Raw genomic sequence first — 55,808 nt, 5'->3', positions numbered from 1 at the left:
AGTTCGCGCGTGCCGTTCGAAGTCAGCACCACCTGCGGGATGGTGATCGCGGGAATGGTGCCGAGCTCGGGGATCGAGACCTGGAAGTCGGACAGCAGCTCCAGCAAAAACGCCTCGAACTCGTCGTCGGCGCGGTCGATCTCGTCGATCAGCAGCACCGGAGCCTGCGCGCGGCGGATCGCAGCGAGCAACGGGCGCTCCAGCAGGTATTTTTCCGAGAAGATCTGGTCCTCGATGCTGTCAGTGCCACGATGCGCCTGGATTGCCAGCAGTTGGCGCTGGTAGTTCCATTCATAGAGTGCGGAGGACTGGTCGAGACCCTCATAGCATTGCAGGCGGATCAGCTCGGTCGCATGCACTTTGGCAAGCGCCTTCGCCACCTCCGTCTTGCCGACGCCCGCCTCGCCTTCCAGCAGCAGCGGACGCCGCAATAATTGCATCAGCGAGATCGCGGTCGCGAGCTCCGCGTCGGCGATGTAGCCCGACGCAGCCAGCGCTTGCGCGATCTCGTCACGGCCTTTCATGTTACCTCCGTCATTCCGGGGCGGCTCGAAGAGCCGAACCCGGAATCTCGAGATTCCGGGCTCGCCCTTCGGGCGCCCCGGAATGACGAGATCAACTCCACTATGCCACCGCTCCCAGCTGCTTCGCCGCTGTCCAGTTGCGCCAGAAGTCGTGCGGCATCTGGATGTGCGTGCTCCCCAAGAACGAGAACGCGTCATTGACGGCATTGGAGAACGCCGGCACGCCGCCCACATTCGGGCTCTCGCCGACGCCCTTGGCGCCTATGGGGTGATGCGGCGACGGGGTCACGGTGAAGTCGGTCTCCCAATGCGGCGTCTCGACTGCCGTCGGCATGAAGAAGTCCATGAACGAGCCGGTGACGACGTTGCCGGTGTCGTCGTAGCGGATCTCCTGCCCCATCGCGATCGCGAAGGCCTCCGTGAGGCCGCCATGCACCTGGCCCTCGATGATCATCGGGTTGATGCGGGTGCCGCAATCGTCGAGCGCATAGAAACGCCGGACCTTGTACACGCCGGTATCGACGTCGATGTCCATCACGCAGAGATAGGCACCGAAGGGATAAGTCATGTTGGGCGGATCGTAATAGGAGACCGCCTCCAGTCCCGGCTCCATGCCCGGCGGCACCGAGTTGTACGCCGCCCAGCAGATATCCTTCATCGACATGAATTTTTCCGGCAGGCCCTTCACCCGGAAGCCGTCGATGTCCCATTCGAGGTCGTCCTCGTGGACCTCGAGCTTGTAGGCCGCGATCATCTGCGCCTTGGCCTTGATCTTGCGCGCCGCCATGGCGATCGCGGCACCCGCCACCGGCGTCGAGCGCGATCCGTAGGTGCCGAGCCCATAAGGCGCGGTGTCGGTGTTGCCCTCCTCGACCTGGATGTTGTCGGCGGGAATGCCGATCTCGGTCGCGATGATCTGGGCCCAGGTGGTCTCGTGGCCCTGGCCCTGGCTCTTCGTTCCCATGCGCGCGATGCCGGCACCGGTCGGATGCATGCGGATCTCGCAGGAGTCGAACATCGCGATGCCGAGGATGTCGCAGTTCTTCGACGGGCCGGCGCCGACGATCTCGGTGAAGAAGGAGACGCCTAAGCCCATGATCTCGCGGGTCTCGCCGCGCGTGAAGGCCGCGCGCTTGTCCGCCTGCTCCTTCCGGAGCGCGGCGTAGCCGGTCGTCTCCATCATCTTGCGCATGGCGGTATGGTAGTCACCGGAGTCGTATTCCCAGCCCAGGGCCGAGTGATACGGAAACTGCTCCGGCTTGATAAAGTTCTTCAGCCGTAGCTCGGCCGGGTCCATGCCAAGCTTCTGCGCCAGGATGTCCATTGCGCGCTCGATGCAGTAGGCGGCTTCCGTGACGCGGAACGAGCAGCGATAGGCGACGCCGCCCGGCGCCTTGTTGGTGTAGACGCCGTCGACCGCGAGATGCGCGGTCGGGAAATCGTAGGATCCTGTGACGATGTTGAAAAAGCCGGCCGGCCATTTCGACGGATCGGCGCAGGCGTCGAACGCACCGTGATCGGCGAGCACGTGGACGCGAAGGCCGGTGACCTTGCCGTCCTTGTTTGCGGCAATCTCGGTCGTCATGTGATAGTCGCGCGCAAACGAGGTCGCGGTCAGGTTCTCGATGCGGTCCTCGACCCATTTCACCGGCTTGCCGGTGACGATGGAGGCCACCGCCGCGCATATATAACCGGGGTAGGCGCCGACCTTGTTGCCGAAGCCGCCGCCGATATCGGGCGAGATCACGTGGATCTTCTGCTCCGGGAGCTTCGCGATCAGCGACACCACGGTGCGGATCACGTGTGGCGCCTGGAAGGTGCCCCAGATCGTCAATTCGCCCTTGATCTTGTCAAAGGAGCAGACGCACTGGCAGGTCTCCAGCGGCGACGGATGGGTGCGGTGATAGGAGATCATCTCCTTGATCGTGACCTCCGCCTTCTTGAAGGCGGCGTCGGTCAATTCCTTGTCACCGACCGTCCACTCGAAAATGTGGTTGTGGTGCTTGCGCGGGCCGTGCGCGCCAGATGTCTTGCCTGCGAGATCCTCGCGCAGGACGGGCGCATCAGGCGCCATCGACTTGAAGGGATCGACCAGCGGCGGCAGCGGCTCATACTCGACAACCACCTTGTTGACACCGTCGTCGGCGGCATAGCGGTCGGTCGCAACCACGAAGGCGACCTCCTGGTTCTGGAACAGCACCTTGCCGTCGGCCAAAACCATCTGCACGTCGCCGGCGAGCGTCGGCATCCAGGCGAGGTTGACCGTCTTCAGCGTCTCGGCGGTGATGACCGCGAGCACGCCGGGGACCTTCAGCGCCTCCTCGCTGTTGATCGACTTGACGCGCGCATGCGCGTGTGGCGAGCGGACGAAGTCGCCGTGCAGCATGCCCGGCAGCTTGACGTCGTCGACATAGTTGCCCTTGCCTTGGGTGAAGCGGATGTCCTCGACGCGCTTGCGCTTGCAGCCCATGCCTTCGAGTGCGGCCGTGCGTTGTTCCCGCGTGGGAGTTAAGTCGTTCATTCCGCGGCCTCCTTGAATTCGATTCCGTTGAGCTTGGCAGCGGCGTATTGAATCGCCCTAACGATGTTCTGGTAGCCGGTGCAGCGGCAGATGTTGCCGGAGATGCCGATGCGGATTTCCTCTTCGGATGGCGCAGGATTCTCCTTCAGCAAGCGATGCGCCCGCACGATCATGCCGGGCGTGCAGAAACCGCATTGCAGGCCGTGCATCATGCGAAAGCCTTCCTGCAAGGCCGACAGCGAGCCGTCGGCATTGGCCATGCCTTCGACCGTCGTGATGTCGCTTCCCTGCGCTTGCACCGCGAACATGGTGCAGGACTTCACCGACATGCCGTCGATATCGATGGTGCAGGCACCGCAATGGGTGGTCTCGCAGCCGATATGGGTGCCGGTCATCCCGAGGTTCTCGCGGATGAAATGCACGAGCAGCGTCCGCGGCTCGACGAGGCCTTCGACCTCGGCACCGTTCACCTTCATTGCCACATGTGTTTTTGCCATTCGTCCCTCCCCTAGCGCGCGCGGCTCGCGGCGCGTTGCAGCGCCCGCGCCACCATGATGCCGCCGACATGCTTGCGATACTCGACCGGCCCCCGAGCGTCCGCCGCCGGCGACATGATCGCTTGCGCCGCAGCCGCGGCGTTCTTCAGCGCAGCCGCATCGAGGCTCGTGCCGATCACCGCTTTCGCGGCGTCAGCCGCGAGCAGCGGCGTCTCGTGGACATTGGTGAGCCCGATCGCGCAGCTTGCGACCTTGCCGCCCGCCAGGGTGAGCACGACGGCTGCAGCGGCGGTCGCGTAATCGCCGACCTTGCGCTTGAGTTTTTCGTAGGCGTAGCCGTGGCCCGCGGCGGGCAATGGAACCGAGACAGCGGTGAGGATCTCGCCGGGCTCGAGCGCGGTGAAATAGGCGCCCTGGTAGAAATCGGCCGCCTGGACCTCGCGGGCGCCATTCGCGCCTTCCAGGCGATAGGTCGCGCCCAGCGTCAGCATCAGCGCCGGCATGTCGTTGCCGGGATCGCCATTGGCGACATTGCCGCCGATCGTGCCGCGGTAGCGCACCTGCGGATCGGCGATCAAAAGCGCGGCCTCATGGAGGATCGGCACTGATCTTGCGACATCCTCTGAGGCGAGCAGATCATGCTGGGTGGTCATCGCGCCGATGACGAGGTTATCGCCGTCGCGGCGGATGCCCTTGAGGCCGGCGATGCCGTGGAGGTCGACCAGATGCGCGGGGCTCGCCAGCCGAAGCTTCATCATCGGCACAAGGCTGTGCCCGCCGGCCAGCGGCCGCGCGTCCTCGCCGAGGTCGGATAGCAGTTTGACGGCGTCGGCAACGCTTGCCGGCCGGTGATAGCTGAATGCGCCGGGGATCATCGTCTCCTCCCAATCGTCCTTGCGCACGGTGGCGCGGACGTTGGGCGGGACCGTCTTCCTGAGCGGAGCGGGCTGCAATGGTTGGGGCACAAAGAGGGGAATTTCGCACGAAATGCGGACTGGAACCCACGAATTGCGTCAGAGAGGGCGACCTATGGACCTGACCTCCGCTGCACCTCTCCCGCTTGCGGGGGAGGTCGGCGCGCGTAGCGCGGCGGGTGGGAACTCGCTCCACATTGGGAATCTCGATTGCGGAAGCACCCGCACCCCAGCCCTCCCCCGCAAGCGGCAGAGGGAGCGCACCATCCTCTCGGCTAACGTCTACGCATGCCGCCGCGACGCCAGCCCCAGCCTTGCCTTGACCTCCGCGATCTTGCTGCGGCTCACGGGCACACGGTGCGGGGACGGGCCATCGAGCTCGAGCACGGCGCCGTCGCCCTCCCTGCGAACGAGGGCGACGTGGGGGATGCAGACGATGTGGCTGCGGTGCACCCGGAGAAAGAGACTGGGGTCTAGCTGCGCCTCGGCCTCCGAGATCGACCACGGACACATGCGCTCGCGGGTGCCGTCATGCACCCGCGTGTAGTGGGCATCCGCACGCACGCTGCGGACATCGGCGGTATCGATGAAATGTGTGCCGTCGGCGCCTTCCACCGGCAGGCGCGGGACGGGCGCCGCGCGCGGCGGCTGACCAACGCCGCCGAGCGGTGCCGACACCGGCCGCGGTGAGGCCGCAGCCAGAGCCGGCGCAACTGCCTCCACGGCCGGCGCGGTCTGGTCGTCAGCCATCGCCGGCACCAGCGTCTGCCGGCGCGGATCCGGCACCAGCGACAGCAGGAAACCGGCGGCGATCACGAAGCACAGCACGGCCACCACGATGGAGAGTATTTGCTGCGACGCCGCAAGGCTGCCGCCGAGATGCTGATGCGCTTCACCGGTCAGCGGCATGAAATGCATGCCGTGCATCGCGGTGTAGTGCATCCCTGACACCGCGACGCCGAAGGCGATCGCGCTCACGATCAGACGAAAGCCCTCCTGCTGCGCGAGGAAGGCGCGCAAGCCGCCATAGGCGGTGCCGATCGCCACCACGACCGAAAGCAGCACGATAGGTTCGTCATGCGCAATGGTGAACGGCCCGGAAAGGCCGTGGATGCCGACGTAATGCATGCTGCTGATACCGACGCCGAGCAGCACGGCCGAGGACACCACCCGCTTCAGCGATGGCTCGCCGATCGATACGAAGAACAGGGAGATGCCGACGACCAGCGCGCAGATCAGGAATGAGATGATGGTGGGCAGCACGAGATAGACGGTGTCCGGCGGGAGCGGCGCCGCCAGCATGCCGACGAAATGCATGGTCCAGATGCCGACGGCCAGAAATGCCGCAGCGCCCGCCAGCAGCACGCGGTTGCTGACGCCCGGCGTGTTGCGGATGCGCGCCGCAAGCGCAAAGCCGGTATAGCCGCCCAGGCTCGCGATCGCCACCGAGAGCGCGACCAGATAGGGATCGTGTCCTTCGAACATGATCTTGCCGGCCAGTCCGTCTCCACGGACCGGTCCCCTCCCGCCGCCGAGTTTATCAACGCAGCGGCGGGAAAGACAATCGGCGGCCTGTGAGACGAAGGTTATACGATCCCCGCCGCGACCTGGCCGCGCAGCCGCTCCAGTCCGTGCAGCGTGTTGGCGCAGGCCTCGGCAACCTCGACGCCCTTGATCGCAAAGTGCTTGCGGAAGAAATCGTAGTGCACCTCGGTCTCGTGGAATTGCTGCGGCGTCAGCACGGCGGAGAACACCGGCACCTCGGTGCGCAGCTGCACGTCCATCAGCGCCTTGATCACGGTGTCGGCGACGAACTCATGGCGGTAGATGCCACCGTCGACGACGAGGCCGGCCGCGACAATCGCGGTGTAGCGCCGCGTCTTGGCGAGGATCTGTGCGTGCAGCGGGATCTCGAACGAGCCCGGCACCTGGAACACGTCGACGTGGGTGAGATGCCGCGCCTCGGCCTCCTTCAGGAAGGCAAAGCGCGCCTCCTGCACGACGTCGTGATGCCAGCAGGCCTCGACGAAGGCGACCCGCTGCGGCTTTGCGAAGCGGGGATGCTCGTGCGCCGGCGGCTCGGGTGGAACCGGCGGAGGTTTGATTTCTTGGGAGGGGTGAAGCTGGGATGCTTCGACTTGCGGGTCTTGCAACATCTGATTCATGGCTTTCCTTCTTAAGGACCAGAATCAGGGCATACGGAACGACAAACGGCCGCATCCTCGCGATGCGGACCGCCACCGACCGTTCTCTTTCATCCGGACTTTAACCGTCGGCTTCGGAGTTGCACCGAATCTGCTGACCCTTCCCCTTTGCGGAGGAAGGCGCTCGCGGGCTTGGACCTTACGGCCCTTTACCGCCGGTGGGGACTTTCACCCCGCCCTGAGAACATCGGCTGCTCGGAATGAACAACCTGGATGAAATATGACGCCGGCGGGCGGCCGCAGCAAGCGCCTTCGGCATCGCCAAACCGCATGGTCCCATGCTGCCGGGGCGGTCCGGCGCCCCATGGAACGGAATTTTGGGACGGCATTAACGATTGCCGCACCAGTTGCTCAATCCGATTCCGATTTGTTCTCAAATTAATAATTGTGACCGAGATGAGCTGTGGACGAGCCTGTCGGACCTTGTGGACGGACTCGCGACGGAGTTGCGCAGATTCCGCAAATCACATCAGTTGATCCCCGAAAGGCCCGCGCGATCCGAGGGGATCGCCGTCAGCGACGTTAAGGGAGCGCGCGCCGGGCCAACCGCGTGCGTATCAAGATAACAAAAAGGCAAGAGGTCGAGACGGCATGTCCCTGCTCGAAAGCAATATCGATTCCCGCAGCCACCCGCTCTCGGTGGTGGAGGACATCGCCGCCAGCAACAATTGGGCGTTCGAACGTTCCGGCGACGACGAGATCACCATCGTCTCGAAGGGACAGTGGACCGACTATCAGCTCTCCTTCACCTGGATGGGCGAGATCGAGGCGCTGCATCTGGCCTGCGCGTTCGACATGAAGGTTCCGGTCGCACGCCGCTCCGAGGTGCAGCGGCTGGTCGCCGCCATCAACGAGCAGTTGTGGGTCGGCCACTTCGATCTGTGGACCCACACTGGCATGATCATGCACCGCCAGGCCCTGGTGCTGCCGGGTGGACTGACCGCCTCGACCGCGCAATGCGAGGCCATGCTCGCCGGTGCCATCCACGGCTGCGAGCGCTATTTCCCTGCGTTCCAGTTCGTGGTGTGGGCGGGCAAGTCGACCACCGAGGCGATGGACGCGGCGATGTTCGACACGGCCGGTGAGGCGTAAGGCCTCTCCCCTCGTCGTCCTGGACATGCGAGCGGAGCGAGCGCGATCCAGGACCCATACCGCGAGGTCTGACCGCATCGCGCGGTGCTTGTTGCCGACATCCCCATCCACTAGAACCACTCGGGGTAATGGGTCCTGGCTTTCGCCAGGACGACACCGAGTGAGCGGCACCAGCGATGGCGAACGACAGCACCTTGAAGAACATCACCGGCACAGTCCTCCTCGCCGGCGCGGGCAAGATGGGCGGGGCGATGCTGACCGGCTGGCTGGCGCAAGGTCTCGATCCACGCCGCGTCGCGGTGATCGAGCCGCACCTGTCGCCGGAGATCAGCGCGCTTGCTGCGAAAGGCGTTGCGCTCAATCCGGATGTGACCAGCGCCGGCAGCGTCGAGACGCTTGTCGTCGCGGTCAAGCCGCAATCCTTCCGCGAGGCCGGCGCGAAGCTGAAGCCCTATGTGTCTGCAGGCACCTCGGTGGTCTCGATCATGGCGGGAACCACGATCGCCTCGCTGCAAGAAGTCTGCGGCGGCGCCGTCGTGCGCGCGATGCCGAACACGCCGGCCGCGATCGGCCGCGGCATCACGGTTGCCGTGGCCGCGAACAATGTCAGCGACAAGCAGCGCGCAGTCGCCGACGCGCTGCTCCGCACCACCGGCTCGGTCGAATGGGTCGAGGATGAAGGCCTGATGGATGCTGTCACCGCCGTGTCCGGCTCCGGCCCCGCTTATGTCTTCCTGCTCGCCGAAGAGCTCGCGCGCGCCGGCGTGGAGGCAGGTCTGCCGGAAGCGCTCGCAACCAAACTCGCGCGCGAGACCGTATCAGGGGCCGGCGAATTGTTGCACCGCTCGGAGCTCGCATCGAGCACGCTGCGCCAGAACGTCACCTCGCCCGGCGGCACCACCGCCGCGGCGCTCGAGGTGCTGATGGGCGAAGTGGGCCTGCGTGACCTGATGATCCGCGCGATCGCGGCGGCGACGAAGCGATCGAAAGAGCTCGCCAAGTAATTCGATGCCGTAGGGTGGGCAAAGCGGAAGCGTGCCCACCACTTCTGTCGCACACGTGGAGAGATGGCACGGCGCAAGAGCGCCTTTGCTCACCCTACGGCATCCCCGCTTTACGGCTTCTTCTACGTTGCGCCCAACCGCTTGTTGAACGTCTCGACATTGACGAGGCCGCGGGCGTGGCGGCCTTCGCCGAGCTTGCGCGCACCCTCGAACGCCTCGACCTCGAAGCGGATCACGCGGCGCTCGACCGCGATCACCTTCGCGGTGGTCCGCACCGTCGCGCCGACGAGGCTTGCTGCGAGATGGCGGATGTCGACCTCGGTGCCGACCGTGACCCAGCCCGGCTGAAGTGCACCGCGGATAGCATCCCCCGCAGTCATCTCCATCTCCAGGATCATCATCGGCGTCGCATAGACCATCGGCATGCCGGGCACGAAATGCCCAACCGTGCGCTCCGCCGGCACCACCAGCGTGCGCTAAGCGCTCATGCCGATCGTGATGAACTCGCGTGCGTCCATGATGCCTTGTTCGTCATTCCGGGACGCGCGAAGCGCGGACCCGGAATCCAGAGGTTGGGGATCGAGATTCCCCAATGCGCAATTGCGCATTGGGGTTCAGCCCTGCGGGCTGCCCCGGAATGACGCTCACGCGTCACTTCTTCGCCGCGGCCGCGCGTTCCACGAAGGTCTTGCCGCCCTTCATCTTGTGACGAAGCGGAGCTTCGTTGATCTGGATGACGACGGCTTCCGCGTCGACGCCGAGATTCTTCACCAGCGCCTGCGTGATGTCGCGCATCATGCCGGCCTTCTGTTCGTCGGTGCGGCCTTCGGCCATGCTGATGGTGATCTCAGGCATCGTCTTCTCCCTGCGGCTTTCGCGATGACCGGGCACATCCCGGCCATTCATGGTCGTTCGCATCAAACAGGACGCAGATGCCCGGGACAAGCCCGGGCATGACGGCTATCGCGAATAGCTAACCCCAGCTCACGTCATGGCGCGCGAGCACCTCGCGCACCTTCGCGACCAGATCGGCCTCGCCGCACGAGAATTGTGCCGGGCGCGTCTCGCGCCATTCCTGGTTGGAGGCGATCGCGGCCGCGGCCTTGGCGCCTTCGATCAGATCCTTGATCTGGACCTCGCCGCGCGCCTTCTCATCCGAGCCCTGGATGATCACGCAAGGCGAATTACGGCGATCGGCATATTTGAGCTGGTTGCCCATGTTCTTGGGGTTACCAAGATAGAGCTCGGCGCGGATGCCCGCGCTGCGCAAGGCGCTGACCATTTTCTGGTAGTCGGCGACGCGGTCGCGATCGAACACGGTGACGACGACGGGCCCGAATTCGGGCCGCGTGTCGAGCTTGCCGAGCAGCGTCAGCGCGGCCTGCAAGCGCGACACGCCGATCGAAAAACCTGTCGCCGGCACCGGCTCACCGCGGAAGCGCGAGACGAGGCCGTCATAACGCCCGCCGCCGCCGACCGAGCCGAAGCGAACCGGGCGGCCCTTCTCGTCCTTGGTGTCGAGCAGGAGTTCAACCTCGTAGACGGGGCCGGTGTAGTATTCGAGGCCGCGGACGACGGAAGGATCGATCTTGATGCGATCTTCGCCGTAGCCGGCAGCCGACACGAGCTTGCCGATCTGGTCGAGTTCATCGCGTCCCTGCTGTCCGATGGCACTGGCCGCCAGTCGCGAGTCAAGCGGTCCGTTATTCTGTTCGATAGCGGAGATGACAAGCGCGATGTCGTCCTCCTTCAGGCCTGCGCCCTTGGTGAAGTCGCCGGACTCGTCCTTGCGACCCTCGCCGAGGAGTTGTCGCACACCGGCAAGACCAAGCCTGTCGAGCTTGTCGATCGCGCGCATGACGGTGAGCCATTGGGCGTCGTCGGCGATGCCGAGCGCATCGCGCACGCCATCGAGAACTTTCCGGTTGTTCACTTTCACCACGTAGGAGCCACGCGCGATGCCGAGCGCCTCCATCGTGTCCGCGGCCATCATGCAAATCTCGGCGTCCGCCGCCGGCGTCGCCGAGCCGACCGTGTCGGCATCGAACTGCATGAACTGGCGGAAGCGGCCGGGGCCGGGCTTCTCGTTGCGGAAGACGTAGCCGGCGCGGTAGCTGCGATAGGGTTTTGGCAGCGTATCGAAATTCTCGGCGACGTAACGCGCGAGCGGCGCGGTCAGGTCGTAGCGCAAGGAGATCCACTGCTCGTCATCGTCCTGGAACGAGAACACGCCCTCGTTCGGGCGGTCCTGGTCGGGCAGGAATTTTCCGAGCGCGTCCGTATACTCCATGGCCGGCGTTTCCACCGGCTCGAATCCGTAGAGCTCGTAGACGGCCCGGATCTTCTCGACCATCTGGCGCGTGGCCTTGATCGCGGCGGGATCGCGATCCTCCAGCCCGCGCGGCAGGCGCGCCTTCAGTTTCTGGGGTTTTTTGGGTTTTTCGGCCATGCGCGGCGTTTACCAGCCGACGCGCGATGCGGCAACTGGCGTGTTCTTCACCTCGCCCCGCTTGCGAGGAGAGGTCGAAATTCACGCTGCAAGCGGGAATTTCGGGTGAGGGGGACTCTCCGCGAATCTCACTGCCACCGCCCCCGTGGAGACTCCCCCTCACCCCACCCTCTCCCCGCAGGCGGGGCGAGGGGAAGAGAGAGCGTGCTCCGCGTCGCGCCCTACGGCTGCTCCATCCGCGCCCGCAGCGCGTCGGCGTCGGCCTTCGGCATGGATTTCAGGAGCGGCTTGATGGTCTCGCCGCCGACGATCTTGTCGTTGCGCATGAACATCCAGTCCGAAATGTCGGCATCCCCAAACTCGACGAGGTCGCCTTCCCGCTTGCCCGGCAGGTCGCGCGGGCGGTTGGCGAAGCGCCCGGAATAGGTGCCGTTGGGAAGCTTCTTCACGTCGGCCATCCAGATGTGCTCGGCGCTGTCGCCGCCTGTCGGGAAGCGCACCTTCAGGGAGTGCCCGGTCTCCGTCGCTTTCGGCGCATCGTAGGAGGCCCAGAACGTCGGCAGCGTGCCACGCGCGCGGGCGATCGCGGCGTTCATCTCGGGATTGCCGGTGCGGACGTCGATGACCGGCGAGCGGTCCTGGGCCCCGACCTGCGGCGTGGGGCCGATCGTCAGAATGCCGAAGACCGTGATGCCGGTGATGGCAGCGAGCACTGCCCATTTCAGGGATTGGGGGAGCGTGGGAGCCATGATCGCGCGTCCAAATGCCTTGATGTCTCCGGCTTTGTCGCGCGATCGCGCGGGTGCGTTCATGACGCCGGCGTTCCCCAGATGCAGCGCAGCGCGCCGCGCTTGCGGCGTGGTGCGCTGCTGATCCGGGGCCCATCCGGCTCCGATGGGTCCCGGCTCAGCGTCGCGTCACTCCGTGCCGCGCCGCGTCCGGGACACCAGAGCCCCTTACGCCGCCGCAAGCTTGCCCTTGGGTTGCACTTCCGCCGCGTAGTCCCGTATCAACTGCTCCGAGATCGCGCCGGGCGCAAACCTCCGCTCCGCGATCTCGGAGACCGCCGTCACCTCGGCGGCGGTGCCGGTGATGAAGCACTCGGCAAAGCCGTCGAGCTCCTCCGGCATGATCCGCCGCTCGATCACCTCGATACCGCGGCGCCCCGCGAGGTCGATCACGGTGGCGCGCGTGATGCCGGCGAGGAAGCAGTCGGCGATGGGGGTGTGAAGCTTGCCGTCGCGGACGAAGAAGATATTGGCGCCGGTGCATTCGGCAACGCGGCCCTCCCAATCCAGCATCATCGCATCCGCATAGCCTTTGCGCTCGGCCTTGTGCTTTGAGATGGTGCAGATCATGTAGAGGCCACTGGCCTTGGCGAGCGCCGGAATCGTGCGCGGATCTGGCCTTCGATACTCGGCGAGATCGACGCGGATCCCCTTCAGCCTCGCGGCGCGATCGAAATAGCTCGGCCATTGCCAGGCGGCGATTGCGAGGTGAATGGTGTTGTTCGGGGCGGAGACGCCCATCATCTCCGAGCCGCGCCAGGCGATCGGGCGCAGATAGGCATCCGGCAGATTGTTCGTGTCGATGACAAGCTGTTTGGCTGCATCGATCTCCGCGACCGAGAACGGGATCTCGAAATCGAGGATGTTGGCTGACGCCTTCAGCCGCTCGGAATGCGCCGTGCTCCTGAACACCCTGCCGCCATAGGCGCGCTCGCCCTCGAACACGCAGCTCGCATAATGCAGGCCATGGGTCAGCAGATGGACGTTGGCATCCTTCCACGGCACCAACCTGCCGTCATACCAGATGACGCCGTCGATCTCATCGAATGAAACTCCCATGATTTTCTCCCGCTGGCGTTGAGTTCATCGCACACGCGCCCGTGCACGCGTCCCGGCGGAACGCGTGCTGACGGTGCTCGATCAGGGAGACGATGAGAAAGCGATGGCCCGAGGCCGCCGCAGGTCAAAACACCTTTCTGATCCAGTCGTGCGGGTCGTTGGTCCGGCCGTACTGGATGTCGACAAGCTGCTTGCGCAGCCCCATGGCGACCGGGCCTGCTGCGCCGCCGCTGATGAGGAAGTCGCCGCTCGCCGAGCACACCTTGCCGATCGGCGAGATGACAGCGGCAGTGCCGCAGGCGAAAGCTTCCTTAAGCTTGCCGCTGGCCGCATCCTTGCGCCACTGGTCGATCGAGTAGGGCTCCTCGCGCACCACCGAGCCAGCATCCTTGGCCAGCGCGATGATGGAATCGCGGGTGATGCCCGGCAAGATGGTGCCGAGCGGCGGGGTGACCAGCGAGCCGTCGTCGAACACGAAGAAGATGTTCATGCCGCCGAGCTCCTCGACATAGCGTCGCTCGACCGCATCGAGGAACACGACCTGGTCGCAGCCGTGCTCGATGGCCTCGGCCTGCGCGCGCAGGCTCGCAGCGTAATTGCCGCCGCACTTGACGGCGCCGGTGCCGCCGACCGCCGCGCGCGTGTAGTTCTCCGACACCCAGATCGAGACAGGTGCAGGGCCGCCCTTGAAATATGAGCCGACCGGCGACGCGATGACGGCAAAGATGTATTCCGCCGACGGCTTCACGCCGAGGAAGACCTCGTTGGCGATCATGAAGGGCCGCAGGTAAAGACTGCCCTCGCCGCCCGGCATCCAGGCGCGGTCGATCCGCACGAGCTGTTCGACCGCCTCGATGAAGACGTCCTCGGACAGTGGCGCCATCGCCATGCGCTCGGCGGAACTCTTGAAGCGCCGCGCATTGGCGTCGGGGCGGAACAGGTTCACGCCGCCGTCGTCGCGCTTGTAGGCCTTCAGGCCCTCGAAGATCTCCTGGGCGTAATGCAGCACGGCGCCGGCCGGATCGAGCTGGAAATTGGCGCGGGCTTCAACATGCGCGTCATGCCAACCGCCCTTGGCCTGGCTGTAGCGGACCACGGCCATGTGATCGGTGAAGACCCGGCCGAAGCCAGGGTTTTCAAGCTTTGCCGTGCGCTCCGTCTCGGAGGTCGGATTGGTGGCAGGCTGGATTTCGAATTTCAGACTCATTTTTCCCTTGCCTCCCGCTGTCGCAATCGGCGCGCGGAAACGCGCCGGCCTGCCTCTTTCGGGCTTGATAACTTAACCAGGTCTGGCCCCCGACCGTGACCAGCCTTGTTACGGCCGGTTTCCCGTGGCCAGCATGTCGCGACAGGACATGCTTTTGCGGAGGGCGGAAGTCCAGTATGTTTTGCCGATATGCCGCTCGACAATCGCACGGTAGATCTGGTCCGGCCGGCGCTGCCTGTCCGGCACTTCCCCGGCCGCTTTGGACAACATCATTCCCGAACGAAGCGATCTAAAATTTCGTCCGGGTTGATCGTTTTGTAACATTGAACCCAAGATACGTCAATATGCCTGACATAAATTTCGCAAACCCCTCCCCCGACGCCGCCGAGACCAAGCCGGCAGCCAGCGACGTGGGCAATTTGCGCTGGGATATCATCGAGCTCCTGTTCTTCGCCTATCGCGATTTCGTAGGCGATCCCGACCAGGAACTGGAGGCGTTCGGCTTCGGCCGGGCCCATCACCGCGTCATGCATTTCGTCTACCGCTATCCCGGCCTCAAGGTCGCCGACCTCCTGGACGTCCTGCGCATCACCAAGCAGTCGCTCGGGCGCGTGCTCAAGCAGTTGCTCGATGAGGGCTATATCGTGCAGAAGACCGGCGATAACGACCGCCGCCAGCGCCTGCTCTATGCGACACCGAAGGGCGAGGCGCTGGTGCAGAAGCTCGCCGGGCTCCAGACCACGCGAATCAACCGGGCGCTCGCCGAGATCGGCCCGCAGGACGCCGAGACCGTGAAACGCTTCCTGCGCGCCATGATCGACCGCCAGGATCCCGACAAGGTGCTGGAGACGATCTTCGCCAACGTCAACCAAGCCACAAAGGAGTGACCGTGCCACTCGCTGCCACGCTCGCCCGTCCGCCGGTGGAGCCCGCCGACGACGCCCCACACATCCTCCTCGTCGACGACGACCGCCGCATCCGCGATCTCCTGTCGCGCTTTCTCGCCGCCGAAGGCTATCGCGTTTCGACCGCCGCCAGCGCGAGCGATGCCCGCGCCAAGCTCATGGGCCTGCATTTCGATCTGTTGATCCTCGACGTCATGATGCCCGGCGAGACCGGCTTCGACCTCGCCCGCTTCATCCGGACATCCTCCTCGGTGCCGATCGTGATGCTGACGGCGCGCCACGAGGCGGAAGCCCGCATCGAGGGTCTGCAGATCGGCGCCGACGACTATGTGGCAAAGCCGTTCGAGCCGCGCGAGCTTGCGCTGCGTATCAACAACATTCTCAAGCGTACCGCCCCGCCTCAAGTCACCACGATCGAGAAGATCGCGTTCGGTCCTTACGTCTTCCATCTCGATCGCGGCGAGTTGCGCCAGGGCGAGGAGGTCATCCACCTGACCGACCGCGAGCGCGAGATGCTGCGCATCCTCGCAGACAGCCAGGGCGAGACCGTGCCGCGCGCCGCGCTGACCGGCAACGGCAGCGTCAACGAGCGCGCAGTCGACGTGCAGATCAACCGCCTGCGGCGCAAGATCGAGAACGACCCCGCCAATCCCCTGTTCCTCCAGGCGGTACGCGGCATCGGCTACCGGCTGGTGGCCTCGCCATAGACCGGATGAAGCGGGCGCGATGAGTACGATCGACACCGGCCTGACGCTGCTGAGGAGCGCCGCCGACCGCGTCTCCGCCGTCAATGGCTGGATGGGCAATGCGTTCAAAGGCTGGATGCCGACCGGCCTCTATGCCCGCGCGCTGTTGATCATGATCGTGCCGATGGTGGTGCTGCAATCGGTCGTCGCCTTCGTGTTCATGGAGCGGCACTGGAACACGGTGACGCGGCGTCTTTCGGCTGCGGTGGTGCAGGACATCGCCGCGCTGATCGACGTCTACAAGGGTTATCCGCAAGACAAGGACCGCGACCAGATCAGGCGCATCGCGCAGCAGCGCCTTGGCCTGGTGGTCGACTTCCTGCCCGCCGGCGACATGCCGCAGCCAGGGCCGAAGCCGTTCTTCTCGCTGCTCGACCAGACGCTCTCGGTGCAGCTCGGCCGCCAGATCGGACGCCCGTTCTGGATCGACACGGTCGGCCGCTCCAACGTGGTCGAGATCCGCATCCAGCTCGACGACGCCATCATGCGCGTGTTTGCGCAGCGCAGCGCGGCCTATGCCTCGAACTCGGAGATCTTCCTGTTCTGGATGGTCGGCACCTCCTCGATCCTGCTGATTGTCGCAGTGCTGTTCCTGCGCAACCAGATCAAGCCGATCCTGAAGCTCGCGGACGCCGCCGAAAGTTTTGGCAAAGGCCGCGATGCGCCCAACTTCCGCCCGCGCGGTGCACGCGAGGTCCGGCGCGCCGCAATGGCGTTCCTGGAGATGAAGTCGCGCGTCGAGCGCTCGATCGAGCAGCGCACCGCGATGCTGGCCGGCGTCAGCCACGATCTGCGCACCATCCTGACCCGCTTCAAGCTCGAGCTGGCGCTGATCGGCGACAATCCCGAGCTCGAGGGCATGCGCAAGGACGTCGACGAGATGTCGATGATGCTCGAGGACTACCTCGCCTTCGCGCGCGGCGATTCCGGCGAGCAGTCGCAGCCGACCGACATGGCGCAGGCGCTCGAGGAGCTACGCAGCGACGCCGAACGTCACGGCCACACCGCGACTGTCGCGTTCAACGGCCTGCCCGTAGTGACGGTGAAGCCGGCCTCGTTCAAACGCTGTCTCGCCAACCTCGTCACCAACGCGGCACGCTACGGCAAGACGATCGCCATCACCGGCCAGCGCGATCACCGCTACCTCACGGTCACCATCGACGACGACGGGCCCGGCATCCCCACGCATCTGCGCGAGGAAGTGTTCAAGCCATTCCTGCGGCTGGACGACGCCCGCAACCAGGACGAAGGCGGCACCGGCCTCGGCCTTGCGATCGCCCGCGATATCGCGCGCTCGCATGGCGGCGACATCACGCTCGGCGACAGCCCGATGGGCGGCCTGCGGGCATCGGTGCGGATTCCGGTGTAGCATTTCCTACCTCGCCCCGCTTGCGGGGAGAGAGAGTGCACCACCCGTGCGGCTACCACCCTACTTCGGCAGCAGATCCTTCAGCTTCGCCGCGTCCTTGACGTTCATCTTGAAGCCGCCGGGCATCACGATGTCGCCGGGCTTCTGGTCCGCCTTGCACGGACCGAGCCACTTGGCCTCGATCGTCGTGGTCGCGTCGTGCCCCGCAGCTCCGGCAACGCCGCCCTGGATGTGCGCGGTGCTCTTCACCGTATAGGCTGTGTTGAAGTCGCCGGTGATCTCGGCATGCGAGGTCGTGGTGGTGCCGGCAACGTTGCAGACGGAATCGCTGACGTAACCGGTCGCGGTCTTCTGGATGTCCTGCTTGGTGCAGATCTGCTTCGCCATCGGGGAGACGTTGTTGTTCATCTCCTTGTCGACGTTCTCGTCGGTGCAGTGCTGCATGGTCATCTCCGGCATCGGCCCGCCGGAGCGAAGCATCTTCATCTCCCAGAGGCCGGCCTTGCGCACCGGCAGATCCACCGCATGCGCAGCCGTCGTCGCCGACATCGCGAGCACAAGCAGGCTAGCGCAGAAAACAACAGGCCGTCGCGTCATGCGCCCAACTCCCGGTCACAGCTTGCGGTCTGAAGGGGATCAGTACAGCGTGCGCAGCGGCTGCTCGGCCGCGCCATACGGCACCCAGCGGCAGGAGAACGAGATGTAGCCGCCGTCATAGGGCTGCACGGCGAGGAATTTCACCACCTTGCCGTAACGGGCGCAGTGGTCGACTGCGATCTGCCGCGCATCGACCTGCGTCGCCATTGAATAGGCGATGATGCCGCCGGTGTCGTTGCCCTTGACGGGCGGCACCGGAAGGATGTCGGCGCGCGCCGGCGCACCCGCCAGCAGTCCCGAGACAACCAGGCTGGCAAGAAGGCTCGCGGCCGCAATGATTCGCATTCCCGTCACTCCCTTTGGCTGGCGCCAGTCTACGGCGCCGCGGACGTGCTGAAAAGAACGGAAGGCCTGCCAAGCGCGACGTTGCGTGCAACTCGTCAGCGAGTGTTGCCCGGCTGCACTTGACCTCTCCCCACCTTCGCGGCACGGTCCGTTGCTTGCAACCATGCCTCCTGGATTGCCCATGCGCGACCTCGTCACCTCCCTGAAATCGCTCCGCTTTGCCGCGGTATTCGGCCTCGTCCTGGGGGCGCTGTCGCTGACCGAGGCCAAGGCCGCCAATCCGCTGGAGCTGAACTTCTGGCTCGATGGCCCCCGCTATGACGGCCGCGTCGCGGATTGCGACAAGGCACTGCCGACGATCGCCACCCAGTTCTGGGAGAAAGAAAGCTCGTTCTGGAATTCGTCGTTGAAGATCACGGGCTTCGCGGGGGTCCACGAGACCGCCTTCCGGCCCTGGCAGTCCGACAACATTCCGCGCCGCTACTGCACGGGCGAGGCCATGCTCAGCGACGGCAAGGTGCGCAGGGTGCATTTCTCGATCCTCGAGGACGGCGGCTTTGCCGGCTTCGGCCAGGGCGTCGAATGGTGCGTGGTCGGTCTCGACCGCAACTGGGCGTACAATCCCGCCTGCCGGGCGGCAAAACCCTGATTCGGGCGAATCGTCGCGCCAAGGCGGGCGTCGTCCATTTTGTTCTTGAAATGTTCTCGTCGCCTGCTAGGCTCTCTTGCACAGTCTAGTTGAAGGGCGTCGTCATGTTTCATTCCAGATTGCATTCCCTGTCCCGTTTTCTGATCTCCCTCGCGCTCACCGCCGGCCTTGTCGCGCTGGCCGGCAGTGCAATGGCGCAGGACAGGCGGCAGAATGCGCCCGGCGAATTCGATTTCTATGTGCTGTCGCTGTCCTGGTCGCCGTCGTTCTGCGAGGAGGCAGCCGAGCGCGGCGGCCGCTCCCAGATCCAGTGCGGCGGACGGCCCTACGCCTTCGTGGTGCACGGGCTGTGGCCGCAATATGAGAACGGCTTTCCGGAATACTGCCAGCGGCCGGCGCCGCGGCTGAACCGCAACATCGTCTCTTCCATGCTCGACCTGATGCCGGCGCCGGGGCTGATCTTCAACGAATGGGACAAGCACGGCACCTGCTCGGGCCTGTCGGACCGCAATTATTTCGAGACCATCCGGAAAGCGCGCGCCGTCATCAAGATTCCGGCCGAATATCTCGATCTGTCGCAGGCCAAGACCGTGGCGCCCGCCGATGTCGAGGAGGCCTTCATCAAGGCCAATCCGGGGCTGAGCAGCTCGGCCGTTTCAGTGACGTGCAACCGGACGCGGCTGTCGGAGGTGCGCATCTGCCTGAACAAGGACCTGCAATTCCGCTCCTGCGAGGAGCTCGACCGCCGCGCCTGCCGCCGCGACCAGGTGACGATGCCGCCGATCCGCGGCGGTTAGCCTCAGCCGCACACTCTCTCCGTCATTCCGGGATGGAGCGTCAGCACCAGACCCGGAATCTCGGGATTCTCAGGTGCGCAATTGCGCACCATAGTTCGATGCTCCGGGCCGCGCTTGCGGTCCCGTCGCATCGTCCCGGAATGACAACCGTTACTTTCATCGCGCGATGTCGTAACTGTCCGACATGAACTACCGCCACGCCTTTCACGCCGGCAACTTCGCCGATGTCATCAAGCACATCGTGCTGGCGCGCATCCTGACCTATCTCCAGGACAAGCCAGCCGCATTCCGCGTCATCGACACTCATGCCGGCGCCGGCCTCTACGATCTCGAAGGCGACGAGGCGCGGCGCGGCGGCGAGTGGCTGACCGGCATCGCCCGCGTCATGCAGGCACGTCTGTCCAACGAGGTCGCCGCACTCACAAAGCCCTATCTCGACATCGTCCGCGCCTTCAATCCGCGCGGCGAATTGAAGGCCTATCCCGGATCGCCGCTGATCGCGCGTGGCCTGTTGCGGCCGCAGGACCGCCTCGTCGCCTGCGAGCTCGAGCCGAAGGCGCGCAAGGCGCTGATCGATGTGCTGCGTCGCGACACGCAGGCGCGCGTGGTCGATCTTGACGGCTGGGTTGCGCTGCCGGCTTTCGTGCCGCCGAAGGAGCGGCGCGGTCTGGTGCTGATCGACCCGCCCTTCGAGGCCAAGGACGAGTTCGAGCGTCTCGGTGAGGCCTTCTCCGAAGCGTACGCCAAGTGGCCGACCGGCATCTATGTGATCTGGTATCCCGTCAAATCCAGGCGCGCCACCGACGCGCTCGCGCAAGCTGTGGCGCGGGCTGCAGCCGCAGCCAAGCCTCAGGGGAAATGCCTACGGCTCGAATTCAGCGTCGCACCGCAAAGTACCGACGCACCACTCGTCACGACGGGGCTTTTGATCGTCAACCCACCCTTTACGCTGCAGGGCGAGCTCAAGACCATCCTGCCGGAGCTCGAAAAGCCGCTCGGCCAGGGCGGCGCGGCCCGTTTCCGCCTGGAGGTACCGAAGCCCTAAAGTAGTACACCTATTGGGAAAACTATGCATGAACGGTAGTCAATCTGCAAAGAACCGTATTATGCTGTGTCCCGTGACTGGCTTTGCGTTCCGCTTCCGCGAATGGTTGCGGCGGAGTGAAGGCCTCAGAAGGATCCAGGCGGACTGACACGTCCGTCCAAGGGTGGCCAGCTCCCGGGCTCGTATGTCCGGTCATGCCGAGGTGCGAGTCTGCATCACGGCGGAGGAGCAATGCGGGGGAGGAGTCCCGATGGCCATGACGGGCACGGTTAAATTTTTCAACGGCGAGCGCGGTTACGGCTTCATCAAGCCGGACGATGGCGGTCGCGACGTCTTCGTTCACATCACGGCGGTGGAGCGGGCGGGACTGAAGGACCTCACCGAAGGACAGCGTATCACTTTCGAAGTCGAGCCGGACAAGAAGGGCAAGGGACCCAAGGCGGTCAACCTGGTGATCCTCTCTTAGGCGAAGCCTGACGCAAAAAAGTCCCGGCCGCGAGGCCGGGAGGTTTAGGTCCGGTATTTTCTTCTTTAGCTATCAGAAGTGATAGTTCACGCCTGCACGCACCACGCTGGCGCTATAGCCGTTCGACACGCCGGTGATCGCGAACTGGCTCGAAGACAGATCGAGGAAGAGATATTCGATCTTGGCGCTCCAGTTCTGCGCGATGCCGAACTCGGCGCCGACACCTGCAGTCCAGCCCACCGTGGTGTGCGACTCCGTCCAGCCAAAAGTCTCCGCACGCAACTCGCCGAATGCAAGACCGGCGGTGCCGTAGAACAGGATGTTGTTGAAGGCGTAGCCGGCGCGACCGCGCAACGTTCCGAACCAGGGATTGGAAAACTTCCACGGCGCGAACGTATCGTCGGCGCCGGCCGCCTGGATATCGCCTTCCACGCCGAACACCCACGGGCCGTTCTGGAAGTTGTAGCCGGCCTGGATGCCGCCGACGAAGCCGGCCGGATTGGCGGGATTGTTGCTCACCGAGCCCCATTCATAGCCGAGATTGGCGCCGAGATAGGGACCGGCCCAGCTATAGGCATTGAGCGGCTGGTTGACGGTATAGGCTGCTTGCCGTCCGTAATTGAGATCGGCGGCCTCTGCCGAAGCGCTCCAGCCGGCGGCAACCAGAGCCGCAGCGCCCATAACGAGCCCCTTCATCACACACTCCAACGCAACTGCCGCAAGGCCATCGCGGTCTGCATGCGCAGTCGCGCAAGGCAAAGCCGCATGGTTACGGAACCAAGAACTTTTCGCGTAGGATTTATCGAGAGTTTTAAGTTAAAGGGTTGTTAAGCGCGGTTACCGCCCGCTTAACAGTCTTAAGGAAGCGTTACCGGGAACACCGCGCGCGGTCCGCTCAGCCAGCCCGGTGAAACTTCAAATCGGCACGCCCAGCGCCTAAATTCGCACTATGGATCACGATTCCTCCGACACCCCGGACACTGCACGCGCGCGAAAGGTGCGGCGCGGCGCAGCGCCGGACGCCCCGCCGCAGGAGCTGACGCCGCCCGACGTCGATCCCGTGACGAATGGCAGCGATGACGAGGATGAGGCGCGGCTCCCGGATATCCTGGAAGAGACTGGCGCGGTCGGCGAAGGTCCGCTTGCGACCGGACATGACGCGATCGAGCGCGCGGTACGGCTCGCCCCCACTTCGGCGGGCGTCTACCGCATGCTCAATGCGAACAACGACGTGCTCTATGTCGGCAAGGCCAAGAACGTCAAAAAGCGCCTCTCCAACTACGCGCGCGTGGGCGCGCAGCAGCCGGCGCGCATCCTGCGCATGATCGCGGCGACGGTCTCGGTCGAGATCGTCTCGACCACGACCGAGACCGAGGCGCTGCTGCTCGAGGCCAACCTCATCAAGCAGCTCCGGCCGCGCTTTAACGTGCAGCTGCGCGACGACAAGTCGTTTCCCTACATCCTGATCACCGGCGACCATTGGGCGCCGCAGATCCTCAAGCATCGCGGCGCGCAGACCCGGCCCGGGCGCTATTTCGGCCCGTTCGCTTCCGCCGGCGCCGTCAACCGCACCATCACTGCCTTGCAGCGCGCCTTCTTGATCCGCTCCTGCACCGATTCGTTTTTCGAGAGCCGCACGCGGCCCTGCCTGTTGCACCAGATCCGCCGCTGTGCCGGCCCCTGCACCCGCGAGATCGACTTCCCGGGCTATGCGACGCTGGTGCGGGAAGCGACCGACTTCCTCTCCGGCAAGAGCCACGCCGTGAAGCAGGAGCTTGCGGGCGAGATGGAGAAGGCCTCGGGCGAGCTCGAATTCGAGCGCGCCGCGCTCTATCGCGACCGTCTCGCCGCACTGTCGGCGATCCAGTCGCAACAGGGCATCAATCCGCGCACCGTGGAAGAAGCCGACGTGTTTGCGATCCACCAGGAGGGCGGTTTCTCCTGCGTCGAGGTGTTCTTCTTCCGCACCGGGCAGAACTGGGGCAACCGCGCCTATTTTCCGCGGGCAGAGAAGACGTTCACGCCGGAAGAGGTGCTGGGCTCGTTCCTCGCCCAGTTCTACGACGACAAGCCACCGCCGAAGATCATCCTGCTCTCGCATGAGATCGAGGAAAGCGAGCTGCTTGCCAACGCGCTGTCAATCAAGGCCGGCCACAAGGTCGAGGTTTCCACGCCGAAGCGCGGCGAGAAGAAGGAGCTCGTCACCCATGCCCTGACCAACGCGCGGGAAGCGCTGGGACGGAAGCTCGCGGACACCGCGACGCAGGGCCGCCTGCTGGAAGCGATGGCCGCGACCCTTACCCTGCCCCATCCGCCGAAGCGCATCGAGGTCTACGACAACAGCCATATCCAGGGCACCAATGCGGTCGGCGCCATGATCGTCGCGGGGCCCGACGGCTTCGTGAAGAACCAGTACCGCAAATTCAACATCAAGTCGGAAGGGCTCACGCCCGGGGACGACTATGCGATGATGCGGGAAGTCTTGCAGCGCCGCTTCAAGCGGCTGCTCAGTCCGCCCGAGGAGACTGCGAAGGCCAGGGACGACGACTTCCCACAATGGCCCGACCTCGTGATCATCGACGGCGGCCGCGGCCAGCTCAACGCTATCAGGGAGATTTTCGAGAGCCTCGGGCTGACCCAGGTGTCGCTGATGTCGGTCGCCAAGGGGCCGGACCGCGACGCCGGGCGCGAGACCCTGTTCATGCCGGACCGCGAGGCGATCAAGCTCGAACCGCGCGATCCCGTGCTTTATTTCATTCAGAGGTTGCGGGACGAGGCCCACCGGTTCGTCATCGGCTCGCACCGCAAGCTGCGCAAGAAGGACATCCGCGAGGCCGGTTTGCAGGAGATCCCGGGCATCGGCCCGTCACGCAAACGTGCCTTGCTGCATCATTTCGGAACCTTGAAGGAGATCGAGCGGGCGTCGATCGCCGATCTCGGCAAGGTTCCGGGGGTGAGCGCGGAAAGCGCCCGCAAGATTTTCGAATATTTCCATCCCCAGCCGGGATGAACTAAAGGGGGCCGTGGTCATATGGGCGTCGCATCCCGCACCCCATTTGGGGAGTGGGACGGTTGACCTTCAGGCTGCAGCGGTATTGGTAGAACGGATGAACATCGCCACGACACGAGGGACGAACAGCCGCGCGATGTCCCTCCCGAACATCCTGACCTATGGCCGGATCGCCGCGATCCCGGTCGTGGTCGGATGCATCTACGCCCAGTCGATCCTGGACGGGCCGCTGTGGCTGCGCTGGGTGGCGGTTGCCATCTTCATCGCGGCGGGGGTGACGGATTACCTCGACGGCTATTATGCGCGGATCTGGAACCAGCAGTCAGCCTTCGGCCGGATGCTCGACCCGATCGCCGACAAGCTCCTGGTCGCCTCGTGCCTTCTGATGCTGGCGGCCGACGGCATCATCCACGGCTGGTCGCTGTGGGCTGCCATCGTGATCCTGTGCCGCGAGATCCTGGTGTCGGGCCTGCGCGAATATCTGGCGGCGCTGCGCGTCAGCGTGCCCGTGACCAAGCTTGCGAAGTGGAAGACGACGGTCCAGCTCGTTGCGATCGGCTTCCTGCTCGCGGGCGAGGCCGGCGACCAGGTGGTGCCGGTGGTGACCCAGATCGGCCTGCTCTTGCTGTGGGCGTCGGCGCTGCTCACCATGTACACCGGCTATGACTATTTCCGCGCCGGCATCCATCACCTCATCAAGGAGGATGAGGGATGAAGGTGAAATATTTCGCCTGGGTGCGCGAGCGCATCGGCAAGGCGGAGGAGACGATCGAGCCGCCGGCGAGCGTGCGGACGATCGAGGAGCTGATCGCCTGGCTGTCCGGCCGGAGCGAGGCCTACGCCTATGCGTTCGAGAAGCCGAAGGTGATCCGTGCCGCGATCGACCACGCCCACGTCAAGCCGAATGCGGCGATCGCCGGCGCCCGCGAGATCGCGTTCTTCCCGCCGATGACCGGCGGCTAGCGTCGCGCGCATGACCGGCCCTGTCACCATCCGCATCCAGCAAGACGATTTCGACGTCGCGCGCGAGATCGCTGCGCTGACGAACGGTCGCACCGACATCGGCGCGGTCGTAAGCTTCTCCGGGATCTGCCGCGGCGACGAGGACAGCGCGAAGATTTCGGCGCTGAAGCTCGAACACTATCCGGGCATGGCCGAAGAGGAGATCAAACGCCACGTCGACGAGGCCATCTCGCGCTGGCCGCTCGACGGCGTCACTGTGATCCATCGCGTCGGCCGGATCACGCCCGGCGAAAACATCGTGCTGGTGGTGACTGCCTCGCAGCATCGCCAGGCGGCGTTCCAGGCCGCCGAATTCCTGATGGACTACCTGAAAACCAGCGCGCCGTTCTGGAAGAAGGAAGAGAGCGCAGCCGGCACCGGCTGGGTCGAGGCTAATACCCGCGACGACCAGGCCGCCGCACGCTGGACCAGATCCTGATGGCAAAAGCGTCCAAGAAGACCACGCGCGGCCGCGCCGCACCAAAGCTTGCGAAGGTCGCAGCCGGCGAGCTCGTGACGCTGCTCGATTTCGTCCGCTATGCGGTGAGCCGGTTCGTCGAAACCAGGCTTGCCTTCGCGCATGGCACCACCGATCCGGTGGCGGAAGCTGCCTTCCTTGTCTGCGAGGCGCTGCATCTCAATCCCGAGCAGTTCGAACCCTTTGCCAATGCCCGCGTCACCGCGGCGGAAGGCAAGACCCTCCTTGCGCTGATCAACGCGCGCGTCACCACACGCAAGCCGGCCGCCTATCTCGTCAACAAGATCTACATGCGCGGCCTGCCCTTCTACGTCGACGAGCGCGTGATTGTGCCGCGTTCCTTCATCGGCGAGCTCCTGGATTCGCATTTCGGCGGTGACGGCGAGGCCGGCTCGCTGATCGACGATCCGATTGCCGTCGAGCGCGTGCTCGATCTCTGCACGGGCTCCGGCTGCCTTGCGATCCTCGCCGCACTGCATTTCCCGAATGCCGAGGTGGATGCTGTCGACATCTCCAAAGGCGCGATCGAGGTTGCCGCGCGTAATGTCGCCGACTACGGTCTCGAAGACCGCGTCACGCTCCATCGCGGCGACCTGTTCGCGGTGCTCGGCAACGCGCGCTACGACCTGATCATCTCCAACCCGCCTTATGTCGATGCCGAAGGGATGGCGTCACTGCCGCCGGAATGCCGCGCAGAACCGAAGCTCGCCTTCGATGGCGGCGCCGACGGGCTCGATGTCGTGCGCCGCATCCTGCAAGACGCACCTCGCTACCTCACGCCCGAGGGCGGACTGCTGTGCGAGATCGGCCGCGGCCGCGAGCGGATCGATGAGGCGTTCCCCGAACTGCCGCTGCTCTGGCTCGACACCGAGGATTCCGAGGGCGAGGTGTTCTGGATCGCGGCCGCGGATCTCGGCTGAATTCGCATCCTCCGGAACAAGTCAAACGCCTCCACGTTCATCACGATAATGCCGTAAGCCTCGGCCACTGGAGGATTGTTCGCATGCTTGCGCCATCGGGCGAATTGCTGCGCGTCGGAATGGCGCTCAAGCTCCACCACCTCAGGCGCGCCGCCCGGTCGTATGTGCGCGACCGCACCAGCCAGGCCACCGGCAAGGCGACGTCGTATGCGGTCGCCGCCGGGCTGTTCGCCGTCGCGGGCCTGTTCGTCATCGCCGCCTTTTTCGTCGGACTGATGGCGCTGTTCCGCTGGGTCGAGCTCACCTATGGAATGTTCTGGGCCTTCGGCGCCGCCGGCGCCGTGCTTCTGGTGCTGGCGGCGATCTGTGCCGCCGTCGCAATGGCCCAGGTGAAACGCCGGCCCAAAGCGGTCGTGCCGCTCGCCAGCCGGCTGCGGGTTGCGATCGCCACGCCCCGGATTCCGCGTGGAACGGTCAAGGAGGCCGTGAAGGAGGTCGCGACCACGATCCCGCTGGTGCCGCTCGCGCCGGGCGAAAAGGGGCATCGCAACGGCGGTTCGCCGGCCCGGGGCAACCGCTCGGTGCAGCTTGGCCTGATGCTCGCAGCCATCGGGCTGTTGGGTTTAACCGCGGCGCGCCGGAGGCGCCACAACCGTCGATTGGACGCATGATGACACCGCGGCGCGAGCAGCTCGACGATTGGCTGCTCGTCGCCGCCACGACGGTGTTGGTGCTGACGGCGGAACGCTACTTTCAGGGCTACATCTCGCCGCGATCAGCCAACGTCGAGGACCGCCGCAACGCGGAAGGCAACTCGCCCGAAACCAGTCCCTCTCGTGCCGCCTTGCAGGGCGGCCATGGCCGCCGGTCCGGAAGCCCTTTCAGGATTCCCTTCGCCGGCTGGAAGGACATTCTCTGGCGCACCTACCAGCGCATCGACGAGGATCGACTGCTCGCAACCGCGGGCGGCGTGGTCTTCTTCGGACTGCTTGCGATTTTTCCCGCCGTCACTGCGCTCGTCTCGTCTTACGGCCTGTTCGCCAACCCCTCGACGATCAGCGCCAACCTCCAGACGCTCGCGATGATGCTGCCCGAGGGTACGTTCCAGATCATCGAGGACCAGATCGGGCGGGTGGTGTCGAAGGGCAACACGGCGCTTGGCGCCACCTTCCTGTTCGGTCTCGTGCTGGCGATCTGGAGCGCCAATGCCGGCGTCAAATCCATCATCGACGCGCTCAACGTCGCCTATGAGGAGCGCGAGAAGCGCAGCTTCATCCGGCTCAATCTGGTGTCGCTGGCTTTCACCGTCGGCGGCATCGCCGCGCTCCTGCTGATGGTCGGCACAGTCGTCGCCTTCCCGCTCGCGCTGAACCATCTCGGGCTCGCCCCGGAGAGCAAGCTGATCGTCGCGCTGGCGCGATGGCCGCTGCTGTTCGGCATCCTGCTGGTCGCGCTCGCCATCCTCTACCGCTTCGCGCCCAGCCGCGACGCCGCGCGCTGGGAATGGCTCAGCATCGGCGCGGTGACTGCCTCCGTCCTGTGGATCGCCGGCTCGGCGCTGCTCTCCTGGTATCTCTCGGAATTCGGCAATTACAGCGCCACCTACGGCTCGCTGGGAGCAGCGATCGGTTTGATGATGTGGATGTGGATGTCCGCCATCGTCGTCATGTTCGGGGCCGAGCTGAACTCGGAGATCGAGCGGCAGACCTTGCGGGACACCACCACGGGCAAGCCCAGGCCGCTCGGCAGCAGGGAAGCCGTCTCGGCCGATACGGTCGGCGCAGCCGCGCCATCCTAAAGCATGATCCGGAAAAGTGCGAAGCGGTTTTCCGGAAAGATCATGCGCAAACAACAACCTAAAGCGCGATGACGATTCATCCTGATCTCATCGCGCTTTAGTCCGATCGCGTGATCAGGCCGGATATGCTCCGGCCTGATCCAATCTTTTCCGCGCTTAGCGCTTCGTGATCACCGCCTCCAGATACTCGCTGTGCACGACCACCGTGCCGTCATCGGCATGGTTGAACTCGCCGACGAGGCTCAAGAGATCGCGGCGCAGTTCCGCTTGGCCATTATCGTCGAGGGCGGCAAAGGCTTTCAGCATCGGACCGTAGAACGACTTGAAAACGTCGAGCCAGTGCTCGGGCGAGCGGTAACGGAACACGAACATTCGGGGCTCGGCGACAATCTCCGATGCCTGGCCGCCGAACATCTCCTCGAGCCGGGCCTTTGTGCCCCACAGAGCCGGCGATTTCACCCCGGCCGGCGGCGGCAGGTGCTTGCCGAGTGTCTTGAAGAGCTGCCCGATAAAGCCCTGCGGCGTCCAGTTGGCGAGCCCGACCTTGCCGCCGGCCCTGCACACTCGCGCAAGCTCGGAGGCCGCCTTGTCCTGATTGGGCGTGAACATCACGCCAAAGGTCGAAATCACCACGTCGAAGGAGGCGTCCGGGAACGGCAGCGCCTCGGCGTCCGCCTCACGGAACGAGATGGTGAGGTGCTCGGCCGCTGCGCGCTCGCGGCCGCGTTCGAGCAACGCCGGCACGTAGTCGGTCGAGGTCACATCGCACCAGCGCCGCGCCGCAGCGAGCGTGGCATTGCCGTTGCCGGCGGCGACGTCGAGCACCTTGCTGCCGGCACGCAGGTCGAGCGCCTCGCAAATCTGCTCGCCGACGATCTGCAAGGTCGTGCCGACCACGGCATAGTCGCCGGACGACCAGGCGCCGTGCTGGCGCTGCTTGAGCGCGGCGAGGTCCGGCTGGGCGTCGGCGGGCTTGCTGAGTGCTGCGGAAGTCGACATGAAAATTTCCTCCGGTTGAAGATGCCGGGACGATAGAGCGCAGGCCCGTGACTGGCTTTGAGAGCGCCGTTATTTTACGTTGAGAGCGCCTTGATTTCTGAGCGGGAGCCGGGCGTGGCGTTCCAGTTCGAGGATTTTTCGCTGGATCCCGAGCGCCGCGAATTGCGGCGCGCAGATCACCTCGTCGCGCTCGAGCCGCAGGTATTCGATCTGTTGATCCATTTGATCCGCAACCGCGACCGCGTGGTGACGCGCGACAATCTGCTCGATGCGGTGTGGAACGGGCGCGTCGTCTCGGACTCCACGCTCGCAAGCCGCATCAACGCAGCACGGCGCGCGATCAACGACACCGGCGAGGAACAACGGCTGATCCGCACCGTGGCGCGCAAGGGCGTGCGCTTCGTCGGCGACGTCGTCGAAACGAGCAAAGCTGACCCGTCGGCAACGCCGGACGCGCGGAAGCAACCGTCCGCCCAGCCGCTGCCCGACCGGCCGGCAATCGCCGTGCTGCCCTTCACCAACATGAGCGGCGATGCGGAGCAGGAGTATTTTTCCGACGGCATCAGCGAAGACATCATCACGGCGCTGTCGAAGCTGCGTTGGTTCTTCGTGATCGCGCGCAACTCCTCATTCATCTACAAGGGGCGGACGGTTCATCTGCGGGAGGTCGCAGACGAACTCGGCGTCCGCTACGTCGTCGAAGGAAGCGTGCGCAAGGGCGGCGACCGCGTACGCATCACCGCGCAGCTCAACGACGTCGCGACCGGCAGCCATCTCTGGGCGGAACGTTACGATCGCGAGCTCGCCGACGTGTTCGCGGTACAGGACGAGATCACCGAAGCCATCGTCGCCGCGATCGAGCCGCAGCTCTATGCGGCAGAAAATTTTCGCGCCCAGCGCAAGCCGCCCGACAGCATGGATGCGTGGGACCTGGTGATGCGGGCGCTCGCCCATTACTGGCGCGTGACGCGACAGGACCATGTGGTCGCGCAGGCCTTGCTGGAGAAGGCCATCGCGCTCGACCCGAATTACGGCAAGGCGCTGGGCCTGCTTGGAACCAGCTACATGTTCACCGCTCATATGGGCTGGATGGACATGGCCGCCGCAATGCCGATCGCCGAGCGCGCCGCGCTCGCCGCGATCCGGGCCGACGACGAGGATCCCTGGGCCCATAATGCGCTCGGCCACGTCCATCTGTTCGCGCGCCATTTCGAGGATTCGCTCGCCGAATTCGAGACTGCGCTGCGGCTCAATCCGAGCTACGCGCTGGCGCAGGGCTATTATGGGCTGGCGCTCAGCTATTGCGGCCGCTGGCAGGATGCTGACGAGGCGGCGCGCCGTGCCATCCGTCTCAGCCCGCGCGACCCCTATGCGCCGGTCTATTTCGGCATCAAGGCCTATGCCCGCTTCCTCGGCGGCGATTATGAGGAGGCGATCCGGCTCGCGCACGAGGCCTTGCGACAGCGCAGCGATTTCGTCGGCGCGCACAGGGTGCTGACCTCGGCGGCCGGCATGGCCGGCCGTGCGGACCTTGCCCGCTCCGCTTTGCAGGAGCTGCGCCGGGCCCAGCCGAACGTCTCGCTCGCCTGGATCGCCGAGTTCATGCCGATCAAGCTCGCGACCGACCGCGACCGCTACCTGGAAGGCTTTCGCCGCGCCGGTCTCACCTAGCGCGCGACGACGCCCTATCCCCGCGAATCAACAATGATGTTAAGGTCACCCTCGCTCGGGGGCGTTTAACAAGAGCGTGCCAGAGACGTGCCCGTGTTTTCCCGGGTGGGGCAGTCAGCACTAGAGGGCGTAGCGCGCGGCATGATTCGCATCTCGACGATCTTCATCGCCATCTGCATGGTGCTGGTCGCAGCCTCGCTCGGCCTCGTCCTTCATTCGGTGGCCGGCATCAGCGGAACCGAATCCGCGATCGTGGCATTGACGGCGCTGACCTTCCTGATCCTGTACAACGCGGTCTCGATGCGCCTGCGCGACCGCAGCGACGTCGGCAACCAGATCGCCGATCTGTCGCGCGGCACCGCCGATCTCGCCCGCCAGGTCGCCGAATTCGGCCGCCGGCTCGCAGCGGTCGAGGGACGCGTCGCGTCGGCCAATTCCACCAACGCGGACCGCATCCAGTCGGTGGTCGGCGAGATCAACGAGCTCGGCGGCCTGGTCAAGGAGCTCGCCGCCACCCTGGCGACGCATGAGGACCTGCTGGCGACGGACGCGCCAGCGCCCGCTGCGCAGCCGGAAGCCGAGACGGCGCATGAACTTTTGGCAGCACCGGAGCCCCGGCCGGCCGCGCCGCCGCCGGTTCCGCCGGCACCCCCGAGCGCTCCCGTCGCCACCGCCGGTGCCCGCAACCAGGCGCAACTGCTCGCGACGCTGCGCAGCGCGATCGACGAGAACCGCATCGACATCTTTCTCCAGCCGATGGTGACGCTGCCGCAGCGCAAGGTCCGCTTCTACGAGGCGGTGACCCGGGTGCGCGACGGGCGCGACCAGCTCATCGCCGCCGAGGAGTTCATCAGCATCGCAGAGGCCTCGGGGCTCATCGGGCGCATCGACAACATTGTGATGCTGCGTTGTGTGCAAGTGCTGCGCCGGTTGATGGTGCGCAACAAGGACGTCGGCGTGTTCTGCAACGTTGCGGCCTCCACGCTCGGCAATTCCACCACCTTTGCGCAATGCCTCGACTTCCTCGAGGCCAACCGGGCGCTCGCGCCCTCGCTGGTGCTCGAATTCAAGCAGTCGACGTTCCGCAATCTCGGCCCCGCCGAGACCGAGAATCTGGCGGCGCTCGCCCAGCGCGGCTTCCGCTTCTCGATCGACCACGTCACGGACCTGCGCATCGAACCGCGCGAGCTCGCCGACCGCGGCGTGCGCTTCATCAAGGTGCCGGCTGCGCTGCTGCTCGATCCCAAACAGGCCTCGACCTCTGACATCCATCCGTCCGACCTGTCCGACCTGCTCGGCCGCTTCGGCATCGACCTCATCGCCGAGCGGATCGAGGGCGAGCGCGCGGTGGTCGACTTGCTCGACTACGATGTGCGGTTCGGCCAGGGGTTCCTGTTCGCCCCACCCCGGCCATTGCGGCCGGAAGGTGCATCTGCTACCGCCGGAGCCGCGCCGGACCAGGCGCAGCAACAGGTATCCAATGGCTCCGTCCCGTCCAGCTCAGGCGAAACGGCTTCCGCGCCGCCGCCACAGCGCATCACCGGCAATGCAGCGCTCGCGCGCCGCATCTGACCGGCCGTCCGTGCCATGACCACGCTGCATTTCGTCGAGAGCCTGCGTGAGCTGGTCGCGGGCGTGGACGTCGTGCTCAGCGACATCTGGGGCGTGGTCCATAACGGCCTCGAGTCCTTCCCCGAAGCCTGCGAGGCGCTGCACAATTTCCGGCAGCAGGGCGGTACGGTCGTCCTGATCACCAACGCGCCGCGACCGGCGGATTCGGTCCAGCGGCAATTGCGCAAGCTTGGCGTTGCCGACGAGACCTATGACGCCATCGTCTCCTCGGGCGATCTGACGCGGCTCTATGTCGCCGATCATCCCGGCCGCAAGATGTTCTGGCTCGGCCCCGAGCGCGACGGCTCGATCCATCGCGGGCTCGACGCGGTGCTCGCGCCGCTGGAGGAGGCCGACTACATCGTCTGCACCGGCCTCTATGACGACGAGACCGAGTCGGCGGAAGATTATCGCGGCATGATGCTAAAGGCGCGCGAGCGCAAGCTCACGCTGGTCTGCGCCAACCCCGATATCGTGGTCGAGCGCGGCGACCGGCTGATCTATTGCGCCGGCGCCATCGCCGAGCTCTACCGCGAGCTCGGCGGCGAGGTGATCTTCTACGGCAAGCCGCACCGGCCGATCTACGAGCGCGCGATGGCCCTCGCCGGCGAGCGTCAGGGCCACCAGATCGATCGCAGGAAGGTGCTGGCGATCGGCGATTCCGTGCGCACCGACTTAACCGGCGCGCGCGAGTTCGGCATCGACTGCCTGTTCGTCACCCGCGGTATCCATTCCGAGGAGTTCGAGGGCCTCGACCAACTCGATCCGGCCTCGGTGCTGGAGCTGTTCGGCCACCCGCCGAAGGCGCTGATGCGCGAATTGAAGTGGTAAATGCATGACCGTCATTCCGGGGCAGTGCGCCAGCACCGAACCCGGAATCTCGAGATTCCGGGTTCGCCCTTCGGGCCCCCGGAATGACGACAAAAAATAAATGCCCGGGACGAGCCCGGGCATCCAAATCTCTCCGTGATGGGAGATGGAGCGCTTACGCGCTCGCCATGTCCGGGAAGACCGCCTCGATCTTGGTCTTCAGCGTCGCCGCGTTGAACGGCTTGACGATATAGTTGTTCACGCCGGCCTTCTTGGCCGCGATCACGTTCTCGGTCTTGGATTCCGCCGTGATCATGATGAAGGGCGTGGTCGCGAGGTTGGGATCGGCCCGCACTTCGCGCAGGAGGTCGTAGCCCGTCATCGGCTCCATGTTCCAGTCGGAAATCACGAGCCCGTACTTCTTGCCGCGCATCTTGTTCAGCGCCGCCGAGCCGTCGCTGGCGTCGTCGATATTATCGAAGCCAAGCTGCTTCAGCAGATTCCGAATGATACGGATCATGGTGCTGTAGTCATCAACCACCAGAACCGACATCGACAAATCAACCGCCATCTCGACTCCCCCAAACGCAACAGGAAATATTAACGATCGAACTGCCGGGCCCGACGCCCCGCAGTTCCATGTCAAAGGACTAGCACCAAGGCGTTAAACAGCGCGTTAATTGGCTCTGGCCGGAAAGCCCGGAAATGCCGGACAATGCGGCCACATCCCCCGCTTGACTTCGCCTGGCGCGTCACGTCACGGTTTCGGGCCGACCCGCCCCCCAGAGAATTCCCCTGATGGCTCCGCATTTTATCGTTATCCGCGATTCCACGCCGGCTCACGCGATCCCGAGGGGTGCCGTGGTCGCCATGGGCAATTTCGACGGTGTTCATCTCGGCCATCGGGCGGTGATTGCGGCTGCACTGGAGATGGGCCGGACGCATAACCGGCCTGCTTTTGCGCTCACTTTCGAGCCGCATCCGCGGCGGTTTTTCAGCCCCAATACCCCGCAATTCCGCCTCACGGATGAGCGGGCCAAGCTGCGGCTTCTGGCCGGCACCGGGCTTGCCGGAGCCGTGGTCATGACCTTCGACAAGACCCGCGCCGGGACATCAGCACAAGATTTCATTCACCATGACCTGATCGGCCGGCTCGGGGTCAGCGGGATCGCGGTCGGCTACGACTTTCATTTCGGCAAGGGTCGGGTCGGCTCGCCGAGCCTGCTCGTCAATGAGGCGCCCCGGCTGGGTATCGAGGTCGACGTCCAGCCGCATGTCGATATCGACGAGCGGCCGGTCTCCTCCAGCGCGATCCGCACCGCGCTCGCCGAAGGCCAGCTCATTGAGGCCACGACCATGCTGGGCGCGCCCTGGTTCGTGACCGGCGACGTCATCCACGGCGAGAAGCGCGGCCGCGACCTCGGCTATCCCACCGCCAATATCCGCCTCGACGCCAATTGCGCCCTCAAGCACGGCATCTACGCGGTCCGGGTCGGCCGCGGGGCGGAGCGGCTGGAGGGGGTTGCAAGCTTCGGCCGGCGCCCGACATTCGATAATGGCGCGCCGCTGCTCGAAATCTTCCTGTTCGACTTCAAGGGCGACCTCTACGGGCAAGAACTCGATTGCGCGTTCATCGGCTTCATTCGCGAGGAACTGAAGTTCGACGGCATCGAGCCGCTGATCCGCCAGATGGACGAGGATTCCGCCCGCGCGAGGGTCCTGCTGGCAGCCGCCCCTAACGCCTTCCCGAAGCTGGGAAGCGTCGACTGAGGCCCCAAAACGCCCCCCCCCGGCCCTTTGCGATTTGGCCGCCCGGCTGCTAAGGAGAGCCCATGTTTGCGCGGCGCATCATAAGGATTAGCGGCCCGGCTTCCGTCTGAGCTTTGGCTCGGCGCAAGACCGGGATTTCCGCGTTTCGCCCCGCGATCGTGATCGCATTCCTTCCGCGCCCTTCCGAGCCAGATCATTCATGTCCGAAAAGCCGCAAAAGTCCGAAGCCAAAGACTATTCCAAAACCCTGTTCCTGCCGCAGACGGAATTCCCGATGCGCGCCGGCCTGCCGCAGCGCGAGCCGGAGATCCTCAAGCGCTGGTACGAGATCGGCCTCTACGAGAAGCTGCGCGAGAGCGCCAAGGGCCGCGACAAATTCGTGCTGCATGACGGCCCGCCCTACGCCAACGGCAACATCCACATCGGCACGGCGCTGAACAAGATCCTCAAGGATCTCGTCACCAAGAGCCAGCAGATGCTCGGCTTCGATTCAAACTATGTGCCCGGCTGGGACTGCCACGGCCTGCCGATCGAGTGGAAGGTCGAGGAGGAGCACTACCGCAAGAAGGGCAAGCAGAAGCCCGATTTCCGCGACTCTGCGGCGATGGTCGACTTCCGCCGGGAGTGCCGCGCCTATGCGACGCACTGGCTCAACGTGCAGCGCGAGGAGTTCAAGCGTCTCGGCGTGATCGGCGACTGGGCCCATCCCTACGCCACCATGAGCTATCCGGCGGAAGCCCAGATCGCGCGTGAACTGATGAAGTTCGCCGCCAACGGCACGCTCTATCGCGGCTCCAAGCCGGTGATGTGGAGCGTGGTCGAGAAGACCGCGCTTGCCGAAGCCGAGGTCGAATATGAGGACTACACCTCGGACATGGTCTGGGTGAAATTCCCGGTTTCGCAAGTCCCCTATGGCCCCCAGGGCCAACGGCTCGAACCTAACGAGGAATACCCGGAGATGAGGCCGATGCTTCCAGAAGGCGCATCGGTTGTGATCTGGACGACCACGCCATGGACGCTGCCGGGCAACCGCGCGATCAGCTACTCCGACAAGATCGCTTACGGCCTTTATCGGGTAACGGACGCTCCCGCAGACAATTGGGCGCGAGTTGATGATCTTCTCATCCTTTCTGACAAGCTAGCCCCGGACGTTTTCAAACAGGCCCGCGTTGAGGCATTTGAACGGGTTTCGGACGTGTCCGCCGCAATGCTGAGTCAAATGACCTGCGCGCATCCTCTGCGCGGGCGCGGATATGATTTCATTGTTCCGCTTCTCGAAGGCGATCATGTCACCGACGATACCGGCACTGGTTTCGTGCACACTGCTCCAGGGCATGGCCGTGAGGACTTCGACGTCTGGATGGAGAACAAGTCACTGCTCGATGCAGGGAAGATCAATACTACAATTCCCTACACAGTCGACGAGAACGGCGCGTTTACCGATCACGCGCCCGGGTTTACCGGCAAGCGCGTAATTAATGACAAGGGCGAAAAAGGTGACGCCAACGAGGCGGTAATCAAGGCTCTGGTCGAGGCAGGCAAGTTGTTGGCACGCGGCCGACTCAAGCACCAGTATCCGCATTCCTGGCGCTCAAAAAAGCCGGTGATCTACCGCAATACGCCGCAGTGGTTCATTGCGATGGACCAGTCAATCACCGCTACGCCTATCAAATGGTGGCCAGACTCTGGGTTTGCTTCCTCGGATACGCTGCGAAACAGGGCGCTCAAAGCAATCTCGGTGACGCAATGGGTTCCGCCCTCCGGACAGAACCGCATCAACGGCATGATCGAGGCGCGCCCCGACTGGGTGATCTCGCGCCAGCGTGCCTGGGGCGTGCCGATTGCCGTGTTCGTACGCGAGAAGGGGGACGGCTCGGCCGAGATCCTTCAGGACGAGGCGGTCAACACGCGCATTGGCGACGCCTTCGAGAAGGAAGGCGCCGACGCCTGGTACATGGACGGCGCCCGCGAGCGCTTCCTCGGAAGCCGCGCCAATGAGGACTGGAAGAAGGTCGACGACATCCTCGACGTCTGGTTCGATTCAGGCTCGACCCACGCCTTCGTGCTGGAAGACCCCGTGCATTTCCCCGGCCTCGCCGGCATCAAGCGCAAGGTCGACGGCGGCACGGACACAGTGATGTATCTGGAGGGCTCGGACCAGCATCGCGGCTGGTTCCATTCCTCGCTGCTGGAAAGTTGCGGCACGCGCGGACGCGCGCCCTATGACATCGTGCTGACCCACGGCTTCACCCAAGCCGAGGACGGCCGCAAGATGTCGAAGTCGCTCGGCAACACCATCGAGCCGCAGGCCGTTATCAAGGAATCCGGCGCCGACATCCTCCGGCTCTGGGTCGCGTCCTGCGACTACACCGACGACCAGCGCATCGGGCCCGAGATCCTGAAGAACACGGTCGAGACCTACCGCAAGCTGCGCAACACCGTGCGCTGGATGCTCGGCACGCTACATCACTACAAGCCGGCCGACGCGGTCGCGCCCGCCGAGATGCCCGAGCTCGAGCGGCTGATGCTGCACGAGCTCGCGCTCCGCGCCGAATTGATCCGCAGGGCCTATGAGACGTTCGACTTCAAGAGCGTGGTCGCAATCCTGTCCGCGTTCCTGAACAGCGAACTCTCGGCGTTCTATTTCGATATCCGCAAGGATACGCTCTATTGCGATCCGCCGTCCTCGCTGACGCGCAAGGCGGCGCTGACCACGATCGATATGCTCTGCAACGCGATCCTGAAATGGCTGGCGCCGGTGCTGAGCTTCACCGCCGAGGAGGCGTGGCGGATGTACCGGCCGGATGCCGAGCCCTCGGTGCATCTGACGCTGTTCCCCGAAGGTCTCGAAAACTTGCGCGACGACAAGCTCGCCGCGAAATGGGAGATCATCCGCAACGTGCGCCGCGTCGTCACCGGTGCGCTCGAACTCGAGCGCGCGGCCAAGAACATCGGCTCGTCGCTCGAGGCATCACCGGTGATCTATATCGCCGACCGGAACACGATGATGACGCTGTTCGACGTCGATCTCGCCGAGGTCTGCATCACCTCGAATTACGAGGTGCGCGAGGGAGAGGCGCCGGCGGCTGCGTTCCGTCTCGATGCCGTTCCCGGCGTTGCCGTCGTGGTCGAGAAGGCGCAGGGCACCAAATGCGCCCGCTCCTGGAAGATCCTGCCGACTGTCGGCGAGGATGCGGAGTATCCCGACGTCACCCCGCGCGATGCCACGGCGCTGCGCGAGTGGAAGGCGTTGGGGGTGGGCATTTGATCTTAGTTGCCAACCACGATCGCGAAGGCTGATGACCACGAGTCTTTCAACCAACTTCCGCCTGGGGTTATGTGTCCCGGCCTTCGCCGGGACGACGGCGGAGTTTGGGGCCGCAGCACCATGACCCCTCTCCGCGCCGGCGTTCTGTCTGCCGTGATTTCGCTCGTGCTGGACCAGGCCTCGAAGCTCTGGCTGCTCAACGTGTTCGACCTCAACCGTCGCGGCGGGCTGAGGTTGACGTCTTTCTTCGACCTCATGCCGGCCTGGAACAAGGGCATCAGCTATGGCTGGCTGCAGACCGAAGGCGCGGCCGGGCAGATCGCGCTGATGGCGGTCAAGGCCGTCGCGGTGGTCCTGCTGGCAGTCTGGATGACCCGCGCGCAGACCCGGCTGGCAACGGTGGCGCTGGGGCTGATCATCGGCGGCGCCATCGGCAATGCCATCGACCGTCTGGCCTATGGCGCCGTGTTCGATTTCGCGCTGTTTCACGTCGAAATCGCCGGAAATACCTACAATTGGTACGTGTTTAACCTCGCCGACGTGGCCATCGTTGCTGGGGTTGCGGCCCTATTGTATGATTCCTTCCTGGGGGTACCCGCCGCAAAAGCGCCCTGATCCCGGCCGATACGGGCCCGGACGGTGGAACCTTGCTTGCGAGGGCAGGCCCGCGCAGGGCGCGGCGATCGATTACGAAACAGAACAGGTACAGCGATGCGCGAAAGCGAGCCGAAAGGTTGGATGATGCGAAGCTCGATGCACGGGCTGTTGCGCTCGCTGAAGCTTACTTCCGTCGCACTCGGCATCGGTCTCGTGATGGCGGCCGGCGCGGCCCGCGCCGGCGATGACGACGAAGAAGACGACCGGACCTTCGAGGAAAAACTCATCGACAATCTGATGTCCGGCCTCGGCGCCCAGGGCGGCCGCAGCTTGGAGAAGCCCGGCATCGAATACCGCGAACGTTCACCGCTGGTAGTGCCTCCGAAGCTCGACCTGCCTCCGCCTGCGTCGTCTGCCGAGGCGGCCGCGCCAAACTGGCCGAAGGACCCCGACGAAAGGCGCCGCAAGGAGCTTGCTGCCGCAAGAAAGAAATCCGGCACCAAATTCCAGCAGCCATGGGAAGCCGCCCGGCCGCTGACGCCAGCCGAGATGAACGCGGCCAAGACGAACGGCCCTACTCGCACCACCAGCAACGAGCCGGGCCAGCCTACTCAGAACAATCCGACCCTGAGTCCGGCCCAGCTCGGCTACACCGGCGGCCTGTTCAAACTCTTCAAGGGCGACAGCAACGAAGCCGCGGAATTCAAGTCTGAACCGCCGCGGGGATCCCTGACCGAGCCGCCGCCCGGTTACCAGACGCCCTCGCCGAATTACGCCTATGGTTCCGGGGGGCCGGACAAAACCAAGAAGACGTATTACGACGTGCAGAGCGGCAAGGAAAAAGAGCAATAGCGCTCCTGCCGGCCTTTCGTGCTCATTGAGGAACTGCCGCAATCGTCCGGTGTAGGCCGGATGCAGCACATGACTTATCTTTAACTTCACGATGACGGCGTTCTCTGCTTCGTGACGCAAAGCGCTAGGTCGCACGGTGTAGCATGCCGTGCTTTTGCACCCGGGCATTTGGGTCCGGGCTTTCACAAGGATTGTGATGTCCTCATACCGATCGGCTGCCTGCCTCCTCGCCGCGTTGCTCTCCACTTGTGCTCTTACAACCGGCGGCGCATCTGCCCAGACAACGGTAACATCCGCACCACCCAGCAGCTTCACGCTCGGTAACGGACTCCAGGTCGTGGTGATTCCCGACCACCGCACGCCCGTGGTCACGGAGATGATCTGGTACAAGGTCGGCTCGGCCGACGAGACGCCCGGCAAATCGGGGCTCGCCCATTTCCTCGAGCACCTGATGTTCAAGGGCACGGAGAAACATCCGGTCGGCGAATTCTCACAGACCGTGCTGCGCGTCGGCGGCAACGAGAACGCCTCCACCTCGGTCGACTACACCAACTACTATCAGCGCGTGCCGCGCGAGCAGCTGCCAACCATGATGGAGTTCGAAGCCGATCGCATGACGGGACTCGTGCTCAAGGACGAGAACGTGCTGCCCGAGCGCGACGTCGTGCTCGAGGAATACAACATGCGCGTTGCCAACAGTCCCGAGGCACGGCTGAACGAGCAGGTCATGGCCGCGCTCTATCTCAACCATCCCTACGGCCGGCCGATAATCGGCTGGCACCAGGAGATCGAGAAGCTCAATCGCGAGGATGCGCTGGCGTTCTACCGGCGCTTCTATGCGCCGAACAACGCGATCCTGGTGATCGCCGGCGACGTCGAGGTCGCCGACGTGCGCCCGCTGGTCGAGCGCAATTTCGGCCCGATCCCGGCACAGCCCGCGATCCCCGCGCAACGCATCCGTCCGCAGGAGCCGGAGCCGGCTGCTCCGCGCACCGTCACGCTGTCCGATCCGCGCGTCGAGCAGCCCGGCCTGCGCCGCTATTACCTCGCGCCGTCGGCAACCACGGCGGCAGCCGGCGAGAGCGCTGCGCTCGACGTGCTCGCGCAACTGATGGGCAGCGGCAGCAACTCCTATCTCTACCGCGCGCTCGTCGTCGACAAGCCGCTCGCGGTCTCCGCCAGCGCCAGCTATTCGAGCACCTCGCTCGACCCAAGCCAGTTCTCGATCGCGGCCTCGCCCAAGCAGGGCGTCAGCTTCGCGGAGGTCGAGCAGGTGATCGACGGCGTGATCGCCGACATCGTGCAAAATCCGATCCGCGCCGAGGATCTCGAGCGGGTCAAGACCCAGCTCATCGCGCAGGCGATCTATGCCCAGGACAATCAGGCCGTGCTGGCGAGCTGGTATGGCGGCGCGCTGACCACGGGCCTGTCCATCGAGGACATCCGCAGCTGGCCCGATCGCATCCGCGCCGTCACCGCCGAACAGGTGCGCGCCGCCGCGCAAAAGTGGCTCGAGAAGAAGCGCTCAGTCACCGGCTACCTGATCAAGGACACCACCACCGCCAAGCGCGAGGAGAAGCGTTCGTGACCTATTCCTTCCTCCGCGTGCGGGGCATCGCGCTCTGCGTCGTCACCTCGGTGACGCTCTCTCTGGTGTCCATCTCTCCGTCACAGGCCGCGGCCAAGATCCAGCACCTGACCTCGCCCGGCGGCATCGAAGCCTGGTTCGTGCAGGACGCGACCGTGCCACTGATCGCGATGGAGTATTCGTTTGCCGGCGGCGCGTCGCAGGACCCCAAGGACAAGCCTGGTGTCGCCAATCTCGTCGGCGACCTCCTCGACGAAGGCTCCGGCGATCTCGATTCCAAGACCTTCCACGAGCGGCTCGACCGCCGCGCCATCGAGCTCTCCTTCAACGCCAACCGCGACACCTTCCGCGGCAGCCTGCGCATGCTCCGCGACAACAAGGACGAGGCTTTCGACCTGTTGCGGATGGCGCTGACCTCGCCGCATTTCGACACCGCCGACGTCGAGCGTATCCGTTCCCAGGTCATCTCGGGCCTGCGCCGCGACACCACCAATCCGACCGCGCTCGCCAGCCGTAAACTTTCCGAGATCGCCTTCGGCGATCATCCCTACGGCCGGCCGACCAGCGGGACGCTGGAAAGCGTGCCGACCATCACGGTCGCCGACATGAAGGATTATGTCGGCCGCGTGCTGGCCAGGGACACGCTGAAGGTCGCGGTCGTCGGCGACGTCGACCCGGCAACCCTCGGCAAGCTGCTCGACAGGACGTTTGGCAGCCTGCCGGCCAAGGCGAACCTCACACAGGTCCCCGACGTCCAGCCAGCCGCACCGCCGCAGCGCGCCTTCGTGCCACTCGACGTGCCGCAGACCGTGATCACCTTTGGCGGCCCCGGCGTGAAGCGCAGCGATCCGAACTTCATGGCCGCCTACGTCGTCAACCACATCCTGGGCGGCGGCGGACTGTCGTCCCGGCTCTATCGCGAGGTGCGCGAGAAGCGAGGGCTCGCCTATTCGGTGTTTGAAGCGCTGCTGTGGATGGAGCATTCGGCCGTGTTCATCGGCAGCACCGGCACGCGGGCGGACCGCGCCGGCGACACCATCGACGCAGTCGAGAGGGAGGTGCGCCGCATCGCCGAGGAGGGACCGACGCAGAAGGAGCTCGACGAGGCGAAGTCTTATCTCAAGGGCTCGCAGATGCTGGCGCTCGATACCTCTTCCAAGCTCGCGCAGGCGCTGCTGCAGTATCAGCAGGACAAGCTTCCGATCGACTATATCGAGAAGCGCAATGCCATCGTCGATGCCGTGACGCTGGACGACGCCAAGCAGGCCGCGAAGCGGCTATGGGGCCAGGGCCTCCTGACCGTCATCGTCGGCCGCGCGCCCCAAGCGGCCGCGCAGCCCGCCGCAGCGCCCGCGCCGAAGTCGAACTGAAGTTGCGATCTCCGCAATGAATGGCCGGGCTTGCCCCGGCCATTCGCATTTTCCATGATGCAGCATTGCCAAATGAGGGTGCCCGGGATAGGTCGAGGCATCACGAAGGTGCCATCATGCTGCGGATTTCCCGCGATCTCGTCATCGACGAAGACGACATCGAGATCGGCTTCGTCCGCGCCTCCGGCCCGGGCGGACAGAATGTCAACAAGGTCGCGACCTCGGCGCAGCTGCGCTTCGACACGCGCAAGCTGACCCTGCCGGAGGACGCTGCCTTGCGCCTTGCGCGCCTTGCCGGTCAACGCATGACCAAGGACGGCGTCATCGTGATCCAGGCGCAGCGTTTTCGCACCCAGGAGCGCAACCGCCAGGACGCAATCGACCGCCTGCTCGAGATCCTGCGCGAGGCCATGGTGCGGCCGACGCCGCGCCGCGCGACGCGGCCGACCTTCGCCTCCAAGCAGCGCCGGCTCGACAGCAAGAAGCGCCGCGGCGACATCAAGGCCAGGCGCGGCGGCGGCTTCGACGATTGAACAGTTGAAAAGAATCTCCGGCCGCTGGCGACCGGAGATTTGCCGTCTCGAATCTCGGTGCTAAAGCGCGATGAGATTAGGATGAATCGTCATCGCGCTTTAGGTTGTTGTTTGAGCATGATCTCCGCGCAAACGCGTTCCGCGTTTGTCGCGAGGGAAAACCGCTCCACACATTGCGCTAACGCGGCCCTCCGGGTCCGGATCATGCTCTAGTAGCGCTTGCCGGCGGCAGCACCGCCTGACGTGGAATTGTCGACCGTCCCCTTATGCGCAGCGCTGCCGGTGGCGCCGACCGTGCCCTTCGTGCCCTTGGTCGACTTCATGCCTACCTTGTCGCCGGCAGCGCCCTGCTGCGCGCCCAAATCCTCATCTTCGCTGCCTGACACGCCGCCCTGCATGGGCTTGCTTTGCACGGTGCCGCGCGTCTTGGCGTCAGTCGACGCACCTTGAGCGAGAACGGGTGTCGCAATCAGAGCCGAGAGGGCGCATGCGATCACGGAGGTCTTCACCAACTTCATCCACTTCTCCTGGATTTTTGTCGCGATGAACGGTCCGGTGATTCTACGCACCGTTCGCCTGAACTGGACCATTTCATCGCGTAAGAGTGCGAACGGCGCGCCCGTGATGCAAACCGTCTGGTGTGGTGATCGTTGAGGGATTTCGCGGCCGTTTCGCGGAATTGCGCTCCTCATATGCGGCAGCGCACGAATGCGCGCCGCATTCGTGTTGGCAGCTCAAAGCTGGAAATGTCCTATATTTGGTATGTGGGAAGCTCAAGCTTCCACATGCATTTGCGTCCGGGCGACGTTAGACTGGGTCTCTTCGCCGAGTGAACCCATGCCCGTCCGCCAACTTCCCGAACAGATCGTTAATCGCATCGCCGCGGGCGAGGTGGTGGAACGGCCTGCGAGCGTGGTCAAGGAACTGGTCGAGAACGCCATCGATGCCCGCGCGAGCCGCATCGACGTCTTCACCGATGGCGGCGGCCGGCGGCGGATCGGCATCACCGACGACGGCAGCGGCATGACGGCGAGGGACCTGTCGCTCGCGGTCGAACGCCACGCCACGTCCAAGCTCGATGACGAGGATCTCCTGCAAATCCGCACGCTCGGGTTCCGCGGCGAGGCGCTGCCCTCGATCGGCTCGGTTGCACGGCTCTCGATCACCACGCGCCACGCCAGCGAACCGCATGCCTGGGCGCTGTCGGTCGAAGGCGGCGAGAAGTCCGAGATCATGCCGGCAGCGCTGGCGCATGGCACGCGCGTCGAGGTCAACGACCTCTTCTATGCGACGCCGGCGCGGCTGAAATTCCTGAAGACCGACCGCACCGAGGCGGAAGCCATTCGCGAAGTGGTCAGGCGGTTGGCGATGGCGCGCCCCGACATTGCCTTCACGCTCGCCGGCGAGGAGCGCGCGCCGGTGACCTGGGCCGCTGCCCTGCCCGGCGCCGCCGGCCGGCTGACGCGGCTCGGCGATATCTTGGGCGCGGAGTTTCGCAGCCATGCGATCGAGGTTCATGCCGAGCGCGACGGCGTCGTCGTCGCGGGTTACGCGGCTGCCCCCGCTCTGACAAAGGCGAATGCGCTCGGGCAATATCTCTTCGTCAACGGACGCCCCGTGCGCGACAAGCTGATCCTGGGGGCGGTGCGCGCGGCCTACTCCGACTATCTGCCGCGCGACCGCCATCCGGTGCTGGCGCTGTTCGTCACGCTCGACCCGCGTGAGGTCGACGCCAACGTGCACCCGGCCAAGACCGAGGTACGGTTCCGCAATGCCGGGCTCGTGCGCGCGCTGATCGTACACGGATTGAAGGAAGGTCTTGCGCGCGAGGGACGACGCACCGCCGCCAATAGCGGCGGCAGCGCGCTGTCGTCATTCCGCCCCGCGTTCGCGCCGCGCCCGGGCAATTGGGACTGGCGGCAGTCGCCATCCGCCCCGACGGCGCCGCTGCCGTCCTTCGAGGGCACCGCTGCGCCGGCTTTCGCGGAGCGCGTGCAGGCCGCCTTCGACGTCGGCGCGCCGACCGCGGATGTGAGAATCGAGACGCAGCCCGTCGGCGATCTGGTCGACCGTCCGCTCGGCGCGGCGCGCACGCAGATCCACGAGACCTACATCGTGTCGCAGACCCGCGACGGCCTCATCATCATCGATCAACATGCCGCCCATGAGCGTATCGTCTATGAACGGCTGAAGGCGTCGCTGGCGAAGAACGGCGTGCAGCGGCAAATCCTCCTGATCCCCGAGATCGTCGAGATGGACGAGGCGACGGTGGAACGGCTGCTAGCGCGAAGCGACGAGCTGGCTTCGTTCGGGCTCGCGATCGAATCCTTCGGTCCGGGTGCCGTTGCAGTGCGCGAGACGCCGTCGCTGCTCGGCAAGGCTGACGCAGGTGGATTGTTGCGCGATCTCGCCGAGCACATGGCCGAGTGGGACGAGGCGCTGCCGCTGGAGCGCCGCCTGATGCACGTCGCCGCCACCATGGCCTGCCACGGCTCGGTGCGCGCAGGCCGTCGGCTCAAGCCGGAGGAGATGAACGCGCTGCTCCGCGAGATGGAGGAGACGCCGAACTCCGGCCAGTGCAATCACGGCCGGCCGACATATGTGGAGCTGAAGCTCGCGGATGTCGAGAAGCTGTTCGGGCGGAGGTGAACCGACGCTGCTGTAGGGTGGGTTACTAACCCACCCTACGGAGCCTTCAAAAACACGAACTCCGTGTCGTCATAGGCGCGCCGCTCCAGTTCCTCGAAGCCTTCGGGCGCGGTGAACTGCGCGGCCTTCGCTTCTTCGACCACCAGCAGCGCCCCCGGCGTGAGCCAGCCCCCGTCGCGCAAGCTCGCGAGCGCCCGCTCGGCAAAACCCTTGCCGTAGGGTGGATCGAGGAACACCAGCGAAAACGGCTCGACGGGATGCGCAGGCCCAAGGTCCGTCGCATCGCGACGATAGACCTTCGTCACACCGCCCAGGCCCAGCGCCTCGACATTGTTGCGGAGTAGCGCACGCGCCTCGGCGCCGTTGTCGACGAACAGCGTGAATTTCGCGCCGCGCGAGGCCGCCTCGATGCCGAGCGCGCCCGTGCCGGCGAAGAGATCGAGCACGCGCGCGTCCTCGATCGGATCGTCATAGGCGTGCACGAGGATGTTGAACACGGACTCGCGCAAACGATCCGCCGTGGGACGGATGTCGCGCGAGGACGGCGCGGCGAGATTGCGCCCCTTCAATCGTCCGCCGACGACGCGCATTTACTCGTCTTTCGGACTGAGATCGCGCTTGCCGTGATAGCCTCGCTTGGGACGGCGCGGCGGGCCGTAGCCGCTCGCTTCCATCTCGTTGCGCTCGCGCGCCTCCTCGCTGCCGGTGCGCTGCACCAGCACGCGGCGGCCCTTGCGGTCGTTGATCACGGCGCGCTTCATCGGCTTCTCGCGCGGAGCATCGTCGTCGCGGGAGGCGGATTTCGAGGGCACGTCGAACTGCGCGCCCGACTTCTCGATCACCTTGTCACCGAGCTGTTCGCGCAGCACGCGTGACTTGATCTCGTCGACCTGGCCTTCAGGAACCTCGCCGAGCTGGAACGGACCGTAGGACACGCGGATCAGCCGGTTCACCTCGAGCCCGAGATGGGCGCAGACGTTGCGCACCTCGCGGTTCTTGCCTTCGCGGATCGCGAACACCAGCCAGACATTGGCGCCCTGGTCGCGCTCGAGCGTGGCGTCGATCGGGCCGTATTTGACGCCCTCGACCTCGATGCCGTTCTTCAATTGATCGAGCTGCGCTTGCGTGATCTCGCCATGGGCGCGGACGCGGTAGCGGCGCAGCCAGCCGGTGTCCGGCAATTCGAGGGTGCGCGCGAGGCCACCATCGTTGGTGAGCAGCAAGAGGCCTTCAGTGTTGAAGTCGAGCCGGCCGACGCTGATCAGCCGCGGCAGGCCTTCCGGCAGGTTGTCGAACACGGTCGGACGCCCCTCGGGGTCGTCATGCGTCGTCATCAGCCCGCGCGGCTTGTGATAGAGGAACAGCCGCGTGCGCTCGCGCGGCGGCAAAGGCTTGCCGTCGACGGCGACGACGTCGTTCTGCGTCACGTCGAGCGCCGGCGAGTTGATGACGCGGCCGTTGACGGTGACGCGGCCCTGCGTGACCATCTCCTCGGCATCGCGCCGCGAGGCCAGGCCAGCGCGCGCCAGCACCTTGGCGATGCGCTCGCCGGCCTTCTTCGGCTTCGGCTCGTCCTCACGACGCGGCCGCCGGTCGAAATCGCGATCGCGATCGCGCTCGCGATAGGCGCCGCGGCCGCCGAAGGCCGGACGCTTGGTGAAGATCTGGCTGTCGTCCTCATTGTCGCGGCGCGGCCGGTCGCGGAAGCGGCCTTCGCTGCGCGGATGCTCCTGCCAGTCCATGCGGCCCTCCGGCCGCTTGTCGCGCGGCCGGCCAAACTTGGGACGGTCTTCGCCAAAGCGTTCCTCGCGTGAGCGCTGGAAACGCGGACGATCCTCACCGCCCTCCTCGCGCCGCCGCGAGAAGCGCGGACGGTCTTCGCCACGGCCACCCTCGCGCCGGTCGTCGCGCTGACGCCACGGCTTTTCCTCACCGCGATCGCGGCCACCAAAATCCTTGCCAAAACTCTTGCCAAAAGACTTGCGCGGACGATCGTCGCGGTCGCGCGGGCGATCGCCAAAGCTGCGCTTGCGATCCCCGCCTTCGAAGTTGCGTTTGCCTTCGAAATCGCGGTCGCGGCCAAAGTCCTTGCGCGGCCGGTCGGAGCCACCGCGCGAAAACTTCCGGTCCTCGAACCGCCGCTCGGACCGCTCGCCGCGCGGCGCGCGCTCGTCACGGTCGAACTGCGGACGATCTCCGCGCGGCTTGAACGGACGGTCGCCACGCGGCTTGAAGCTGCGCTCGCCGCGATCCTCGCGGCCGCGGTCGTCGCGCTTGAAGCGCGGCCGGTCACCATAGTCGCGCCGCGGTGCATCGCCATCCTCGCGGCGGCGGAACGGCCGGCTGTCGCGGTCGCCGCGGGAGGGGCGCTCGTCACGATCGCCCTTGCCGGCAAAGCCGCGCTTGGCGAACTTCTTCTCGGGGCCGCGCGGCTTGCCGGTGCGGCCCTTGGACGGGCCTCGATCACGCCGGCCGCGGGAATCGTTGTCTTTGTCGCTGTCGCGGGGCATGAATAATCTCACTTAGGGGGTGGCCAGAAAGCATTGTGCGCGCTCGTTCCGAGCCGCATGCTCAGGCAAAATCGGTATCCACTCTTGCTGAAGGCGGAGCTAGTAGCAGGTTTCTGGCAATGATACGAGGCATGAAAGCCCCTTCTTTCATGGATTTGGCGCTCAAAACGGCCGAAAATGCCGGAAAATCGGGCGAAGTTCCGATCGGATGCGTCGTGGTGCGCAATTACGAGGTCATCGCGACTGCCGCCAACCGGACGCTGACCGACCACGACCCCACGGCCCATGCCGAGATCATCGCGCTGCGCGAAGCCGCCAGGAAGATCGGCAGCGAGCGGCTGGTCGATTGCGACCTCTACGTGACGCTCGAGCCCTGCACCATGTGTGCGGGCGCGATCTCCTTTGCAAGGGTCAGGCGGCTCTATTACGGCGCGGCCGACCCCAAGGGCGGCGCGGTCGAGTCCGGGGTGCGGTTCTTCGCCTCCCCGACCTGCCACCATACGCCAGAGGTCTATTCGGCCGTCGGCGAGAGCGAGGCGGCGCGGCTGCTGCGGGAGTTCTTTCGCGAGCGGCGGTAGGCGCCACACATACCGCTGTCATGCCCCGGCTCGACCGGGGCATCCAGTACGCTGCGGCCTATCGATTCTAGCACAACCGTCTCGGAGTACTGGATCGCCCGGTCAAGCCGGGCGATGACAGTGTGGCTCAAGCCGAGAAAAACTCGCGCAGCGCCTTTGCGGTGACATCGGGGTTTTCCTCAGTCAGGAAGTGCCCCGAGTCCACCGGCATGCCCTCGACGTTGGTTGCCCATTGCTTCCAGGTGTCGAGCGGCGTGGCGGCGGCCTGCGCGATGCCGGCGTTGCCCCAGAGCGCGAGCATCGGGATCGTGATCTTCTTGCCGGCCTCGAAATCCGCCTTGTCGAGCTCGTAGTCGAAATAGGCACCGGCACGATAGTCCTCGCACATCGCATGCACGCGGGCGGGGTCGCGGAACGGGACGATGTAGTGCGCGAGCGCGCGCTTGTCGATCGCAGCCAGCGTCTTCGACTTGGTCTGGCTGGCCATCTTGAAGCGCAGGAAAAACTCGCCGTTGCTCGCGATCAGCGTCTCCGGCAATGGCGCGGGCTGCGCCAGGAAGGTCCAATGATAGATCTTCAGCGCATACTGCCGGTTCATGCGCTCCCAGTAATCATAGGTCGGCAGGATATCGAGCACGGCAAGACGCGACAGCCGGCCGGGATGATCGAGCGCCAGGCGATAGGACACGCGCGCGCCGCGGTCGTGGCCGGCGAGCGCGAAGTGCACGTGGCCGAGTTGCTCCATCGCCTCGACCATGGCGTTCGCCATCGCGCGCTTGCTGTAGGGCGTATGCTCCGCATCGCTGCCCGGCATGTCCGACCAACCATAGCCCGGCAGGTCGGCGATGATCAGCGTGAAGCGGTCGGCAAGCTGTGGCGCGACGCGGTGCCACATCACATGCGTCTCGGAGAAGCCGTGCAGCAGCAGGAGCGGCGGCCCCTTGCCGCCGACGCGGGCAAAGATGCGGCCCGAAGAGGTGTTGATCCATTCGGAGGCAAAGCCGGGATAGAGCTCGGCGAGATCGGACATGAGTTTCCTTCCCTCAAATGTCTTTTCCGGCACGCTTTAACGAGCGGCCACGGCGCCCCCTAACCAAAATGACGAAAACAACCCCATGCAAAGTAGCACGGCGATTGCCGGCACGCGCGCGTCCGATGCGCGCGTGCCGGAAAAACGACAGTCAGATCTTGGCCTTCTCCGCTTCCACCGCCTGCCAGCCGATGTCACGGCGGCAAAAGCCGTCCGGCCAGCTGATACGGTCGACGGCCTGGTAGGCGCGCGCCTGCGCCTCGGTCACGGTCTTGCCGAGTGCACAGACGTTGAGCACGCGGCCGCCATTGGCGAGGATCGCGCCGTCCTTCGCCACCGTGCCGGCGTGGAAGATCTCGACGGTGTCGATCTCAGCGGCCTCGTCGAGCCCGTCGATGCGGGTGCCCTTCTGGTAGTCGCCGGGGTAACCCTTCGCCGCCATCACGACCGTGAGCGCGGATTCCGGATACCAGCGCAGATCAAAATGCTTCAACTCTCCGTCGCAGGAGGCGAGGAGCGCCGGCACGATGTCCGACATCATGCGCAGCATCAGCACCTGGCACTCGGGATCGCCGAAACGGACATTGAACTCGAACAGCTTTGGGCCCTGCGTCGTCAGCATGATCCCGGCATAGAGCACGCCGCGGAACGGCGTGCCGCGCTGCTTCATGCCGGCGACCGTCGGCAGGATGATCCTTGCCATGATCGCGTCATGGATCGCCGGCGTAACCAGCGGCGTCGGCGAATAGGCGCCCATGCCGCCGGTGTTCGGGCCGACGTCATGGTCGAACACGCGCTTGTGGTCCTGGGCGGAGGCCAGCGGAATGGCCGTCTCGCCGTCGCACAGCGCAAAGAAGCTGATCTCGCGGCCTGGCAGGAATTCCTCAATCACGACCTCGGCGCCGGCCTCGCCAAAGGCGCCGTCGAACATCATGGCGATGGCGTCTTCGGCCTCGCGAATGGTCTTGGCGACCACGACGCCCTTGCCGGCGGCAAGGCCATCGGCCTTGACCACGATCGGCGCGCCCTGGCTATGGATATAGGCGAGCGCATCCTCAGGCTTGGTGAAGCGCTTGTAGGCGCCGGTTGGAATGCCGAATTCGGTGCACAGCGCCTTGGTAAAGCCCTTGGAGCTTTCCAGCTGGGCAGCCGTCTTGCTCGGCCCGAACGCCTTGATGCCGGCAGCTGCAAGATCATCGACGATGCCGGCCGCAAGCGGCGTTTCCGGGCCGACCACGACAAGCTCGACCGCATTCGTCTTGCAGAAGTCGATCACGGCGACGTGGTCGGCGACGTCGAGCGCGATGCATTCAGCTTCGCGGGCGATCCCGGCGTTGCCCGGTGCGCACCAGAATTTGGTCACCAGAGGAGACGCCGCGATCTTCCATGCGAGGGCATGTTCGCGGCCGCCGGAACCGAGCAGGAGAATGTGCATGCGAGTCTCGAAACGGGGGTGTGCTGGACGCGTCGGTCGCACGAATCCGCGCTGGCCTCAAGGGGGCCGGCAGTCATTCCGGGCTCGCGCCCAAGTGGGCGCGCCCCGGAATGACGGCGGGATGGGCTAACCCTGCTTCCCCGCAATGATCTCCTGCAACGTCGCCACATGCCGCGCGAATGCGCCGCGGCCCGAGGCGGTCGCGGTGACGGTGGTCTGCGGCTTCTTGCCGACGAAGGCTTTCTCCACCGAGACGTAGCCAGCTTTGGCCAGCGTTTCGATATGCGCGCCTAAATTACCGTCGGTAGCGCCGGTCAGCTTCTTGAGCCGCGAGAATTCCAGGCCCGTCGCCGCCGGCAGCGCGTTCAGCGCCGCCATGATCTTCAGGCGCAGCGGCTGGTGGATGATCTCGTCGAGCTCGGCCATGGCGCTAGCTCCGCCGCATCCAGAGGCCGCCGAGGATCAGCCCGCCGCCATTGACGAAGGCCATCCACAGCGGAAAGGCCTCGCCGATGTAGAAATAGCCGATCAGCGTCAGCGCGGTGATGCCGAGTCCGATCGCTACGAAGGCGTTGCCGAACCAGAGGCCCGCCAGCGCGTAGAACAGCATGAAATAGATGGTCCAGAACGCGCCCTGTTGGCGCGGCGTGAAGTGCCCGAGCACCAGCCCGCAAAAATAGCCGAAGGCAACGAGCAGTAGGAAAGCAATAAACGCCCTGATATCGAAGGTGCGGACGCCTGTCCTGGCTCTATTGGACGCGCTGACGGCAAACGATCCAGCGATGCCGAAAACATAGACCGCGAACCAGATGTAATAGCCCTGGCGCGGCCAGAGATAGGTTGCGACGTTCGCCGCGAATACAAGACCACCCCAGAGGATCATCATCAGGCTGGCGAGATCGTAGATGCGCGATTGCCGCACGCGCTGGACGATGTCGTCGATCTCGGCCAGCGCTTCGGAGGCCTGCTTGCTGTCGATCATGACTGCCCTGCTCCCCGCGTTGCAACGTCTTCGGCGATCGCCGAGACGGCCTTCGGATTGGTGACGATGCCCATGTGGTTGATGCCTTCGATCACCTTGACGTCGACCGACGGCTTCACCGCCTGGACGGCCTCCGCATATTTGTCGGAAATCATTATCTCGTCGTCGGCGGCGCCGAAGATCGTTATCGGGCGCGTGACATTGGGCAGATCGACGCGATAGCCGCGGGTGGCGAAGTTGCGCATCAAGCGGTCGGAATAGGTGGAGACGAGGATCTTCTCGTAATTCGGTGGCACGGCGAAGGCGAGGACTGGAAGCTGCGAGCAGCAATCGATGCCGAGCTTGCGCAATGCCGCGAGGCCGAAGAAGCGCGGCCGGTCGGCATTGGCCCAGCCGCCGGAATTCGGCTTGTTGGTGGGTGCGTCATAGCCAAGATAGGGCGCGAGCAGCACGGTGCGCACGAACATGTCCTGCATGATCGGCGTCGCGGCAACACGCAGCGAGAAGCCGCCGCCGGCTGAATGACCGATCAAAGTGAGCGGCAGGTCCGGCGCGGTCTTGCGGACGAGCGCGACGAAATCGACGAGATCGTCCTCGAGCTGGCCGACATAGCCGATATCGCCGCGCGTGCCGGAGGCGCCGTGACCGCGCATGTCGAGCGCCCAGGTCTCGACCCCGCGCGCGGCGAACGCCGCCGTCAGCGCGTGATTGACGGTGCCGCTTGAGCCGGAGGAGCCGTGGATGAAAACCACGCCGCCACCGCTCGCCTGCCCTTTCGGGGCGTAATGCCGGTAGCCGAGCCAGGTGCCGTCGCGGGCCTGGAAGCGCTCGAGCGACGGAAGCGTGGACCAGTCGATGCCCTTGGCGGAATCCGAGACGGAGCGCATCTCGGCAGGCCGCTCCAGCGGAGTCGCGATCAGCGCGGTCAGCAGCAGCGCAACGGCGCCAACCGCACACAGGCCCCATTTCAGCAGGCTCAAAGCACCTCGCAGCAACCGGATCGCCATGGCTCAAGCTCCGTTAGACTCATCATCAATAGAGAGCTCTATAGTACAGAGTACTCTTTTGAGTCAATTACCCGATTGGCGCTTGGATGCGAAAATCCCTAGTTTGAGTTTCGATCCCCAATTGCCGAATCGTTTGCCGATGCCATCAGCGGAACCCCTGCTCAACACACCCGAATTCACCGTTTCCGAGCTCTCATTGTCCCTGAAGCGGACGGTCGAGGATACCTATGGCCATGTCCGGGTGCGCGGGGAGATCTCCGGCTTTCGCGGCGCCCATTCCTCCGGGCATTGCTATTTCGCGCTCAAGGACGAGAGCGCCAAGATCGAGGCGGTGATCTGGAAGGGCGTGCACGGGCGGATGCGCTTCAAGCCGCAGGAGGGCCTCGAGGTCATCGCGACCGGCAAGCTCACCACCTATCCCGGCTCCTCGAAATACCAGATCGTGATCGAGGCGCTGGAGCCGGCCGGCATCGGCGCGCTGATGGCGCTGATGGAGGAGCGCAAGAAGAAGCTTGCCGCCGAAGGCCTGTTCGACGAGGCGCGCAAGCAAATCCTGCCCTGGCTGCCGGAGGTGATCGGCGTCGTGACATCGCCAACCGGCGCCGTCATCCGCGACATCCTGCATCGGCTCGAGGACCGCTTTCCCCGCCGCGTGCTGGTGTGGCCGGTCAAGGTGCAGGGCGAAGGCTCGGCCGAGCAGATCGCGGCCGCGATCCGCGGCTTCAATGCGCTGCCGGAGGGCGGCAAGATTCCGCGGCCCGACGTCTTGATCGTGGCGCGCGGCGGCGGTTCGCTGGAGGATCTCTGGTCGTTCAACGAGGAGATCGTGGTGCGGGCAGCGGCCGAGAGCATGATCCCGCTGATCTCGGCAGTCGGCCACGAGACCGACATCACGCTGATCGATTTCGCTGCCGACAAGCGCGCGCCGACGCCGACGGCGGCCGCCGAGATGGCGGTGCCGGTGCGCAGCGATCTGTTCGTCGAGGTCGCCGATCTCGCGCGGCGTACCCGCGCCTGCTGGCAGCGCGGCCAGGAGAGCCGCCGCAACGAGCTGCGCGCCGCTGCGCGCGCATTGCCTGCGGCAAGCGATCTCCTGGCGATCCCGCGGCAGCGGCTGGATTCGGCGGGCGCCGCCCTGCCCCGCGGGCTCAAGGCCAACACGCATGCGCATTTCCGCCGTTTCGCCGCGACCAGCGCGCGGCTGACGCTGCGGGTGCTGCACGGCCAGATCGCGCAGGCCGATCATCGCCTCACGGTGTGCGGCGAGCGACTTGGGCTGTCCGCGCGATCCTTGTTGCGACGGCGGCGCGACCGCTTTGCCGGGCTCGAGGTTCGCTTACGCGCCTCAAAGCTCTCCAATGCGCAGGCGCAGCGCAATACGATCGCCCGCCAGCGCGAGCGCACCCATCGCCTTTCCGAGCGCGCGAGCCGCGCGCTGACGACGCTGCTGCAGCGGCTCGATGCCCGCGTCGAGAACAGCGGAAAACTGCTCTCCGCGCTGTCCTATCGCGGCGTGCTCGCACGCGGCTTTGCGCTGGTGCGCGATGAGGCCGGACATCCCGTACATGCCGCGGATGCGATCGGGCCGGGTGCGCGGGTCGAGATCGAGTTTGCGGATGGACGGGTCGGCGCGACGGCGGATGTGGATCGGCCGGCGCCTGAGGCACGCGCGCAGCCCAAGGCGGCATCACGCGAGGCGAAGCCGGCGCCGAAGCGGATGGCAAAGCCGGTGGATCAGGGCAGTTTGTTTTAGGAACGGCGGCGGCGCTCAGTGTTGTTGTGAGCGGTGCTTCCCCGCCCACAGCTGTCATTCCCCGCGAAAGCGGGGGGCGGCCTCTCCGTATTCGTCACCGTCTCTGGAATACTGGATCGCCCGGTCGAGTGTTTAGACCGGACAGATCACTGACGGGTGTTCGGAGACATAGCTGACACATCAACATTGGCTGGATTGGTCGATTCGGGGTCCGTCCATGCCGTGGAACGAGGTGTTAGTAGTGGATCAGCGACGCGAGTTCGTGCGACTTGCCTTGCAGGAGGGGGCGAACCGCCGGGAGTTGTGCCGGCGGTTCGGTATCAGTCCTGATGTCGGGTACAAGTGGCTGAGACGATGGCAGGCCGGCGATCGGGAACTGGCGGATCAGTCCCGTCGTCCGAAGGCGATG

At 65.2% G+C, this 55,808-nt stretch carries 55 protein-coding genes and 1 riboswitch (1 of these 56 running past the window's edge); of the genes, 30 read left to right on the top strand and 25 right to left on the bottom strand.

The genetic code is table 11. The features are described 5' to 3' along the window. The 6 genes from YUU_RS0114815 to YUU_RS0114790 form a co-directional block, all read right to left on the bottom strand. On the bottom strand, positions 1 to 524 hold the 5' portion of the coding sequence (locus YUU_RS0114815; protein WP_027523088.1) for a MoxR family ATPase. It extends 343 nt beyond the left edge of the window; the window shows 524 of its 867 coding nt (coding positions 1-524); its start codon is at positions 522 to 524; its stop codon lies beyond the left edge, outside the window. A gap of 100 nt (positions 525 to 624) precedes the next feature. Then, a complete protein-coding gene (locus YUU_RS0114810) occupies positions 625 to 3,045 on the bottom strand; it encodes an aerobic carbon-monoxide dehydrogenase large subunit (protein ID WP_027523087.1) in 2,421 nt (806 codons plus the stop codon). Then, the gene (locus YUU_RS0114805; protein ID WP_027523086.1) at positions 3,042 to 3,542 is read right to left on the bottom strand and encodes a (2Fe-2S)-binding protein; all 501 of its coding nucleotides are present in this window, start codon (positions 3,540 to 3,542) and stop codon (positions 3,042 to 3,044) included. The genes YUU_RS0114810 and YUU_RS0114805 overlap by 4 nt, the downstream gene beginning before the upstream one ends. Before the next feature lie 11 nt (positions 3,543 to 3,553). Then, positions 3,554 to 4,417 carry a xanthine dehydrogenase family protein subunit M gene (locus YUU_RS0114800; RefSeq protein WP_027523085.1) on the bottom strand — a complete coding sequence of 288 codons (864 nt, stop codon included), beginning with the start codon at positions 4,415 to 4,417 and terminating at the stop codon, positions 3,554 to 3,556. Positions 4,418 to 4,738: 321 nt separating this feature from the next. Then, positions 4,739 to 5,941: an MHYT domain-containing protein gene (locus YUU_RS0114795; protein WP_027523084.1), complete on the bottom strand. Its 1,203-nt coding sequence runs from the start codon at positions 5,939 to 5,941 to the stop codon at positions 4,739 to 4,741. A 101-nt stretch (positions 5,942 to 6,042) separates the two neighbouring features. After that, positions 6,043 to 6,621 (bottom strand): 6,7-dimethyl-8-ribityllumazine synthase, encoded by a 579-nt coding sequence (locus YUU_RS0114790; protein WP_027523083.1) that lies wholly within the window; start codon positions 6,619 to 6,621, stop codon positions 6,043 to 6,045. Positions 6,622 to 6,698: 77 nt separating this feature from the next. Further along, a riboswitch (FMN riboswitch) is annotated at positions 6,699 to 6,850 on the bottom strand. A 401-nt stretch (positions 6,851 to 7,251) separates the two neighbouring features. Between YUU_RS0114790 and YUU_RS0114785 the strand changes: the two genes are divergently transcribed. After that, positions 7,252 to 7,752, top strand: a complete 501-nt coding sequence (locus tag YUU_RS0114785) for a YbjN domain-containing protein (protein ID WP_027523082.1) — start codon at positions 7,252 to 7,254, stop codon at positions 7,750 to 7,752. A gap of 176 nt (positions 7,753 to 7,928) precedes the next feature. Next, on the top strand, positions 7,929 to 8,756 hold the full coding sequence (gene proC / locus YUU_RS0114780) for a pyrroline-5-carboxylate reductase (RefSeq protein ID WP_027523081.1): 828 nt from the start codon (positions 7,929 to 7,931) through the stop codon (positions 8,754 to 8,756). 122 nt (positions 8,757 to 8,878) lie between these two features. Here the strand turns inward: proC and YUU_RS50905 are convergent, their stop codons facing one another. From YUU_RS50905 to YUU_RS0114750, 6 genes are all read right to left on the bottom strand, one after another. After that, the gene (locus YUU_RS50905; RefSeq protein WP_245288020.1) at positions 8,879 to 9,226 is read right to left on the bottom strand and encodes a thioesterase family protein; all 348 of its coding nucleotides are present in this window, start codon (positions 9,224 to 9,226) and stop codon (positions 8,879 to 8,881) included. 181 nt (positions 9,227 to 9,407) lie between these two features. After that, positions 9,408 to 9,662, bottom strand: a complete 255-nt coding sequence (locus tag YUU_RS0114770; protein WP_084801445.1) for a tautomerase family protein — start codon at positions 9,660 to 9,662, stop codon at positions 9,408 to 9,410. 67 nt (positions 9,663 to 9,729) lie between these two features. After that, the gene (gene hisS / locus YUU_RS0114765; RefSeq protein ID WP_371260488.1) at positions 9,730 to 11,109 is read right to left on the bottom strand and encodes a histidine--tRNA ligase; all 1,380 of its coding nucleotides are present in this window, start codon (positions 11,107 to 11,109) and stop codon (positions 9,730 to 9,732) included. A gap of 317 nt (positions 11,110 to 11,426) precedes the next feature. After that, on the bottom strand, positions 11,427 to 11,954 hold the full coding sequence (locus YUU_RS0114760) for a YegJ family protein (RefSeq protein WP_027523079.1): 528 nt from the start codon (positions 11,952 to 11,954) through the stop codon (positions 11,427 to 11,429). Positions 11,955 to 12,161: 207 nt separating this feature from the next. Further along, on the bottom strand, positions 12,162 to 13,052 hold the full coding sequence (locus YUU_RS0114755) for a branched-chain amino acid aminotransferase (protein ID WP_027523078.1): 891 nt from the start codon (positions 13,050 to 13,052) through the stop codon (positions 12,162 to 12,164). 124 nt (positions 13,053 to 13,176) lie between these two features. Then, entirely contained in the window at positions 13,177 to 14,259 is a 1,083-nt protein-coding gene (locus tag YUU_RS0114750) for a branched-chain amino acid aminotransferase (RefSeq protein WP_027523077.1), read from the bottom strand. 344 nt (positions 14,260 to 14,603) lie between these two features. On the opposite strand from YUU_RS0114750, the gene YUU_RS0114740 reads away from it, so the two are divergent. The 3 genes from YUU_RS0114740 to YUU_RS0114730 are packed head-to-tail and all read left to right on the top strand — an operon-like array spanning position 14,604 to position 17,279. Beyond that, entirely contained in the window at positions 14,604 to 15,146 is a 543-nt protein-coding gene (locus YUU_RS0114740) for a MarR family winged helix-turn-helix transcriptional regulator (protein WP_027523076.1), read from the top strand. Further along, positions 15,143 to 15,871: a response regulator gene (locus YUU_RS0114735; protein ID WP_027523075.1), complete on the top strand. Its 729-nt coding sequence runs from the start codon at positions 15,143 to 15,145 to the stop codon at positions 15,869 to 15,871. Before YUU_RS0114740 ends, YUU_RS0114735 begins: the two co-directional genes overlap by 4 nt. A gap of 19 nt (positions 15,872 to 15,890) precedes the next feature. Then, on the top strand, positions 15,891 to 17,279 hold the full coding sequence (locus YUU_RS0114730; protein ID WP_027523074.1) for an ATP-binding protein: 1,389 nt from the start codon (positions 15,891 to 15,893) through the stop codon (positions 17,277 to 17,279). Positions 17,280 to 17,339: 60 nt separating this feature from the next. Here the strand turns inward: YUU_RS0114730 and YUU_RS0114725 are convergent, their stop codons facing one another. Beyond that, entirely contained in the window at positions 17,340 to 17,876 is a 537-nt protein-coding gene (locus YUU_RS0114725) for a DUF3617 family protein (protein WP_027523073.1), read from the bottom strand. Between the two features lie 39 nt (positions 17,877 to 17,915). Continuing rightward, positions 17,916 to 18,221, bottom strand: coding sequence for a hypothetical protein (locus YUU_RS0114720; protein WP_027523072.1), 306 nt, complete (start codon positions 18,219 to 18,221; stop codon positions 17,916 to 17,918). A gap of 181 nt (positions 18,222 to 18,402) precedes the next feature. Here YUU_RS0114720 and YUU_RS0114715 point away from each other — a divergent pair, with 181 nt between their 5' ends. The 4 genes from YUU_RS0114715 (at position 18,403) to YUU_RS0114700 (ending at position 21,178) form a co-directional block, all read left to right on the top strand. Then, positions 18,403 to 18,870, top strand: a complete 468-nt coding sequence (locus tag YUU_RS0114715; RefSeq protein WP_027523071.1) for a hypothetical protein — start codon at positions 18,403 to 18,405, stop codon at positions 18,868 to 18,870. A 104-nt stretch (positions 18,871 to 18,974) separates the two neighbouring features. Further along, a complete protein-coding gene (locus tag YUU_RS0114710; RefSeq protein ID WP_027523070.1) occupies positions 18,975 to 19,667 on the top strand; it encodes a ribonuclease T2 in 693 nt (230 codons plus the stop codon). A 184-nt stretch (positions 19,668 to 19,851) separates the two neighbouring features. Beyond that, positions 19,852 to 20,712: a 23S rRNA (adenine(2030)-N(6))-methyltransferase RlmJ gene (locus YUU_RS0114705; RefSeq protein ID WP_027523069.1), complete on the top strand. Its 861-nt coding sequence runs from the start codon at positions 19,852 to 19,854 to the stop codon at positions 20,710 to 20,712. A 250-nt stretch (positions 20,713 to 20,962) separates the two neighbouring features. Continuing rightward, a complete protein-coding gene (locus YUU_RS0114700) occupies positions 20,963 to 21,178 on the top strand; it encodes a cold-shock protein (protein WP_027523068.1) in 216 nt (71 codons plus the stop codon). Positions 21,179 to 21,250: 72 nt separating this feature from the next. Here the strand turns inward: YUU_RS0114700 and YUU_RS0114695 are convergent, their stop codons facing one another. Then, positions 21,251 to 21,874: an outer membrane protein gene (locus YUU_RS0114695; protein ID WP_027523067.1), complete on the bottom strand. Its 624-nt coding sequence runs from the start codon at positions 21,872 to 21,874 to the stop codon at positions 21,251 to 21,253. A gap of 253 nt (positions 21,875 to 22,127) precedes the next feature. On the opposite strand from YUU_RS0114695, the gene uvrC reads away from it, so the two are divergent. The 7 genes from uvrC (at position 22,128) to YUU_RS0114660 (ending at position 28,386) form a co-directional block, all read left to right on the top strand. Next, positions 22,128 to 24,188, top strand: a complete 2,061-nt coding sequence (gene uvrC / locus YUU_RS0114690) for an excinuclease ABC subunit UvrC (RefSeq protein WP_027523066.1) — start codon at positions 22,128 to 22,130, stop codon at positions 24,186 to 24,188. A gap of 97 nt (positions 24,189 to 24,285) precedes the next feature. After that, positions 24,286 to 24,903, top strand: coding sequence for a CDP-diacylglycerol--glycerol-3-phosphate 3-phosphatidyltransferase (gene pgsA, locus YUU_RS0114685; protein ID WP_027523065.1), 618 nt, complete (start codon positions 24,286 to 24,288; stop codon positions 24,901 to 24,903). Then, the gene (gene moaD, locus YUU_RS0114680; RefSeq protein ID WP_027523064.1) at positions 24,900 to 25,151 is read left to right on the top strand and encodes a molybdopterin converting factor subunit 1; all 252 of its coding nucleotides are present in this window, start codon (positions 24,900 to 24,902) and stop codon (positions 25,149 to 25,151) included. Before pgsA ends, moaD begins: the two co-directional genes overlap by 4 nt. Before the next feature lie 10 nt (positions 25,152 to 25,161). Next, positions 25,162 to 25,629, top strand: a complete 468-nt coding sequence (locus YUU_RS0114675; protein WP_027523063.1) for a molybdenum cofactor biosynthesis protein MoaE — start codon at positions 25,162 to 25,164, stop codon at positions 25,627 to 25,629. Beyond that, positions 25,629 to 26,588, top strand: coding sequence for a 50S ribosomal protein L3 N(5)-glutamine methyltransferase (prmB, locus tag YUU_RS0114670; protein WP_027523062.1), 960 nt, complete (start codon positions 25,629 to 25,631; stop codon positions 26,586 to 26,588). The genes YUU_RS0114675 and prmB overlap by 1 nt, the downstream gene beginning before the upstream one ends. A gap of 83 nt (positions 26,589 to 26,671) precedes the next feature. Then, positions 26,672 to 27,259: a phage holin family protein gene (locus YUU_RS0114665; RefSeq protein ID WP_027523061.1), complete on the top strand. Its 588-nt coding sequence runs from the start codon at positions 26,672 to 26,674 to the stop codon at positions 27,257 to 27,259. After that, on the top strand, positions 27,256 to 28,386 hold the full coding sequence (locus tag YUU_RS0114660; RefSeq protein WP_027523060.1) for a YihY/virulence factor BrkB family protein: 1,131 nt from the start codon (positions 27,256 to 27,258) through the stop codon (positions 28,384 to 28,386). Before YUU_RS0114665 ends, YUU_RS0114660 begins: the two co-directional genes overlap by 4 nt. A gap of 156 nt (positions 28,387 to 28,542) precedes the next feature. Here the strand turns inward: YUU_RS0114660 and YUU_RS0114655 are convergent, their stop codons facing one another. Next, positions 28,543 to 29,385 (bottom strand): class I SAM-dependent methyltransferase, encoded by an 843-nt coding sequence (locus YUU_RS0114655; RefSeq protein WP_027523059.1) that lies wholly within the window; start codon positions 29,383 to 29,385, stop codon positions 28,543 to 28,545. A 114-nt stretch (positions 29,386 to 29,499) separates the two neighbouring features. On the opposite strand from YUU_RS0114655, the gene YUU_RS0114650 reads away from it, so the two are divergent. The 3 genes from YUU_RS0114650 to YUU_RS0114640 all read left to right on the top strand — a co-directional run bounded on the left by YUU_RS0114650 (position 29,500) and on the right by YUU_RS0114640 (position 33,498). After that, complete coding sequence (locus YUU_RS0114650) at positions 29,500 to 31,056, top strand: winged helix-turn-helix domain-containing protein (protein ID WP_027523058.1); 1,557 nt, start codon at positions 29,500 to 29,502, stop codon at positions 31,054 to 31,056. Positions 31,057 to 31,197: 141 nt separating this feature from the next. Beyond that, positions 31,198 to 32,628, top strand: a complete 1,431-nt coding sequence (locus tag YUU_RS0114645) for an EAL domain-containing protein (RefSeq protein ID WP_027523057.1) — start codon at positions 31,198 to 31,200, stop codon at positions 32,626 to 32,628. A gap of 15 nt (positions 32,629 to 32,643) precedes the next feature. Beyond that, a complete protein-coding gene (locus YUU_RS0114640; protein WP_027523056.1) occupies positions 32,644 to 33,498 on the top strand; it encodes a TIGR01459 family HAD-type hydrolase in 855 nt (284 codons plus the stop codon). Between the two features lie 154 nt (positions 33,499 to 33,652). Here the strand turns inward: YUU_RS0114640 and YUU_RS0114635 are convergent, their stop codons facing one another. After that, positions 33,653 to 34,048 carry a response regulator gene (locus tag YUU_RS0114635; RefSeq protein ID WP_027523055.1) on the bottom strand — a complete coding sequence of 132 codons (396 nt, stop codon included), beginning with the start codon at positions 34,046 to 34,048 and terminating at the stop codon, positions 33,653 to 33,655. A gap of 227 nt (positions 34,049 to 34,275) precedes the next feature. Between YUU_RS0114635 and YUU_RS0114630 the strand changes: the two genes are divergently transcribed. From YUU_RS0114630 to arfB, 7 genes are all read left to right on the top strand, one after another. Further along, positions 34,276 to 35,247 (top strand): bifunctional riboflavin kinase/FAD synthetase, encoded by a 972-nt coding sequence (locus YUU_RS0114630; protein ID WP_027523054.1) that lies wholly within the window; start codon positions 34,276 to 34,278, stop codon positions 35,245 to 35,247. Positions 35,248 to 35,446: 199 nt separating this feature from the next. Continuing rightward, positions 35,447 to 38,515: an isoleucine--tRNA ligase gene (gene ileS / locus YUU_RS0114625; RefSeq protein WP_027523053.1), complete on the top strand. Its 3,069-nt coding sequence runs from the start codon at positions 35,447 to 35,449 to the stop codon at positions 38,513 to 38,515. 120 nt (positions 38,516 to 38,635) lie between these two features. Continuing rightward, entirely contained in the window at positions 38,636 to 39,130 is a 495-nt protein-coding gene (gene lspA / locus YUU_RS0114620) for a signal peptidase II (protein WP_027523052.1), read from the top strand. Positions 39,131 to 39,226: 96 nt separating this feature from the next. Beyond that, positions 39,227 to 39,964: a hypothetical protein gene (locus YUU_RS0114615; RefSeq protein WP_027523051.1), complete on the top strand. Its 738-nt coding sequence runs from the start codon at positions 39,227 to 39,229 to the stop codon at positions 39,962 to 39,964. 196 nt (positions 39,965 to 40,160) lie between these two features. After that, positions 40,161 to 41,552 (top strand): pitrilysin family protein, encoded by a 1,392-nt coding sequence (locus YUU_RS0114610; protein ID WP_027523050.1) that lies wholly within the window; start codon positions 40,161 to 40,163, stop codon positions 41,550 to 41,552. Further along, entirely contained in the window at positions 41,549 to 42,922 is a 1,374-nt protein-coding gene (locus tag YUU_RS0114605; protein ID WP_027523049.1) for a pitrilysin family protein, read from the top strand. Before YUU_RS0114610 ends, YUU_RS0114605 begins: the two co-directional genes overlap by 4 nt. A gap of 116 nt (positions 42,923 to 43,038) precedes the next feature. Next, on the top strand, positions 43,039 to 43,455 hold the full coding sequence (gene arfB, locus YUU_RS0114600) for an alternative ribosome rescue aminoacyl-tRNA hydrolase ArfB (protein WP_027523048.1): 417 nt from the start codon (positions 43,039 to 43,041) through the stop codon (positions 43,453 to 43,455). Positions 43,456 to 43,664: 209 nt separating this feature from the next. On the opposite strand, the gene YUU_RS0114595 is transcribed toward arfB, so the two are convergent. After that, positions 43,665 to 43,973 (bottom strand): hypothetical protein, encoded by a 309-nt coding sequence (locus YUU_RS0114595; RefSeq protein WP_027523047.1) that lies wholly within the window; start codon positions 43,971 to 43,973, stop codon positions 43,665 to 43,667. Between the two features lie 319 nt (positions 43,974 to 44,292). Between YUU_RS0114595 and mutL the strand changes: the two genes are divergently transcribed. Next, complete coding sequence (mutL, locus tag YUU_RS0114590; protein WP_027523046.1) at positions 44,293 to 46,104, top strand: DNA mismatch repair endonuclease MutL; 1,812 nt, start codon at positions 44,293 to 44,295, stop codon at positions 46,102 to 46,104. Between the two features lie 35 nt (positions 46,105 to 46,139). On the opposite strand, the gene rsmD is transcribed toward mutL, so the two are convergent. After that, complete coding sequence (gene rsmD, locus YUU_RS0114585; RefSeq protein WP_027523045.1) at positions 46,140 to 46,694, bottom strand: 16S rRNA (guanine(966)-N(2))-methyltransferase RsmD; 555 nt, start codon at positions 46,692 to 46,694, stop codon at positions 46,140 to 46,142. Continuing rightward, the gene (locus tag YUU_RS0114580; RefSeq protein WP_027523044.1) at positions 46,695 to 48,614 is read right to left on the bottom strand and encodes a pseudouridine synthase; all 1,920 of its coding nucleotides are present in this window, start codon (positions 48,612 to 48,614) and stop codon (positions 46,695 to 46,697) included. It lies immediately after the preceding gene. Between the two features lie 119 nt (positions 48,615 to 48,733). Between YUU_RS0114580 and YUU_RS0114575 the strand changes: the two genes are divergently transcribed. Then, positions 48,734 to 49,192, top strand: a complete 459-nt coding sequence (locus tag YUU_RS0114575) for a nucleoside deaminase (RefSeq protein WP_035662390.1) — start codon at positions 48,734 to 48,736, stop codon at positions 49,190 to 49,192. A gap of 127 nt (positions 49,193 to 49,319) precedes the next feature. Here the strand turns inward: YUU_RS0114575 and YUU_RS0114570 are convergent, their stop codons facing one another. The 5 genes from YUU_RS0114570 to YUU_RS0114550 form a co-directional block, all read right to left on the bottom strand. Continuing rightward, complete coding sequence (locus YUU_RS0114570; protein WP_027523042.1) at positions 49,320 to 50,222, bottom strand: alpha/beta fold hydrolase; 903 nt, start codon at positions 50,220 to 50,222, stop codon at positions 49,320 to 49,322. 151 nt (positions 50,223 to 50,373) lie between these two features. Then, positions 50,374 to 51,657 (bottom strand): phosphoribosylamine--glycine ligase, encoded by a 1,284-nt coding sequence (gene purD, locus YUU_RS0114565; RefSeq protein WP_027523041.1) that lies wholly within the window; start codon positions 51,655 to 51,657, stop codon positions 50,374 to 50,376. A gap of 126 nt (positions 51,658 to 51,783) precedes the next feature. After that, positions 51,784 to 52,083, bottom strand: a complete 300-nt coding sequence (locus tag YUU_RS0114560) for a transcriptional regulator (RefSeq protein WP_027523040.1) — start codon at positions 52,081 to 52,083, stop codon at positions 51,784 to 51,786. A 4-nt stretch (positions 52,084 to 52,087) separates the two neighbouring features. Beyond that, entirely contained in the window at positions 52,088 to 52,639 is a 552-nt protein-coding gene (locus tag YUU_RS0114555) for a hypothetical protein (protein ID WP_027523039.1), read from the bottom strand. Beyond that, the gene (locus tag YUU_RS0114550; protein WP_027523038.1) at positions 52,636 to 53,646 is read right to left on the bottom strand and encodes an alpha/beta hydrolase; all 1,011 of its coding nucleotides are present in this window, start codon (positions 53,644 to 53,646) and stop codon (positions 52,636 to 52,638) included. Before YUU_RS0114550 ends, YUU_RS0114555 begins: the two co-directional genes overlap by 4 nt. Positions 53,647 to 53,785: 139 nt before the next feature. On the opposite strand from YUU_RS0114550, the gene xseA reads away from it, so the two are divergent. Beyond that, positions 53,786 to 55,399, top strand: a complete 1,614-nt coding sequence (gene xseA, locus YUU_RS0114545; protein ID WP_027523037.1) for an exodeoxyribonuclease VII large subunit — start codon at positions 53,786 to 53,788, stop codon at positions 55,397 to 55,399. A gap of 217 nt (positions 55,400 to 55,616) precedes the next feature. Further along, positions 55,617 to 55,808 (top strand): helix-turn-helix domain-containing protein (locus tag YUU_RS0114540; protein ID WP_027523036.1); only part of this gene is annotated, 192 nt, incomplete at its 3' end.

Origin of the sequence: Bradyrhizobium sp. Ec3.3 (genome assembly GCF_000472925.1) — a bacterium.
Classification (GTDB): domain Bacteria; phylum Pseudomonadota; class Alphaproteobacteria; order Rhizobiales; family Xanthobacteraceae; genus Bradyrhizobium.
Note: the sequence above shows the minus strand (reverse complement) of the source record. Positions and strands in the feature narration are given on the sequence as shown.

Excerpts from the sequence above, each read along its gene's own strand:
- mutL (WP_027523046.1), top strand. The coding sequence starts at position 44,293 with ATGCCCGTCCGCCAACTTCCCGAACAGATCGTTAATCGCATCGCCGCG.
- arfB (WP_027523048.1), top strand. The coding sequence starts at position 43,039 with ATGCTGCGGATTTCCCGCGATCTCGTCATCGACGAAGACGACATCGAG.
- YUU_RS0114580 (WP_027523044.1), bottom strand. The coding sequence starts at position 48,614 with ATGCCCCGCGACAGCGACAAAGACAACGATTCCCGCGGCCGGCGTGAT.
- YUU_RS0114675 (WP_027523063.1), top strand. The coding sequence starts at position 25,162 with ATGACCGGCCCTGTCACCATCCGCATCCAGCAAGACGATTTCGACGTC.
- YUU_RS0114550 (WP_027523038.1), bottom strand. The coding sequence starts at position 53,646 with ATGGCGATCCGGTTGCTGCGAGGTGCTTTGAGCCTGCTGAAATGGGGC.
- YUU_RS0114630 (WP_027523054.1), top strand. The coding sequence starts at position 34,276 with ATGGCTCCGCATTTTATCGTTATCCGCGATTCCACGCCGGCTCACGCG.
- YUU_RS0114730 (WP_027523074.1), top strand. The coding sequence starts at position 15,891 with ATGAGTACGATCGACACCGGCCTGACGCTGCTGAGGAGCGCCGCCGAC.
- YUU_RS0114710 (WP_027523070.1), top strand. The coding sequence starts at position 18,975 with ATGTTTCATTCCAGATTGCATTCCCTGTCCCGTTTTCTGATCTCCCTC.
- YUU_RS0114555 (WP_027523039.1), bottom strand. The coding sequence starts at position 52,639 with ATGATCGACAGCAAGCAGGCCTCCGAAGCGCTGGCCGAGATCGACGAC.
- pgsA (WP_027523065.1), top strand. The coding sequence starts at position 24,286 with ATGAACATCGCCACGACACGAGGGACGAACAGCCGCGCGATGTCCCTC.
- YUU_RS0114705 (WP_027523069.1), top strand. The coding sequence starts at position 19,852 with ATGAACTACCGCCACGCCTTTCACGCCGGCAACTTCGCCGATGTCATC.
- rsmD (WP_027523045.1), bottom strand. The coding sequence starts at position 46,694 with ATGCGCGTCGTCGGCGGACGATTGAAGGGGCGCAATCTCGCCGCGCCG.
- YUU_RS0114700 (WP_027523068.1), top strand. The coding sequence starts at position 20,963 with ATGGCCATGACGGGCACGGTTAAATTTTTCAACGGCGAGCGCGGTTAC.
- YUU_RS0114785 (WP_027523082.1), top strand. The coding sequence starts at position 7,252 with ATGTCCCTGCTCGAAAGCAATATCGATTCCCGCAGCCACCCGCTCTCG.
- YUU_RS0114645 (WP_027523057.1), top strand. The coding sequence starts at position 31,198 with ATGATTCGCATCTCGACGATCTTCATCGCCATCTGCATGGTGCTGGTC.
- YUU_RS0114790 (WP_027523083.1), bottom strand. The coding sequence starts at position 6,621 with ATGAATCAGATGTTGCAAGACCCGCAAGTCGAAGCATCCCAGCTTCAC.
- YUU_RS0114575 (WP_035662390.1), top strand. The coding sequence starts at position 48,734 with ATGATACGAGGCATGAAAGCCCCTTCTTTCATGGATTTGGCGCTCAAA.
- YUU_RS0114610 (WP_027523050.1), top strand. The coding sequence starts at position 40,161 with ATGTCCTCATACCGATCGGCTGCCTGCCTCCTCGCCGCGTTGCTCTCC.
- YUU_RS0114720 (WP_027523072.1), bottom strand. The coding sequence starts at position 18,221 with ATGCGAATCATTGCGGCCGCGAGCCTTCTTGCCAGCCTGGTTGTCTCG.
- YUU_RS0114570 (WP_027523042.1), bottom strand. The coding sequence starts at position 50,222 with ATGTCCGATCTCGCCGAGCTCTATCCCGGCTTTGCCTCCGAATGGATC.
- YUU_RS0114805 (WP_027523086.1), bottom strand. The coding sequence starts at position 3,542 with ATGGCAAAAACACATGTGGCAATGAAGGTGAACGGTGCCGAGGTCGAA.
- YUU_RS0114760 (WP_027523079.1), bottom strand. The coding sequence starts at position 11,954 with ATGGCTCCCACGCTCCCCCAATCCCTGAAATGGGCAGTGCTCGCTGCC.
- lspA (WP_027523052.1), top strand. The coding sequence starts at position 38,636 with ATGACCCCTCTCCGCGCCGGCGTTCTGTCTGCCGTGATTTCGCTCGTG.
- YUU_RS0114640 (WP_027523056.1), top strand. The coding sequence starts at position 32,644 with ATGACCACGCTGCATTTCGTCGAGAGCCTGCGTGAGCTGGTCGCGGGC.
- YUU_RS0114740 (WP_027523076.1), top strand. The coding sequence starts at position 14,604 with ATGCCTGACATAAATTTCGCAAACCCCTCCCCCGACGCCGCCGAGACC.
- ileS (WP_027523053.1), top strand. The coding sequence starts at position 35,447 with ATGTCCGAAAAGCCGCAAAAGTCCGAAGCCAAAGACTATTCCAAAACC.
- YUU_RS0114655 (WP_027523059.1), bottom strand. The coding sequence starts at position 29,385 with ATGTCGACTTCCGCAGCACTCAGCAAGCCCGCCGACGCCCAGCCGGAC.
- YUU_RS0114635 (WP_027523055.1), bottom strand. The coding sequence starts at position 34,048 with ATGGCGGTTGATTTGTCGATGTCGGTTCTGGTGGTTGATGACTACAGC.
- YUU_RS0114695 (WP_027523067.1), bottom strand. The coding sequence starts at position 21,874 with ATGAAGGGGCTCGTTATGGGCGCTGCGGCTCTGGTTGCCGCCGGCTGG.
- YUU_RS0114810 (WP_027523087.1), bottom strand. The coding sequence starts at position 3,045 with ATGAACGACTTAACTCCCACGCGGGAACAACGCACGGCCGCACTCGAA.
- proC (WP_027523081.1), top strand. The coding sequence starts at position 7,929 with ATGGCGAACGACAGCACCTTGAAGAACATCACCGGCACAGTCCTCCTC.
- YUU_RS0114750 (WP_027523077.1), bottom strand. The coding sequence starts at position 14,259 with ATGAGTCTGAAATTCGAAATCCAGCCTGCCACCAATCCGACCTCCGAG.
- YUU_RS0114715 (WP_027523071.1), top strand. The coding sequence starts at position 18,403 with ATGCGCGACCTCGTCACCTCCCTGAAATCGCTCCGCTTTGCCGCGGTA.
- uvrC (WP_027523066.1), top strand. The coding sequence starts at position 22,128 with ATGGATCACGATTCCTCCGACACCCCGGACACTGCACGCGCGCGAAAG.
- YUU_RS0114800 (WP_027523085.1), bottom strand. The coding sequence starts at position 4,417 with ATGATCCCCGGCGCATTCAGCTATCACCGGCCGGCAAGCGTTGCCGAC.
- YUU_RS0114755 (WP_027523078.1), bottom strand. The coding sequence starts at position 13,052 with ATGGGAGTTTCATTCGATGAGATCGACGGCGTCATCTGGTATGACGGC.
- YUU_RS0114665 (WP_027523061.1), top strand. The coding sequence starts at position 26,672 with ATGCTTGCGCCATCGGGCGAATTGCTGCGCGTCGGAATGGCGCTCAAG.
- YUU_RS0114725 (WP_027523073.1), bottom strand. The coding sequence starts at position 17,876 with ATGACGCGACGGCCTGTTGTTTTCTGCGCTAGCCTGCTTGTGCTCGCG.
- YUU_RS0114795 (WP_027523084.1), bottom strand. The coding sequence starts at position 5,941 with ATGTTCGAAGGACACGATCCCTATCTGGTCGCGCTCTCGGTGGCGATC.
- YUU_RS0114660 (WP_027523060.1), top strand. The coding sequence starts at position 27,256 with ATGATGACACCGCGGCGCGAGCAGCTCGACGATTGGCTGCTCGTCGCC.
- hisS (WP_371260488.1), bottom strand. The coding sequence starts at position 11,109 with ATGGTCGAGAAGATCCGGGCCGTCTACGAGCTCTACGGATTCGAGCCG.
- prmB (WP_027523062.1), top strand. The coding sequence starts at position 25,629 with ATGGCAAAAGCGTCCAAGAAGACCACGCGCGGCCGCGCCGCACCAAAG.
- purD (WP_027523041.1), bottom strand. The coding sequence starts at position 51,657 with ATGCACATTCTCCTGCTCGGTTCCGGCGGCCGCGAACATGCCCTCGCA.
- YUU_RS0114560 (WP_027523040.1), bottom strand. The coding sequence starts at position 52,083 with ATGGCCGAGCTCGACGAGATCATCCACCAGCCGCTGCGCCTGAAGATC.
- YUU_RS0114595 (WP_027523047.1), bottom strand. The coding sequence starts at position 43,973 with ATGAAGTTGGTGAAGACCTCCGTGATCGCATGCGCCCTCTCGGCTCTG.
- moaD (WP_027523064.1), top strand. The coding sequence starts at position 24,900 with ATGAAGGTGAAATATTTCGCCTGGGTGCGCGAGCGCATCGGCAAGGCG.
- YUU_RS0114615 (WP_027523051.1), top strand. The coding sequence starts at position 39,227 with ATGCGCGAAAGCGAGCCGAAAGGTTGGATGATGCGAAGCTCGATGCAC.
- xseA (WP_027523037.1), top strand. The coding sequence starts at position 53,786 with ATGCCATCAGCGGAACCCCTGCTCAACACACCCGAATTCACCGTTTCC.
- YUU_RS0114770 (WP_084801445.1), bottom strand. The coding sequence starts at position 9,662 with ATGAATGGCCGGGATGTGCCCGGTCATCGCGAAAGCCGCAGGGAGAAG.